Here is a 57671-nt window from a genome sequence, read left to right as displayed (position 1 = left end):
AAATTATTTGTATTATGAGTTAAATGCGAGTGTGTTCGAAGAGATGTTGACGTGGCTGTATCGGTTCAGTGGCAAGCAGGGGGATGACAATAATGATGAAGCGTAGTGTGCAATTATGGTTGAGTTATATTGTGATTTTATTACCGATTTTGTATGGCGTGGCCAACTATCAAGCGTTACCAGTCCGAATGGCAATTCATTTCAACTTGGATAATCAGCCGAATGGCATGGCAAGTAAAGCGGTGGTCGTTTTTGGTTTGCCATTGTTAATGGTGGTTTTTCAACTGATCTGTGTGGGCGCCACACGATTGAATGCGACCCACAAAGGACCAGCGCCACGATTTGAGCGGATGATGATTTGGATCGTGCCCGTACTGTCTGGCGTGATTTATGCCACCACGATCAGCTACAATTTGGGTCATCGGATGGATATTTGGCGGATTGCCATCAGCCTGGTGGCGTTCATCTTCATGGCAATTGGCAACTATTTGCCGACGATTAGCGCTAATCAGTACGCACAGGTGCGGCGTGGCACCCGGCCGATTCATCCGATGGTTTGGCGGCGCGTGCGGTATTGGTTAGGTTACACCTTAGTTGGTGGCGGGATATTGTTATTATTAAGCGTCATGACCACGCAGGTGATTGCGATCATCGTCATGGTCGTCGTTATCTTGGCGTTATTTGCAATGAGTTTGTATAGTGCGTTAGCGCATAGTTAGCGCATGAAAAAAGCCCGGACGACTTCAAGTTTAAAGTCGTCCGGGCTTTTGTTATCTGAATGCTTATAATAATTTTTTGAATTTATCTAACAACCCAGCTGGCTTGTTATCATCTTCGTCAGTCGACATGCCTTGTGCTGGATAGCGATGGGCAATATCAATATCGTCTTGGTTGATAGCCGTTGCCGCGGTGAACACCAGGGCGTAATTGTCATCAGCGGTGCGATAAATATCATCTGTTTTGATGGTGAATTTGATATTGGCGTGACTCGCAGCCTTGATGTAGGGCCCAATCAAGTCCTGTTCCAGATTGCCATTGATGAATAGTTGGTTATCGGGATGGGCCGCAAAAGCCTGGGTCAGTGCATCGACGTAGTCTGCCTGCTTAATTTGCGCCACGGTCACTGCGACTTCGACGCGTTCACGAAATGTCCCAAGGTACTTTCGTTGTTCGTCGGGATGCAGCTTTGGCGTCCCGTGGATGGCAGTTTCGATTCGATCGACCGGTTGTTTGTCTGTTTCAGCCATTGTCTAACATCCTTTCCTAGATAGTAATTATCATTGTAGCATGTTCCCGTCAGAATAGCGAAGAGAAGGGGGTGGCGTTCGGATTGGTGGTGCGGTATGGTTAGTGTAAACGACTGATGGAGATGAGTCTCGTGTTTACGAATCAAGATTTTGAAATCTTTAATGACCCAACACTGGCTGGACGGATGCAGCTGATCAAAACGGTGATCGACCCGAAGTTTGAGCAACTGGCACCGCTGATTATTGACCACTTACAACAGCCAAACGGTGCGCTATTTTATGCCCATGTTGCCAAACATCTGCGGCGCCACAAGAATCCGCCGGTAGATACGTGGGTGGCTTTTAGTCAAAATAAGCGGAGTTATAAGGCCTGGCCGCATTTTGAACTCGGTTTGTGGCCCGACCGGCTCTTTATCTATTTTGATATTTTGGACGAATGTAAGCCTAGTGTTCAGGCTAAAATGGCGATTAAAGATTTAACGCCCAAGCTCATGGCGTTGCCCGCTGGTTATGTCATCAGTAATAATCACGGTGAAGCCAAGACAATGCCCGCCACTCCGGCCAATATTACGGCAGCAATTCAGAAATTTGATCAGTATAAACATAGTGAACTGGTCGTGGGGCGGTCGGTCCAAGTGGGAGACCCGTTGTTTGATAATCCGACTGAACTAACGGCGACGATTTTGACAACGTTTGAGCAGTTACTCCCAATTTATGAGCAAGTGATGACTGCCATCAATTCCAAGAAACAGTAAATTGAGTACAAAAAAACCGCCGCAACCGCGACGGTTTTTAATAACCGGAAATTAAAGCTTGTTGTAGTATTCAACGATTAATGATTCGTCGATATCTGCTTCAAGTTCTTCACGTTCTGGTAAACGAGTTAATGAGCCTTCAAGCTTATCAGCATCGAATTGAACGAAGTTAGGACGTGCAACCACGGCTTCAACGGCGCCAGTGATAACAGCCAACTTCTTGGACTTTTCACGAACTGAGACAACTTGGCCAACACTAACTTCGTATGAAGGGATGTCAACGCGCTTGCCATCAACAGTGATGTGACCATGGTTTACTAATTGACGTGCTTGACGACGAGTCGTTGCCAAACCTAAACGGTAAACCATGTTATCCAAACGACGTTCGAGTAAGATCATGAAGTTAACACCATGCTTACCTTCGTGAATCTTACCAGCTTTGATGAATAAGTTAGCGAATTGACGTTCAGTTAAACCGTACATCATCCGTAACTTTTGCTTTTCACGTAATTGAGTACCGTATTCTGAAAGCTTACCACGACGACCTTGGCCATGATCACCAGGTGCGTAAGGGCGGCGAGCTAATTCTTTACCAGTACCTGAAAGGGACATTCCCAAACGACGGGAAATCTTCCAACTTGGACCTGTATAACGAGACATAAAATGTTTCCTCCAATAATTTTAGTTGGAGTAAAATAATCCGATGTAAGTTCGATATTCGTTCAGATTGGACTGCAGGGTTCACCATTGCAGCCGCAGGTTACTAACTGACCAAAATATTGGCACCAATCTGTTGACGAGCTTACCCACTTACTGCTGCATTATTTTACACAAAGAGTAGCATAACACGTTTAGTAATGGTTAGTCAATGTGCGTCGTTAAAATTGCAACGAATTCAGTCAATTCAGCCTCATCTTCGGCACTAAAACGGTCTAAGGATGGGGAATCAACGTCGAGGACGCCAATTTGGTGACCGTCTTTGGTGATTGGAACGACGATTTCAGAATTGCTGGCACTATCGCAGGCAATGTGGCCTGGAAATTGATGAACGTCCGCGATCCGTTGGTTAGTTTGCGTTTCAAAGGCCGTACCAACGACCCCTGCACCGACTTTGATGTGCATGCAGGCAACTTTGCCTTGAAAGGGACCGAGGTCGAGCTCGCCAGTCTCATCATTAAATAAGTAGAAGCCGGCCCAGTTCAAGTCGTCATACGTACTGTTGAGGAGGGCGCTAGCGTTGGCTAGGTTCGCGACCAAGTTCGTTTCTTGAAAAAGTAACGCGTCGAGCTGTTGGTTCATAAGTGATGTTTCGGTGGTAGCCATGTGAAAATCCTCCTTGAATGTTAACAAATTGTTACTGTCCGTTAGTTACGTCTATGTTATAATTTAAGATAGATTTTAATTGGATTTTCAGAAAAAAGCAAGGCTGCGGTTCTCAGCAGGGTGAGGCGCAACGCAATTAAAACGGAATAATTAATGTAAGGGGTATTCGTATGCAAGTAGCAATCGGCATTGTGGTGGTTGCGATTGTCATCTACGCGGCGGTCAAGGGCTTTCAATATTATATTGACAAGCAAGTCCGCCAACTGACGGAGCGCCAACAAGCGTTAGTGAAACAATCACAGACCACGGATTTCGAAAAAATTGAACAACTCGGACTAACGGGCGGCTCGTTAGAAAAGTTGGAAGCGTTGCAGAGTGCTGATCAAGAAGTGGAAAACGACCAGTTGCCCGCAGTAAGCGATAAATTGGCGACAATTACCACCGAGGCGCGCGGCATCAAGTTCTTAGACGCCCAACAAAATTTAAAAAAAGTCGCGGCACTGTTGGATCAAATCGAACAGCGGCAGGCCGAAATTCGTGACGGGCTACAAGCCTTAGATGACGCCGATGCGGCCCACCGTCAAGCGGTTGCGAGTTTAGAGAAAAAATATCAAAACTTGCGGAAGACGTTGTTGTCGCAAAACTTCTCGTTTGGCCCGAGTATCGACAAACTTGAAGATCAGCTCGCCAACTTGGAAAGTGACTTCGATCATTTTTCTGAATTGGCGAAGGCTGGCGATCACGATGCGGCTGAAAAGGTCCTAGACCAGTTACATCATGATACCGGTGCCCTTGAAATGGATATTGACCGGATTCCACCGATTTATAAAGACTTAGTGAGTGGCTTTCCTGATCAATTAGCTGAACTAGCGAGTGGTTATCAACAATTGACCGCCCAACATTTTCACTTTGAAGTGGATTCAATCGAACCTGAGATTCAGGGACTCAAACAAGCCATCGATGATAACACCGCGTTACTGGGCGACTTGAAAGTCACCGATGCGGAAAATGGCAATCATGCCATTGAGAAGCGTATCGACCATTTGTACGATGTGATGCAGGCAGAAATCGACGCTAAAGCCATCGTTGACCAACGCCAAGAAGAGATCAGCAAGTTCTTGACGCACGCGATGAATCAAAATCACCGCTTACAAGTCGAATTGGACCGGTTGGCACAAAGTTATACACTCAATAACAATGAAGTTGAACGGACGCGTGAATTAAACGAGCAATTGAAGAATATTCAGGCGGTTTATCAAGCCGATACGACTGCGATTACGAGTAAGCAAGCGGTCTTCAGTGAGATTGCAGCTCACTTTGAGGAGCAGGACAAACAACTCACCGGCATTGAAGAGGAACAAGTGGCAATTAACCAAGGTGTTGCCAACTTGACTGCGGAGGAATCTAAGGCCCATGAGACCTTGCAACGGTTTGATTTTGAAATCCATGCGGTCAAACGCCAAGTGGAAAATCTGAATCTGCCAGGTTTACCTAAGGATTATCTGGATTACTTCAAGGTCGTTTCTAAGGAAATCGAGCGCTTAGACCATGATATCAATAAACTTGTGATTAACATGGATGATATTACGAAGCAACTCATCGTGATTCAGGCCGATATGGCCACTTTAAAAGAGAAGACTGATGATTTGACGGATGCCGCGGTGATTGCCGAACAACTCTTGCAATATGCTAATCGTTATAAAAACAGTCATGAAGATGTTCAAGAAGCGAGTGTTGAAGCACAACGGTTGTTCAACGAAGCCCATGACTACGCACGGAGCTTGGAAGTTATTGCGACGGCGGTCGATAAGGTCGATCCTGGCTCTTACAAACGGATTGAGGACAGCTACTATGCTAATAAGCAGGCGGCTAGTTCAGATGCTGATGCTTAGTTAGCGCCAATCAAGAAGATAAATGCCAACCAGTTGGTGGTGATTGTGATGAACGCAACCACGGCCAGCTGGTTTTTGATTGGCGTCAAAAAATGCCCGACAATTGCAGGATGATTGCTTGTGAGCTTCAGCGATACTGCTGCTAGCGTCGATTAATCGCGTTTTTGAAACAAAAAATCTTGTTTCAGTCCTAATTTTTGGTATAATTGCAAAGAATTCTTATCGAAAGTAAGTGCAAGGCACACTTTCTTGGAAAGAGAAGGCGTAGTAATGATTTATTTTGACAATAGTGCGACGACGCAAGCTGCTCCCGCCGTACTAGATACTTATACGAAGGTCTCTCAGAAAATCTGGGGGAATCCTTCTAGTTTGCATAACTTTGGTGAAACAGCCTTTCATTTATTGGAACAATCGCGCCAACAGATTGCCGATTTACTCGGCGTTCAGGCGCACGAAATCTTCTTCACGTCAGGTGGGACGGAAGGTGATAATTGGGTGCTCAAGGGGACGGCGATTGAGAAACGTGCCTTTGGGAAACACCTGATTACCACGGCGGTCGAACATCCGGCTATCCACAATTCGATGGAACAGTTGAAAGAACTGGGGTATGAAGTGACGTACTTACCCGTGGACCAAGAAGGCCGTATTAACGTGGCTGATTTGAAAGCGGCGATTCGTCCGGACACCATTCTGGTTTCCACGATGGCCGTCAACAATGAGATTGGTACGATTCAACCACTACTTGAAGTGGCTAATTTGTTAAAACAATATCCAAAGATTCACTTCCACATTGATGCGGTTCAAGGCATCGGCAAGGGCATTCAGAACATGATCATGAATGACCGGGTCGATTTTGTGACGTTCTCAGGCCATAAGTTTCATGCGACCCGGGGCGTGGGCTTTATTTATGCGCGGAATGGGCGCAAATTAGCACCGCTCATGAATGGTGGCGGTCAAGAAAGTAACTGGCGTTCGGGGACTGAAAACTTGCCCGCAATCGCTGGAATGGCGAAGGCCCTACGTCTATTATTGACGGGTGAGGACGAAAAGGTCACTCGCGAACGTGCCATCAAACAGCGAATCTACGACCACATCAAGACGTTCCCGAAAGTCACGATTTTTAGCCAACCGACTGATGGATTTGCACCACATATCCTGTGCTTCACGATCAATGGGGTGCGGGGCGAAACCATCGTCCACGCGTTTGAAGATCAGGGCATCTATATTTCGACGACTAGTGCTTGTTCGTCTAAGAAACACATGGCGTCAAGTACGTTGATGGCGATGCACGTGCAAGAAAATATTGCCACGAGTGCCGTCCGGGTCAGTCTTGATGAAAATAATACGTTGGCAGAAGCCGACCAGTTTATCAAAGTTTTTGATCAGCTTTATCAAAAATTCTCTAAAATCAATGCAGATGCATAACGGAAAGGAACTTGTTCATGCAGTACACTGAAATTATGGTACGTTACGGCGAGTTATCGACCAAGGGTAAGAACCGGCGGAACTTTATCGATAGCTTGGGCCGCAACGTCCGCAACGCGTTGCACGATTTCCCAACGCTCAAAGTTCATGCGAACCGTGACCGGATGCACATCATGTTAAATGATGAAGATGCTGCACCTGTCATGGATCGTTTGAAGTTAGTGTTCGGGATTCAAAACTTTTCACCAAGTATTCGAGTGGATACGGATATGGATGCGGTCTACGCGACGGCGATCGAAATGATCAAAGCCCAGTATCAACCGGGAATGACGTTTAAAATCAACACCCGTCGTTCTGACCACCACTTCGAATACGACACGAACCAGATCAACGACATGTTGGGTGGTCAAATTCTTGACCACGTCGACGGGATTCAAGTTAAGATGAAGAATCCAGATATCGTCCTGCGTGTCGAAGTCCGGTTGAATGGGATTTTCTTGTCATCCGAAACGATTCAAGGCGCCGGTGGTTTACCAGTAGGAACTGCTGGTAAGGGGATGCTGATGTTATCTGGTGGTATCGACTCACCAGTTGCCGGTTATCTCGGGATGAAACGCGGCGTTGACATGGAGATGGTGCACTTCTTTAGTCCGCCATACACGAGTGAACAAGCGCTCGCCAAGGCCAAACAATTAGCCTCGACGCTTGCCAGTTACTCTGGTCGCGTCAAGTTTATCCAGATTCCATTCACTGAGATTCAAGAGGAAATCAAGGAAAAGGTTCCAGAAGGCTACTTGATGACCGTGCAACGGCGCTTGATGATGCGGTTGATGGACGCAGTGACGCGTCAACGGCATGGCAAGGCGATTTTCAATGGTGAATCACTTGGGCAAGTCGCCTCACAAACCATGGATAGCATGATTGCTATCAATGATGTGACGACTTTACCCGTTTTACGGCCAGTGATTTCGATGGATAAGACGGAAATTATCAAGATTGCTGAAGACATTGACACCTATGATTTATCAATCATGCCATTTGAAGATTGCTGTACGATCTTTGCGCCACCAGCACCGAAGACCCATCCGAAGTTAGATCGTTCACGTGCTTACGAAGAACGCATCGACGTTGATGGTTTAATGGAACGTGCTTTGGCGGGAATTAAGATGACCGAGGTCAAACCCGGTGAAAACTACCTTAATGCTCAAGAAGACGTTTTTGCGGAACTACTTTAATTTTTATTTAAAAACGAGTGCCTAGCTAAATTGGGTGCTCGTTTTTTTGTTGCTTAGATAAAATAAGTCATCCGCATTGTGCTAGTTAATTCGTCATGAAGCATGATTAAATCATGCCGGTTGGGATTGCTGTTCGTCAGCCGATGCGCATCCGATTCCGACTGTAGGGGCTGGCTGACAAGAAGAACTTCGCCCTTGAGCATTGTCAGCCAGCCCCTACAGTCGGTAACCCGCTCGAATGGCGGATGAACGACCACCTAACTTGGTGCAATTGACCACTGAATACTAGGAGACTGGTCCTTCAGGCAAAGCTTAATCGGTGTCGATGATGACTGATGGCATTTAATTACTAAGAAGATTGCCTGAATATGATTCACTCATTTTAATACTATTAATTTTGATGATGACTAATCTTAAATTTAACCGATAAATTACCTTTGTTATTGAAGATTTTGCAATCTCAAACGACTTGAGAAAATCCTGACAAGTTCAGTGAGGATGTTTGTCAGATACCTTATCGCATGGGCAAAAGAGTTTATCTATTGTTAGAACCGGTCTGACAGTTGAATATCAAATTGGCCCTATAGCGTAGAAGCAAAGACTAATCTAACCAAAAGTTGGGTCCGCACATGTCTGCCTTTCGAATGCCTGAAAGCCGGTGTAGGAAGCATCCGCTACAGCAAGTTTACGGTAACTCGCACTGTTTCCAGCGGGTCTCAGCTGGCGGCTCTTGAGCTTAAAAAATGGCATGATTTAATCATCTATAATGCTAGAGAATAACAAGCACAAAATGTCAGTAATATATCAATATTGTTGAATTAATGTGTTAGCTGACCTAAAATAATGGTCATCATTTATGAACCGATGGCCTAGGTATGCTAGGATAGCGTTAGAAATGGGGCGGTGGGCATGGATTAGCAACAGTTATTGAAATTAAATTCAGTAGCAATTAATTCGAATATGCTCCAAGTCGGCCTCGAGCGTGAAGGCCAGCGGATCGTTGAAACTGGTCAATTGGCGCAAACGGATTTAGCGCCCGCTTTGATTGGAAAATTATCTGGGCTGCAGCGGGACTTCGCTGAAACTCAGGTCGAATTAGTAACCCCAGTTTGTCCCAATGCTGAAGCTGCTGGTAGGGCGTTGACTGGATTAACGCGCCAGGTTCGCCAGGGAATCGCGCCTGAACTGATCTGGCCCTTGAGTGTCCCACCAACCTTGCCTGAGGACGAAGCGCTGATTCCAATTGCGAAGTTGGACAGCGCGGCGGTTGCGTATCGTGAGGGTCTGGCGCAACGATACGGCCGGCGCCGGCAAATGCTGTCTGGTCTGCATTGCAATATCAGCTTAAATCCGGACCTGCTGACCGCATTATTTCAGACGCAGACAGAAATAACCGACCAGGTCAGTTTTCGGAATCAATGTTACTTGCATATCGCGCAAAATTATTTGCATTATCGGTGGATATTAACTTATTTATATGGCTGTACGCCACACGTTTGGCCAAATTCGGGGTTTCATGAGAGCCACCGGTTAGTATGCAGTCTGCGCAATGGTCCTGAAGGCTACGTGAATCGGCCTGGCCTGCATGTTTCCTATGCGTCACTGACACAGTATTGTGATAGTTTGCAGACGGCAGTCGCGCGGGAGCAGTTAAGTGCGGTCAAAGAGTATTATGGACAAGTGCGGTTGCGTGGTGGTCGTGACTTATCGACCTTGCGCCAAACGGGCATTCAGTATTTAGAGTTACGCCAGTTGGATTTGAATCCGTGGTCGATCATCGGTGTGACCAATGAACAACTTCAAGTGGTGACGTGGTTTACCGCATTGATGTTGTGGTTGCCAAATCCCACTGACCCGGACGCGTGGATTGACGCGGGTCAGCACGCTAACCAGCACGTGGCGTTAGAAGTGCCGGCTGCGAGGACCCAATATTTTGAAACGGGGATGCGGTTGGCTGCGACGTTACGTGAGCTTGGGCAAAGCTTACATCAGTCGGCAGCAGAAGACGTGGCAACGTTGATTGCAGCCAGACTGTGTGCGCCAGAATCGACTTTGGCTGCGCGTTGGTGTCACGAAACGCAGGGGTCAGTCACGCAAGCCACCCAATTGGCACTGCACCTTGCCGCACGTCGGATTTAACGCACTATCTTGTTGCAAATAATCCCGACCAGGAGGCTAAAAATAAATTAACGATTGATGAGGCTAAAGTTTGCGAAGCACCTGAAATTGCGGTAAATTTAAGCTATACTAGTTTCAAGGCATACATTGTCAATCATTAGTTATCGAAGGGGTGTTTTTCGTGCAAGTATTATTTCATGATCAAGCATTAGACCTAGTCGGTGAGCCACTAGAAGATGGCGATCAATTACCAAAGTTCAAAGTATTTACGACGCATGATAAGAAGATCAAGACCAAAGACTTACTTGGTAAGCCAGTCCTATTGAGTGTCATGCCCGATATTGATACGCGCGTTTGTTCGATTCAAACTAAGAAGTTCAATCAACAAGCCGATAAGTACCCCCACGTTCAGTTCGTCGCGATTTCCAACAACTCAGTAGCGGATCAAGCTGGCTGGTGTGCTAAGGAAGGCGTGAAAAATCTGACGGTGGCTTCTGATGAGGAGCTTTCCTTTGGGTATGCAACGAATCTTTATCTGCCCAATAATGGGACGTTGACACGCGCCATTTATGTAGCGGATGCGGACGGCAAGATCGTTTATCACGAAATCGTGCCCAATGTCAGTCATGAACCAAACTATGTGGCTGCACTGGAAGCTTTAAAACAATTCGAATAAAGATTGACGATAACCAGGAAATTCATTACAATAGTGACAACTAGCAATGAGCAAGAGAGTAGTGCTGAATGACGTCTTTAGAGAGAACGTGAGTAGTGGAACACGTTTGGCGTTTCAGCACGAAGGTAGCTTGCGAGCTGTTATTCTGAACGTTTAAGTAGGAATAGCCGGACGGGATACACCGTTCGTTAACAACGATGTTTAAGCTGTAAAGCAGTTACTTGTGATTGCTTTAAAATTAGGTGGTACCGCGAATCCATTCGTCCTAACTCAATTGGGATGAGTGGATTTTTTTGTACCCAAATGGAAAGGATGTGCCCCAATGTCAGAAGAACCAACTACTGATATGCCAACTAAGTATGATCCGACCGCCGTTGAAGCGGGCCGTTATCAGACTTGGCTAGACCAAGATTTATTCAAGCCATCGGGCGATAAGAAAGCTAAACCGTATTCAATCGTGATTCCGCCGCCAAATGTTACTGGTAAGTTGCATTTAGGCCATGCTTGGGATACGACCTTACAAGATATTATTATTCGTCAGAAACGGATGCAGGGCTTCGATACGCTGTGGTTACCAGGAATGGACCATGCCGGGATTGCCACCCAGGCAAAGGTTGAAGCCAAACTTCGTGAACAAGGCGTTAGTCGTTATGACCTCGGACGGGAGAAGTTTATTCAACAAGTCTGGGATTGGAAAGACGAATATGCGTCAATCATCAAGCAACAATGGGCCAAGATGGGGCTGTCATTAGATTATTCACGTGAACGGTTCACGATGGATGATGGCTTGTCAGACGCAGTTAAGAAAGTCTTCGTTGACTTATACAACAAGGGCTTGATTTACCGTGGCGAATACATCATCAACTGGGATCCGCAAGCACGGACCGCGTTATCTGACATTGAAGTGATTCATAAAGATGACCAGGGTGCCTTCTACCACGTCAAGTACCCATTTGCGGACAAGGATTACACGTTCAATGGTAAGCATTACATTGAAATTGCAACGACTCGTCCTGAAACCATGATGGGTGATACGGCCGTAGCGGTCAATCCAAGTGATGAACGTTATAAGGAATTAGTTGGCAAAAAGGTCATCTTGCCATTAGCCGACCGTGAAATTCCGATTATTGCGGATGCTTACGTTGACCCTGAATTTGGGACTGGGATGGTTAAAATCACGCCAGCCCACGACCCAAATGACTTCAAAGTCGGAAACCGGCATGACTTGAAGCGCATCAACACGATGAACGAAGATGCTACGATGAACGCCAACGCTGGTAAGTACGAAGGTATGGACCGCTTTGAAGCTCGTAAAGCGATGGTCAAAGATTTGGAAGACCAAGATTTGATGCTTAAGATCGATCCAATCGTGCATAGTGTTGGGCATTCTGAACGGACTGATGTTCAAGTTGAAGCCCGTTTATCAACGCAGTGGTTTGTTAAGATGAAGCCACTTGCCGAACAAGCTCTGAAGAATCAGACTGGCGACGATGCTGTCAACTTTATTCCTAAGCGCTTTGAAGATGCCTTTAAGCAGTGGATGGAAAATATTCACGACTGGGTTATCTCGCGGCAACTCTGGTGGGGCCACCGGATTCCAGCTTGGTATAACAAGACGACTGATGAAACTTATGTCGGGGTTGATGCACCCAAGGATCCCGAAAATTGGGAACAAGACCCTGATGTTTTGGACACCTGGTTCTCCAGTGCCCTCTGGCCATTTTCAACGATGGGTTGGCCAGATACGGATGCGGAAGATTTCAAGCGTTATTTCCCGACTAACACTTTGGTTACCGGTTATGATATTTTGCCATTCTGGGTATCACGAATGATTTTCCAAAGCCTTGAATTTACGGGGCGTCGACCATTCAAGAATGTGTTATTGCATGGCTTAATTCGTGATGAGCACGGTGTTAAGATGAGTAAATCACTTGGCAATGGGATCGACCCAATGGATGTCATTCAAAAGTATGGCGCCGATGCCTTACGGTGGTTCCTATCAAACGGTTCAACGGCTGGACAAGATGTCCGGTTCAGTTACACCAAGATGGACGCTGCTTGGAACTTCATCAATAAGATCTGGAACGCCAGCCGCTACGTTATCATGAACTTGGGCGCGATGGACAAACCGGTCTTACCAGCTGCCAGTGAATGGACGTTGGCTGACAAGTGGATTTTGAGCCGTTTGAATGCCACGGTTAAACAAGTGACGACGACCTTTGACAAGTTTGACTTCGGTGAAGCCGGTCGCGCGCTCTATAACTTTATCTGGAACGACTTCTGTGACTGGTATATCGAAATGAGTAAGGAAGTGCTGACCGGGGATGACGAACAAGCTAAAGCCAACACGCAAAATGTGTTAGCCTACGTGCTCGACCAAATCTTACGGTTACTCCACCCAATCATGCCATTCGTTACAGAGAAAATCTGGTTGTCGATGCCACATGAAGGCCAATCATTAGTCGTTGCGCAATATCCGGTGGACCATCCAGAATTTGACGATGCGGACGCTGAAAGTGATATGGCTTCATTGATCGAATTGATTACGGCTGTTCGGAGTATCCGGGCTGAAGCAAATGCAAAGATGTCGTCAGCGGTCGACTTGTTGATCAAGACGGATAACGCCCGGCTACAGTCAGTCTTCAAGACTAATGAAGATTACATTCAACGGTTTGCACATCCAAAGACCTTGTCAATTGGCGCTGATGTGGTTGCACCGAAGTTAGCCATGACTCAAGTGATCAGTGATGCGGAAGTCTATATCCCACTTGCTGAATTGGTTGATCTGAATGAAGAAATCAAGAAGCTAGAAAAAGAACAGGCGAAGTTTGAGAGCGAAGTCGCACGTGCCACTAAGAAACTCGGTAACGAACGCTTTGTGGCCAACGCGCCTGAAGACGTGGTTAATAGTGAAAAAGAAAAATTAGCTGATAACCAAACTAAATTGGCTGCTTTGAAGCAACGGTTAGTCGACATTAAAGCGCAAGCTTAGTTAGTCGTATGACTCAGTTTATCGCTGAGTTAATTGGTAAAATGGTAATCGTCCCAGTTGTTCGGGAGGGTTACCATTTTATTTTAAATGAACGGGTAGAAACGATGTCAGTAGGTGGCATCTTAGGGAGGAAAGGCAAAAATGATTGAGACTTATTCGGATGCGTTAGCCTTTATTCACGGCCGAACGAAATTTAAAAAGGCGCCGACATTGCAACGGATGCGTCAATTTTTACATGAACTTGGAGACCCACAATTACAAGTCCATGGGATTCACGTTGCGGGGACCAATGGCAAAGGCTCAACGGTTGCCAATTTACGGGAACTGTTTATGGCTGATGGACTGACAGTCGGGACGTTTACGTCACCGTTCATCACGCGTTTCAATGAGCGCATCAGTGTCGATGGCACGCCAATCAACGATACTGACTTGGTGGAACTGGTTCAACAGGTGCAACCGGTAGTCGCCAAGCTGGATGCAACCCTGGATAGCGGTGGACCGACGGAGTTTGAAATCATAACGGCCATGATGTTCTTATACTTCGCCGCCCAACCAATTGACATTGCCATCATCGAGGTGGGCCTGGGTGGTTTATATGACTCAACCAATGTCTGGACACCTGCTGTCAGTGTGATTACGACGATTGGCTACGACCATATGCAGATCCTAGGTGATACGCTGACGGCGATTGCGACCCAAAAAGCGGGAATTATCAAACCACAAATCCCTGTCGTTGTGGGCAAACTACCAGCTGAAGCGCAGGATGTCATGGTTCAAACGGCGGCAGACCAGCAAGCACCGCTACGGACGCTGGATGTTGATTTCACGACTAAGTTATTAGCGCCTCAGGGTTGGCAGGAGCGGTTCAACTTTGATGGTTTAGATGAACATTTTAAAGATTTGACGACCCCGTTGCTCGGCGATTATCAAGTCGATAACGCAGCGGTCGCGCTGGCGGCTTACCTCACTTATCACCAACAGACGCAAGTCCCTGTTAGTGCGAGTGATGTTAAAAAGGCGCTGGCTGGAACTCAGTGGCCGGGTCGCTTTGAACGGTTAAATGCGGACCCACTGATCATGATTGACGGTGCACACAACGAGCCCGCAATCACCGAACTGGCGGCGACTTTACGTGAACGTTTTGGACAGCAAACGGTGTATGTGATTTTTGCCGTTTTAGCAGATAAACAGCATCAACAGATGATTCAAACGTTGGGCGCTTTACCCAACGTCCACTTGTTGTTAACGCAATTTGCAGGTCCCAACGCCAAGCGGCAAGCGACTGATCCCAGCACATTAGCCGCTGAGATGCCTAGCGGTCATTCAGCAGCCGTCTTTGACAACTGGCAAGCCGCACTAATGCAGGCGTTGCAAGAAATGTCGAGTGACGACGTGTTATTGCTGACTGGCTCGCTCTACTTCATCAGCGACGTCCGCGCTTATTTCAAACAGGCGGATGCAGATTAACCACACAACTAATCAGCGCACCAAGCTTAAATTTTTAGCTTGGTGCGCTGATTTTTTTAAGCTGTTAACGGCATGAAAAATCATTGAAACGTGCTGAAGTTCAAGGGCAGCCAGCTGAGACCCGCTGGAAAAAGTGCGACTCAGCGTAAACTTGCTGTTGTGGCGACGTCCTAGGCCGGCTTCCAGGCATTCTGGTCAATGGCCGGAACGTGGTGGACACAGATTTAAGCCGACAAACCACGTCTTAAATACTGGTCTTTCACTAACCAAGCCAAAAACGCTTGCTAAGTGAAATTTCACCACTGGGCCTTGCCCAGAATGCCTTCCAGCCTGGGATGGTACTCGAAAGGCAGACATTTGTGGACCCAACTTTTTGTTGGATTAGTCGTTGATTCTTAGCCCACAGATATTTTGATATTCCACTGTCAGACTAGTTTCGAATGATAGCTAAGCTTCCTAACCCATGTTTTAACTTTTCAAATCAGCAGTTTCACTGAATTTGTCAGAACTTTCCTTAGTCGTTTGAGATAGTAAAGTCTCAAATTATAAACGAAGGTAATTTATCGACCAAATTCAAGATTAATGTCCGTTGAATTTAGTCGATAAAATTCAACTGATTTTTCAGTGATTAAGCGTGATAAAACATTATTGAGGCCAATTAAAAGTTTGCTTGAAGGACCAGTCACTTAATATTCAGAGGTCAATTGTACCCAGATTGGTGGCCGTTCATCTGCCATTCGAGTGGCTTCCCGACTGGCGGGGCCGGCTGACAATGCTCAATAGCCAAATTATTCTTAGTCGGAAGTGGGTTGCTTCCGGCTTAGAATAAGACTCGTATTTGAAATTGCACAGTGGTTTTCTGTGTGAGTTCAAATCGACGTCGGCTATGTTCCAGCAATTGTCAGCCGGCCCCAGAAGTCGACGTAGGATGAGCATGTGCAGACGGACAGACATCCGACAATGTGGCACGTTTCAATGATAAATAATGTTACTCAAAAAAACTTTTTCAAAAAAACTTCAATAAAAATAATGGAGACTCGTCGTGCTTGCGTATCTACTAATTAGAAAGGGTGTTTTTGATGACGATATTAGAAGAGGCATACGTACCAGTGACCCAAGCGCATGAGTTAGTTCAGCAGTATTTTGCGACGTATTTACCAGCGGAGGAGGTCGATCACGCTGTCTGGATGTTTGAACGGTCGTATCCATTAGAGGAAGCGACGGATTGGTTACACGAATCGTCTAAGGATCCAGTGTGGAACCGCCTGATAATCGGATTACGATGTGGGCAGTTATTGCCACGTCCGGCGCGTCGATTGTTAGACCAGGTGTATGGCAGTGAACAGTTAGCGCGGACGTTGTTGGAAGATTATGCGCATCTTGAGCAGGAACAGCTGCAACTCTTGTGCCTGGATACCAAAAACAGCGTATTGCGGCGTGAAGTTGTTTTTCAGGGGACGATCAATAGTTGTCCCGCACAGCCACGTGAAATCATTAAGCTGGCGTTGATGACGGTGACGGCGAGAATTGTCATTGTTCACAATCATCCCAGTGGTGACGTCACACCATCCACTAAGGATATTGAATTTACCAAGCGGCCCAATTGGCTTGTGAATTGATGGGAATGCCGTTGTTGGATAGTTTTATTGTCGGTGTAAACGATTACTATAGTTTTGCGGAACAGGGCTTAATAAATTGTAATACGGATTCGCAATAGAATGTGGTAAAATAACGGGGTTAGGACCGATTGTTCATCGGCCTGATCGCGTTTTTTGTTAAATTTTATCTAAGTTAAATAGTGAAGCTGTATTTTTTATTGATTTACGGTATGCTAGGTTTCAGGCAGTGCTTTTTCAATGCAGTGCGACTATGCTATAATACTTACTATTATGACTAAAATAAAAAATTAAATTTGTTAATGATGAAGGGATGAATATAGTGTTCGGATTTGGGACAAAAAATATCGGGATCGATCTCGGTACTGCCAACACAATTGTGTACGTTGACGGCAAGGGCATCGTATTACGGGAACCATCCGTAGTTGCGAAGAACACGAAGACTGGTGAAATTGTATCAGTTGGTTCAGAAGCACGGGATATGATTGGGAGAACGCCAGCAAGTATTGTGGCGATTCGACCAATGAAGGACGGGGTCATCGCAGACTACGATACGACGGTTGCGATGATGAAGTACTTTATTCAAAAGACGTTAGGCCGCTCAAATGGGAAGCCTTACGTGATGGTTTGTGTACCTAGTGGTGTCACAGAAGTTGAAAAGCGGGCCGTTATCGACGCAACTCGAGTAGCCGGTGCGCGTGACGCGTACGTTATCGAAGAACCATTTGCCGCTGCGATTGGTGCCGGTTTGCCAGTAATGGACCCAACTGGTAGCATGGTCGTTGATATTGGTGGTGGGACGACCGACGTGGCTACGATTTCGTTAGGTGGGATCGTGTCAAGCCGTTCAATTCGAATGGCCGGTGATAAGATTGATGATTCAATCATTTATCATGTTCGTCAGAAGTTTAACTTGCTAATCGGTGAACGGACTGCAGAACAACTCAAAATTGATTGTGGTTCAGCTTCCTTAGAAGCAGCTGAAGAAATCGAAGGCTCAACCATTCGGGGTCGGGATCTGTTATCTGGATTACCAAAGACGGTTGAAATTTCGTCAGTAGACGTTTCCGAAGCGATTCAAGAAGTCGTTTCTGAAATTATTTCTGCTATCAAAGAAACACTTGAAGAAACTTCCCCAGAAATTGCCTCAGACGTAATTGACCACGGGATTGTTTTGACCGGTGGTGGTGCTTTATTGAAGAATCTTTCTGAAGTGATTGCAGATGAAACCAAAGTTCCAGTATTCATCGCAAACGAACCGCTCGACTGCGTTGCCGTTGGGACGGGTGAATCACTCAAGAGCATCGACGTTATGAAAAAGCGATAACAGGTGAGCGGGAAGACGTCTTCCCGCTTATTTATTGTTAACTCATTGAATTTTCGACCGGGGGTTCATTATGCAAAAGTTTTTTTCTAACCGTAAACTGGTAATTGCAATTGTTATCTTCATTATTAGTTTCGGCTTGATGAGTGTCTCAGTGGCCATTCGTGATAAAAAATCAACACCACCATTGATTCAACAATTTGGAAATGACGTGGCGGGTGCGGTTGACCGGGTGATTGCCTGGCCGGTTAATGGTTTACAAAGCGCGACCAACTCAGTTTCTGACTTGTTGAACACCTATCAAGAAAATCAAAAATTAAAGAAACAAGTTGACCAATTGGCCCAAGCCAAGGTCAGTGCGCAAACGACGCGTGCCGAAAACAAACAGTTACGCAAGGAGCTCAAACTGAACGACTCGCTATCTGATTACACAACGGTGACGGCTAACGTTTTGACCCGGACACCTTCTTCATGGATGAACCAATTGGTAATTTCCAAAGGTGCGACGGCCGGCCTTAAGAAGAACATGCCCGTCATGTCACAATCTGGCTTGATTGGCCGGGTGGTTGAAGTCAATCAGACCAATTCGAAGGTTGAGTTGATTTCTAATACGAGTTCTTCCGCCAATAAATTTGCCATTCAAATTACCAATAGTGCTGGTAAGACCGTCAATGGGATTATTTCAGGCTATGATAAGAGTAGCAACTTGCTAGAGATGGGCTCCGTGACCTCAAACGTTAAGATCAAGAAGGGCGATAAGGTCGTCACGAGTGGTCTGGGTGGTAATACGCCAAAAGGCCTGTACGTTGGTAAGGTTTCCAAGGTCAAGCAGGATGATTATGGGCTGGCTTCCGAAGTTGAAATTACGCCCGCAGCTGACTTGAGTGACTTAACGGTCGTGACGGTCGCTGAACAATAGGGAGGTGCAACGGTGAGTTTCTCAAGATTAAGAGTCATTTTTCCAATCGGGTTATTTGTTGCACTCTTTTTAGACGGCTCGCTCTCGAATGTCTTTGCTGGGCATTTGTTCAGCTATCCCTATGCCAGTGTGCTACATCTGACCTTACTGTGGTTGGTCTTCGCCGTCTTCTTGGATGATCACGACGCGTTACCAGTCGGCATCTGGGCAACCTTTGTCGGGTTGGTCTTTGACTGGTATTATACCGGGGTCTTCGGCGTCTACATGGTGGGCTTACCGTTGATCGTGTATTTATGCCGACAGATCAAACCTTGGTTGGATTTGAATTTTTTGACATTACTGATGATTTATATTATCAATTTAACGATTTTAGAAGCATTTACGTACATTTGGTACACGATGGGGCACGTCATCTCAAGTAGTTTGGCGGACTTTGCCGTGTACACGCTAGGACCAACGATTGCGGTCAACCTAGCAATCTTTGTGATTTTATATTATCCAATGCGTCGGTTATATCTGAGTGTTATTTAGTCGGCAGAAAGGAATTCTAACATGCAGCAGAGTGTGGTTTTAAAGGCCAGCAATGATGGCTATGAATTAATTTTGCGTCAAGCAGCCAGTTTTGACGATATTATGGTTGACTTGAAAGTCTTACTCGACCGCTTGCAGGCTGATAACACCAGTGATGAGCAGATCTCGTTTGATTTAGATACAGCAAGTCGGCTGTTAACGGCTGACCAGAGTCAAAAAGTCACGCAGTTGATTCAGCAGTATCCGTTGTTCAGTATTCATAAGCTCACGGCGGACGTGATTTTGACCGCTGATGCGCTCGCGATGATTGAACGCGATACGGTTCACTTAGTTAATCAGATTATTCGTAACGGTCAAGTCGTTGAAATTACGGGGGACGTGCTGTTCTTCGGTAAGATTCATGAGGGCGGGGTGCTCCGAGCCACTGGGAGTATCTTTGTGATGGGTGAGATTCACGGTGCTCTAGAAGCCGGCTATCCCGACCACAACGACGCGGTCATCGTGAGTCCATTGGCGACGGTACCGCGGGTGCGAGTGGGCGAATTGTTAGAATTAGTTGACCTCGAAAAAGTCGTTGAGGGGACCAATGTGGTTTATATCAACGACATTCAAGCGTTAGACTATCAGCCACTTAATCAATTAAAACGGGTACGACCGAAGCTATTTACACGAAATGGAGGACGGATTTGATGGGAAAAGCAATTGTCATCACCTCTGGTAAGGGTGGCGTTGGTAAGACGACCACGACGGCCAATTTAGGGACGGCCCTTGCATTAATGGGCAAGAAAGTTTGCTTAGTTGATTTAGATATTGGGTTGCGTAACTTGGACGTGATTCTTGGTCTCGACAACCGAATCCTCTATGACATTGTGGATGTGGTCGCGGGCCGGGCACAATTACGGCAAGCGCTAGTTAAGGACAAGCGGTTTGATGACCTCTTATTCCTGTTACCCGCAGCGCAAAATGCGGATAAGGATTCCTTGAATCCAGACCAGGTACGGGCCATCGTGGATGAGTTGAAACCTGATTTTGACTACGTTCTGTTAGATTGTCCAGCCGGAATTGAACAAGGCTTCATGAATGCGATTGCGGGTGCTGATGCGGCAATTATTGTCTCAACGCCAGAAATCTCAGCCATTCGCGATGCCGACCGGGTCGTTGGTTTACTAGAACAATATCCGTTAGCTGAAGCGCCCAAGCTAGTCATTAACCGGATTCGGACGCGCATGATGCAAGATGGCGAGACGATGGATATTGATGAAATTACCCATCACTTGTCGATTGATCTATTAGGAATCGTGTTTGATGATGATGCCGTCATTCGAACTTCTAACAATGGGGAACCCATCGTCTTGGATCCTAAGAATCCAGCGTCGCAGGGTTACCGGAACATTGCGCGTCGAATCGAAGGCGAGACGGTGCCATTGATGAATTTGGAGACCCCTAAAGCGGGTGTTTGGTCACGAATTGCCGGAATTTTTCATCGCAACAAGTAAAAAAGGCTTGACGGTTGATTAATTTTCAATTAGTATGGATTCAACATTAAAAAACAGGGAACAGAAGAGTAGTTGTGAGCATCTTGTTCAGCGAGTTATCGATGATGGGAAGATAACCAAGACTTATGACGAACCACATCTGTGAGTTGGACGACTGAAGTAAGTAGGTCGTTCCGGTTGGCCTCGTTAGCGGCGGAGTTTAGTGATAAACTCGTTGAGGTTAGTTGTGTGAGCAATTAACGAATATGAGGTGGAACCGCGATTAAATCGTCCTCTTAGGTATGTTGACCTAAGGACGATTTTTTTATTATCACGAAACTCCCTGAGGTAATAACTGTGAGGTTATTACGAACTGAGGTGGAACCACGGATGACCGTCCTCTTGAGCATTAGGCTTGAGTGGACGGTTTTTTTAGTCCCTCAAATCATGACGATCAATAGACAAAATGACTTGTGACCTGTAAATTTGGGAGGGAAAGCACATGCACTATATTTTAGAAATATTGCCATCATTATTATCTGGTGCCGTTATGACACTCAAAATCTTTATTTGGACCTTGATTGGGTCGTTACCATTAGGGTTAGTCGTCGGGCTCGGCATGATGACCAACTTCAAGCCACTGCAATGGTTATTACACTTGTACGTTTGGCTGATGCGGGGCACGCCATTATTGCTTCAATTAATCTTCGTCTTCTACGGACTGCCACTGATTGGAATCGTCTTTCCACGGTACTACGCGGCGCTCTTTGCCTTCATCTTGAACTACGGCGCCTACTTTGCGGAAATCTTCCGTGGTGGCTTACAATCGATCGATAACGGTCAATATGAGAGTGCACGAGTGCTACGGTTGAGCTACTGGCAAACGATTCGGAAGATCGTAGTGCCACAAGTGATCAAAATCGTCTTACCATCAGTCGGAAATGAAGTCATTAACTTGATCAAGGATTCATCCTTAGTTTACGTCATCGGATTGGGCGACTTATTGCGTGCCGGCAACGTTGCCACTTCACGCGATGTGACGTTGATTCCATTGGTACTTGTGGGGGTCATCTACTTAGCCCTAACGGCGGTCACGACCTTTATCCTCGGACGCGTCGAAAAACACTACAGTTACTGGAAATAGGGAGGTCATCATATGTTAGAACTCAAAAATATTACCAAAAGTTTTGGCAGCCGTACCATCATCAAGGATTTGAACTTAACCGTTAAGGACGGCGAGATTCTGAGTATCGTTGGCCCATCTGGCGCTGGGAAGACCACGTTGCTACGCTGCATTACCGGACTTGAAAAAGTCAACGCTGGCGAGTTTCTGGTTGACGGACAACCGTTTGACCCATACACAAATCGCAGTAATGACAGTGTGATTGGGGTCGTGTTCCAAAACTTTGAACTGTTCCCCAATTTGACCGTGATGCAAAATATCACGTTAGCGCCAACGATGGTCTTGAAACAATCTACCGATGAAGCCACGAAACAAGCCCAGACGCTATTAGACCGCTTGAACTTAGGTGACCACGCCGACCAGTATCCGTTCCAATTATCTGGTGGTCAAAAGCAACGGGTCGCAATCGCACGGGCACTGGCAATGCGGCCTAATGTGCTCTGCTACGATGAACCGACCTCAGCGCTAGATCCGAATTTGCGTCAAGAAGTTGAAAAGTTGATTTTGGGATTAAAGGCGGATGGCATGACCCAAATCGTCGTGACCCATGATTTGACCTTCGCTGAAAATATTGCGGATGAAATGTTCCACGTTGAACCGAATAAACAACAGTAGGAGGCGGCATAATAGATGAAGAAAAGATTATTTTCGCTAGGCCTGCTGCTGGTGATGTTGATGGGTGTCGCGACGACATTGAGTGGCTGTGGTCAGAATGTGACGCAGCGTGCGGATACGCAGGACACCTGGTCGACGATCAAAAAGCGGGGCTACGTGGTCGTCGGTTTGGATGATAGCTTTGTGCCGATGGGCTTTCGTGAAAAGTCGGGGAAGTTAGTCGGCTACGATATTGACTTGGCACGCGCCGTCTTCAAGCTGTACGGTATCAAAATTAGTTTTCAAACGATTGACTGGTCCATGAACGCGACTGAATTGCGTAACGGCACGATTGATTTGATCTGGAATGGGTATACGAAGAATCCACAACGGGAAAAAGTCGTGGCGTTTAGCGATACTTATTTGAAGAACAAGCAAGTCTTAGTTTCGTTGAAAAAGAATCATATCAACTCATTTGACGATATGACGGGTAAGACGCTGGGTGTGCAGTCCGGTTCCTCGGGTTATGAATCACTTGAAAATAATCCCAAGCTCCTGAAAGATAAGATTGCTAAGAAGACGCCTGTTCAATACGATACCTTTACGAATGCCTTCTTGGATCTGAATGCCGGCCGTATTAAGGGATTATTGATTGATAGCGTCTATGCGAACTATTATATCAAGCACGAAGCCAATTCAGCGGATTACAACGAAACACAGGGCACTTTCAAGTCCGAAGACTTCGCCGTTGGGATGCGGAAGGGCGATAAGACGATGCGCAAGAAGATCAATGCTGGACTGAAGACCTTGAAAGCTAACGGCACGTTAGACAAGATCAATAAGAAATGGTTTGGTAATCAGAAGGTTGAGAACTAAGTTAGCGTGATTTAAATCAATCGTTATTACTGGACGAAAAAATCTGTTGATAGCCATCAATTTGATGATGGCTATCAACAGATTTTTTAATAGTTTACAATAATATGCCTGTCAGATAGTGGACTCAAACTGGATTCGAGACAACATCTGTTTGGGCTGAATCTAGTTTGAGGTAGCGTGTATGACCAGCAGCTTGACGAACTAGCCCGGTCAGATGAACTTGTCAACTTGTCATGTACGCTAAGCCGACGTCGCTAGTGCCTATGCTTTGAAGAATTCGTGGTACAACGCAACCACTGCTTGATCCGCATCGTTATCGTGCACACCGAACATGATGGAGATTTCGGACGCACCCTGGTTGACCATAATTAGCTTGATGTTGTTTTCGGCTAAGGCAGTTGCTGCCCGGGACATGATGCCGACCCGGTTGCGCATGTTTTCACCGACCAGCATCAGAATCGAGTAGTCATGGGTGAAATAGATTTCATCCGGGTTAATTGCCGCTGAAATTTCGGCAACCAACGTTTTCTCGAGTTCCGGTGTTAATTGGTGTTCATCGAAAATGATGGTCAAATCGTCGATCCCGGATGGCATGTGCTCATAACTAATGTGGTGATTTTCTAAAATCGTTAGAATCTTGCGACCGAGCCCAACTTCCTTATTCAACAGATATTTACGTAAGTATAGTGAACAAAAACTGGAAGAGCTTGCAATACCAGTCACTGGGAAGTCTGGGTTCGGTTCACGCGTTGATTGAATCAGCGTACCTGGTGCTTCCGGATGATTGGTATTTTTGACGTTGACAGTGATGTTGCCTTCAATTGCAGGAATCAAGGCTTCGTCGTGGAACACTGAGAAGCCGGCGTAAGAAAGTTCACGCATTTCGGTAAACGTCATTTCACTGATGGCTGCTGGCTTTTCTACTAGGCTGGGATTGACCGCGTAGATGGCATCGACATCCGTAAAGTTTTCGTAGCGGTCAGCGTTGACGCCACGGGCGATGATGGCACCGGTAATATCGGAGCCGCCGCGTGAAAAGGTACAAATCTGACCATTTCGATTATAGGCAAAAAAGCCGGGAATCACTAAGATTTGTTCGCTATTGGCCCACTTGGCGAGCTGATCGTAGCTACTCTTGATGATTTGCGCATCATCTGGCACGTCCGTGACGACCATACCAGCGTCTTTAGGATCCAAATAGCGAGCGTTGAGGCCACTTTTTTGGAAGACTGCCGCGACAAGTTGCGCGTTCAGCCGTTCGCCATGGGCTTTAAAAGCAGCCATTAAATACGTGTTGTCAGCGTAAGCTTGTTTTGGTAAGTTGCGAATCGTCTCGAAGATCGGTGTCAATTGGGCTTCAGGAACATCGAACCCGTGACCGATCTCTGCATAGCGGTCAATGATCGTATTCATGACGGCTTGCGTATCTTGATGATGAATCGTTTGACGTGCATATTGAATAAGTAAATCGGTGACCTTGGTGTCGCCGTCAAACCGTTTACCTGGTGCTGATACGATCACATATTTACGTTGTTGATCAGCTTCGACGATTGAGAGGACTTTTTGCAGTTGACGACTACTAGCTAGTGAACTGCCACCAAATTTAATTACTTTCACATTAACCGCTCCTTAATTTTATCAATAATGAAAAGAATAGCAGACAAAACGCGACTTGGCAATGTTATTTGTTACTCACGATAATTTAATTTAATGGGTATAATCGCCATTTTGAAACTGATAATGAAAAAATTGGCGTGCATTCAAGACGGAAAGTTGCGTGAACTCGGCCTTTCGCTTATTATTTATTACATATGCAAGGAGGAAAAATGTTGCAAACTCAGTTAGCAAAAGGGGTTCAATTGACGACCGTTGTTAGTCATCAATTTAAAACCAATCAAATTATGATTAATTTTCGTGCACCACTGGATCGGTCGACGATCACTCAGCGGGCACTACTCTCAAACTTATTAGAAACGAGTTCCGCAGACTATCCTGACCAGCGGACGTTAGCCAATGCACTCGCAGCCATGTATGGCGCAGCGTTTGGTGCCGGTGTCAGTCGTAAGGGGCCGACACATAATTTACAATTAGCGATTACGGTGGCCAATGAACGCTATTTAGCCACGGATCAGCCATTGACTAATCAGGCTATTCAATTCTTACAACGGGTCATTTGGCAGCCGCTCGCCAGTGATCACCAGTTTGACCAAGCGACATTTGACCGGCAAAAAACCAATTTAGAGGCGGCAATCAAATCGGTTGCTGACGATAAGCAATACTATGCGGCCCAACAACTAAATGCGGCATTGTTCGCCAATGAACCGGCCCAACAAGTTCCGAGCTTTGGGGTGATTGACGATTTAGCAGCCATCGATGCACGATCACTTTATCGTTACTATCAGCAACTGTTACAAGATGACCAAATCGACATCATTGTGACTGGTGATATCGATGAAGCGGCTGTGCTGGAACAATGGCAGCAAGTCGGGTTTGAAGACCGGTCAACGGGTCGGCCACGGCCATTTTATCAACATCATAATCTAAAAGACTACGTTGAAGTTCATGAAGAACAAGCGCTCAGTCAAGCTAAGCTGAACCTCGGGTACGATTTCCCTGTGTTCTATCGTGGCGATCACTACTACGCGGCACTCGTTTTCAATGAATTGTTTGGGGGTTCACCGTTATCCAAACTTTTCACTAATGTGCGCGAGAAAGCGAGTCTGGCCTACTATGCCAGCAGTTCACTCGATACCTTCCGTGGTGTGCTGAAAGTGCAAGCCGGAATCGATGGTAAGAATCATGACCAAGTGTTGGCGATTATTGCGGATCAGTTAACTGCGATTCAAAACGGCGACTTCACGGATAACCTCGTTGACCAACTCAAATTGGGGCTGATCAACGACTTTGAATCCAGTCTGGATAGTCAACGAACCGTTGCCGTTCAAACGTTGATTGACGATTTGACGCAACAGCACGTGTCAGACGCGGACTGGTTACGTCAGATTCAAAGCGCCACACGCGAACAGATTATTGCGGTTGCAAAAATGGCGACCCTGAATAACGGCTTTTTCTTAAGTGGGGAGTCCAAATGAAAGTAAAAAAATATGATCAATTTAATGAAAGTGTTTATCAAGCCAAGCTAGCTAACGGGTTGACCGTGACCATGCTACCGAAGACCGGTTATCACAAAACATATGCCACGTTGACCACCAACTATGGTTCCATTGATAACACCTTTGTGCCTGCGGGCAGTACTGAATTGCAACGTTTTCCAGATGGAATCGCGCATTTTCTAGAACACAAAATGTTTGAGAAGGCTGACCACGACGCCTTTCAAATCTTTGGTCAGTATGGGGCCAGTGCCAACGCCTTTACCAGTTTCACTAAAACCAGCTATTTGTTTTCGGCGACGCGTCATCTCAAGGAAAATTTGACGACCTTACTGGACTTTGTTCAGGACCCATACTTTTCAACGGCAACCGTCGAAAAGGAGAAGGGCATCATCGGTCAAGAAATCGAAATGTACGATGATGATCCAAGCTGGCGCTTGTACTTTGGTATGATTGGTAATTTATATCCTAATCACCCATTACAGTATGATATCGCGGGCACAACTGATTCGATTGCTAAGATTACCGCGGATGATCTATACGCAGCATATCGCACGTTCTATCACCCAGAAAATATGACGTTATTTGTGGTTGGTAATTTTGATCCAGATGAAGTGCTGGCACTCGTCAAAGCCAATCAAGACGCCAAAGACTTCACTGCTTTTCAGCCAATTGAACGTAAGATTCCTGAAACGGCTGCTGACGGTCATGACATTATTCCTTATCGGACGATTGACATGCCAGTCAACCGTGCCAAGTCAATCGTGGGGGTCAAAGGCCTCGTGCCGATTGAAAGTGGTGCGGCAGCGCTCAAGTATCGTGCTGCAGTCAATGTTTTATTAGAATTATTATTCGGTGATACTTCAGCCGATTATTTACGGTTATATGATCAAGGCATCATCGACGATACGTTTGGTTATGATTTTGAATTGCAAAATGGGTTCAACTTCGTCACGTTTAGTGGTGAGACCGACGACCCTGCGCAATTTGATACGGCCATTATTGACGTCTTGGAAAATTGGCGTCGGTCGGTGATTGACCAGGACGATGCGTTGGCCTTAGTTAAAAAGGAAATGATTGGCCGGGTCGTCTTTATGGCTAACTCCCTGGAGGCCGTTGCTAATCGTTATGATCAGCGCTTATTTGGAACGGCGACGATCTTTGATGAGCCAGCGGTTATTGATAGCTTGACCTTGGATGATTTAACCGCTGTTGCTGAGCAGTTATTGCAATCACAGGCGATTAGTGAATATCAAATTCGGCCACAAGCAAAGAATTAAAGAAATCTGAAATTTAGTTGTCATGGGGCTGCTAAATTTAGTTGCTGTGATATACTATTAACCGTAAGATTTTGAAAATAGACTTAGGGTGGAGAAAAAGTCAATGAGTGAAAATAACGAAGAAAAAACAACGATTGGGGCGCGTCTAAAAGCCGCCCGGACAGCGAAAGGGCTTACGATTGATGATTTGCAGCAAATCACCAAAATTCAAAAGCGCTATTTGATTGCTATTGAAGACGAACAGTTTGACAAGTTACCGGGTGATTTTTATGTCCGGGCGTTTGTTAAGCAGTATGCGGATACGGTCGATCTCGATGGCAACGCGCTGTTAGAAGAATATCGTGACGAGTTGCCAAGTGTGCACACTGAAAAAATCGTTGATAACGTTGATGAAGTTCAACCGACCCGGGTGGCCAGTCGTGAGCAACCCGCTTCACCAGCCAACCGTGTTCGAAATTATCTACCGACGATCATTATTACGGCCATTGTCGTTTTGATTCTTTTGTTTATTTGGTTTATGGCAGTTCGGACGCATGCTGGCTCGAGCTCTAGTACGAGTGCGGACAGTTCGTCGGTCCAAGTTTCAAGCTCGAAGAAGAAAGTCAGTTCATCGAAGGCTAGTTCTTCGGCCAAATCTAGTTCTAAGGCTTCTTCGACCAAGGAACAGACGATTAAAGCCAACGGTAGCAGTGATACGGCCTTTACGTTAACGAATGGTGCCGACAAGAACAAAGTCGTTATCAAGTCAAGCAAGGCTGCTTGGACGTCAGTCACGACTAATGGTAGTCAGACTTGGCAAGGCACGTTGTCAGCGAACGGCTCACATACGTTAACGCTGCCAAGCAATGCGAAGACGGTCAAGTTCCAATTTGGTAACGCTACTGAAACCACCGTCACCATTAATGGGAAGGCGTTCAACTTTAATCCGAACAACAGCAGTTCTAAAGTTCGGACAATCACGTTAACCATCAAATAGTGTTGCGGAGGAGGCGGGTACTTTGAATTTACCTAATAAATTGACCGTGTTTCGCATTATCTTGATTCCGGTGTTTATTTTGATTATGGTCTTACCCCTGAATTGGGGGCAAGTGGTGTGGGCTGGTACAATGATTCCAGTCACCCAGGTTGTGGCAACGGTGATTTTTGCGGTCGCTTCGTTAACCGACTTAGCGGATGGGAAAATCGCCCGGGGACAACATTTAGTCACTAACTTTGGAAAGTTCGCGGATCCACTTGCGGACAAGATGTTAGTGATGACGGCTTTCATTATTTTGGTGCGGATGAATGCCGCTCCTGATTGGGTCGTTGCAATTATCATGTGCCGGGAATTAGCAGTGACGGGCTTACGCTTGTTGATCGTTGAAAACAACGGTAAGGTCATGGCAGCTGCCATGCCTGGTAAAATTAAAACGACGACACAGATGATTGCCATTATTTTCTTGTTGTTGAATAATGTGTTGTTTGCAGCGATCAACGTGCCATTTGCACTGATTATGCTGTACATCTGCCTATTCTTCGTCATCTATTCTGGCGTGGACTACTTCGTCCAAAACCGGGATGTTTTCGCAGATGGGTTTAAATAAGCTTGATTGAAACGTCTCACCGAGCGGGTTGCTTGGTGGGCGTTTTTTATTTGGAATGGTCTGTTTAAACGGTAAGTTCAATGTCAAAGTCTGTAGCATCGGATTCCTGTTCGTCAGCCGATGCGCGTCTGATTCCGACTTCCGGGGCCGGCTGACAATTGCTGGAACGTAAGCCGGTGTAGGAGGTTACCACCACTGCAAATTTGCGCCAACTCGCCCTATTTTCCAGCGTTTCTAAGCTGGCTGCTTTTGAACTTAAGGAATAGCATGATTGAATCATCCTTAACGCTAAAGAATAATCAGCACAACGCGTAGCCAGTTTTATCAAGTTAGCCGAATTGCGAGAAAAAAAGGTAATCTTTTTAATGGGGTCGGACTTAATTTTCGTATATACTAAATGTAGGACGCGCTGAACGGCGCCCACATTGGATGTAATCGTTGTGATTACGAGGAGGTTCTTTGGCATGCAGGCAGAGATAATCGCGGTCGGCACCGAGATTTTATTAGGACAAATCACGAATACGAACAGTACGCACATTGCACGTGGACTGGCTGAGTTAGGCATTGACAGTTACTATCAGACGGTGGTGGGTGATAATCCGCAACGGCTGTCAGCGGTAATTGAAATTGCGGCGCAACGTAATGATTTAGTGATTTTAACGGGTGGTCTCGGACCGACTGCGGATGATTTAACGAAGCAGACATTGGCACATTATTTAAATGTACCGTTAGTCGAAGATACGGCAGCAATGCAAAAAATCACCGACTGGTTTGCAAAAAATGAACAGGTCATGACCGCTAACAACCGGCAACAAGCACTGTATCCGCAAGGCGCTCAGCCGTTAGTCAATCATAACGGCATGGCGGTCGGTGCGTTTTATCAATCGCCTGACAGTGCGGATTTCTTATTGTTGCCAGGACCACCACGTGAGTTAGCGGTGATGTTTGACCGGGAAGCTAAGCCGAAGCTGGCAGCAGCTTATGGCGATCAGGCTCAGATTTATTCGCGGGTGATGCGGTTTTACGGGATAACCGAATCGGCACTTGCGACCAAGTTACAACCGCTAATTGACAATCAGACGGCGGTGACGATTGCACCGTATGCCAAGACGAATGAAGTGACCTTACGTTTGAGTGCCCAGGCTAAGACTGAGTCGGCTGCCAAAGCGGCGATCGACCAAGTTGACCAACAGATCAAAGCGTTGATTGGACGCTATTTCTATGGCTACGGTGATGATAATTCATTGGTCAACGTGGTGGTAAAACAGTTGATTGATGCTAACTTGAGCATTACGGCCGCTGAAAGCTTAACCGCAGGCTTGTTTCAGAGTACCCTTGGGAGCGTGTCAGGTGTTTCGGCAGTTTTTCCAGGTGGCTTTGTGACGTATGCAAATGAAGTTAAGCATCAGCTGGTCAATGTGCCTCAAGACATCATTGATACCGATGGGGTGGTGTCCGAGGCAACTGCTAAAGCAATGGCTTTAGGCGCACAACAGCAGCTACAGACGGACGTTGCCGTCAGTTTCACCGGTGTTGCAGGTCCCGATAAGCTAGAAGGGCAACCGGCTGGCACGGTTTGGATTGGCTTAGCTTATCGGCAGCAAGCGCCAATTGCCCAGCAATTCCACTTTGCTGGGGGACGACAACGTATTCGTCAGCGCAGCGTGATGGCCGGATTAGACCTATTACGGCATGCATTGTCGTCGGATTCGACACTGAAAAAATAATACGAACTTTTGTTCGCTTTTTGCTTGCAATTCTAGCTGTGAACAGCTATGATATTAAGAGTCAGAAACGAGCACCAAAGGAGGAAATAATTTGGCTGATGCACGGAAAGCAGCACTAGATACTGCCCTAAAAAAGATCGAAAAGAACTTTGGTAAAGGGGCGATTATGCGGATGGGTGACGCTGCCCAGACGACCATTTCAACAATTTCCAGCGGGTCACTAGCCTTAGATGACGCATTAGGCGTTGGTGGTTACCCACGTGGCCGAATCGTTGAAATTTATGGCCCTGAAAGTTCCGGTAAAACGACCGTTGCACTACACGCGGTCGCTGAAGTTCAAAAGCAAGGCGGGACGGCCGCCTATATCGATGCTGAAAACGCCTTGGATCCGGTTTACGCGGAACATTTAGGTGTCAACATTGATGATTTGTTACTTTCACAACCAGATACTGGTGAACAAGGTCTTGAAATCGCGGATGCTTTAGTTTCCAGTGGCGCGGTTGATATCTTAGTTGTCGATTCAGTTGCGGCGTTAGTACCACGGGCCGAAATTGAAGGTGAAATGGGTGACGCCCACGTTGGGTTACAAGCCCGGTTAATGTCACAAGCGTTGCGGAAGTTATCCGGGACTTTGAACAAGACAAAGACCATCGCACTATTTATTAACCAAATTCGTGAAAAAGTTGGCGTGATGTTTGGAAACCCTGAAACGACCCCTGGTGGTCGGGCTCTGAAGTTCTATGCGACGATTCGACTTGAAGTTCGTCGTGCTGAACAAATCAAGGAAGGAACCAACATCATTGGGAACCGTGTTCGGATCAAAGTTGTGAAGAACAAGGTTGCGCCGCCATTTAAGCGGGCCGAAGTTGATATCATGTACGGTCAAGGAATCTCACAAACCGGTGAAATTGTTGATATGGCCGCTGAAAAGGATATTGTTAAGAAGAGTGGTTCATGGTATTCATACGGTGATGACCGGATTGGTCAAGGTCGTGAGAATGCGAAGAAGTACTTGGATGAACATCCAGATGTCATGGCTGAGATTCGTCAAAAAGTCCGGGATGCATACGGCATGGACCAGACGGGTGAAGAAGACGACCAAGCTGATGACAAGTCCAAGGATAAGGCAACTAAACCTAGTGACAAGTCACAGGCACAAGCCAAGCCTAAAAAGCCAGTTGCAACTGAAACATCTTTAGATCTTGATGATTCAAAAACCGATAAATAATCGTTCTTTAGTCAAACGTCCAAAATACTTATTTTGGACGTTTTGTGTACATAATCCGCTGGTTTTCTACTCAGTTAGGGGCGCCGATTGTCCGTTGCCATAAGACTTTAAGTTGACACTGTTCGTTTCTAACATTAGAATAACAAGTGTGTAAATAATCAAAATATAACATCTGAAAATTTGTAGTTGATTTTATGTTAACTGGATTTTGGTGATGCGGAGGTGGAAACATGAATGTTTTCGGTATAATCCTCGCAGTCATCGCAATTGTTGTCGGTTATGGGATTGGTTACTATGTACGCAAGAACGTCCATGAAAAAGAATTGGATGTTGCCAAGAACACAGCCGAAGGTATTATTTCTGAGGCCAAACGGGCAGCGGAGACTCATAAGAAAGAAAAAGTCCTTGAAGCTAAGGAAGAGAGTCATCGTTACCGGGCTGAAGTTGAAACAGAGTTAAAGCAACGACGGAATGAAGTGCAAAAGCAAGAAGACCGGTTGCTTCAACGTGAAGAAACTTTAGATCACAAAGAGAATACTTTTGAAAAGCGCGAGGATGCTTTAGGCAAAAAAGAAGAAAAAGTTGCCAATGAGCAAAAACGTGTCGAACAACAGCAACAAAGTGCAGCTTCACTAATCACGCAACGTCAAGCTGAGTTAGAACGGGTCGCCGCCTTATCACAAGAACAGGCACGTGACCAAATCTTGACCCAGACTCGTGAGCAATTAACGCATGAACGCGCCGTGTTGATTAAGGAAAATACGGATGAAGTGAAAGCGCAGTCTGAAAAAGAGGCTAAGAACTTAATTGTCCAAGCGATTCAACAGAGTGCTGCCGATATGGTCTCTGAGACCACGGTATCGGTTGTCTCGCTACCAAATGATGACATGAAAGGCCGAATTATTGGCCGGGAAGGTCGTAACATTCGAACGCTAGAAACGCTGACGGGGATTGATTTAATTATCGATGATACGCCTGAAGCGGTCGTTCTCAGTGGTTACGATCCGATTCGTCGTGAAATCGCGAAGATCGCGCTTGAAAAACTGATTCAAGATGGGCGGATTCATCCTGCTCGGATTGAAGAAATGGTTGAAAAAGCACGTAAAGAAATGGACGAAAAAATCCGTGAGACTGGTGAACAAGCTGTCTTTGACTTGGGATTGCACGGGATGCATCCTGACTTAATCAAGCTTGTTGGTCGGTTGAATTATCGGACCAGTTATGGTCAAAATGTTTTGAATCACTCAATTGAAGTTGCGAAGTTGGCGGGCGTTTTGGCCGCTGAACTTGGTGAAGATGTTACACTCGCGAAACGCGCAGGATTATTACACGATATTGGTAAGGCCGTCGATCATGAGGTCGAAGGTTCCCACGTTGAAATTGGCGTGGAATTAACAACGAAGTACAAAGAGAGCCCGGTAGTCATCAATACGATTGCTTCTCATCATGGTGATGTGGAAGCGAAGTCGATTATTGCCGTATTGGTTGCAACGTCTGATTCGATTTCAGCCGCGCGGCCAGGTGCTCGGAGCGAGTCATTGGAGAATTACATCCATCGGCTCGAAAAGCTAGAAGCGATTGCTAATGAACAAGCGGGCGTCAAGAAGAGTTACGCTATTCAGGCCGGTCGTGAAATTCGGGTCATCGTTAAGCCAAATGAAATCTCTGATTTACAGGCGACAGTTTTGGCACACGATGTTAAAAAGCAGATTGAAAATGAACTTGAATATCCCGGTCATATCAAAGTTACGGTTATTCGGGAAGTTCGAGCAGTTGATTACGCTAAATAACCGGGAAGTGAGCTTAGGTCTTAACCTGAGCTCATTTTTTTATTTTCCGTCACATTCAAGCGCGTTTTCAAGGCAAAATAATGCTAAAATGATTGGTATAACGTTAAAACAAGGGAGCAATCTATGCGAATTCTATTTGTTGGGGATGTCATGGGCAATGTCGGTCAAACGGCAATTACAACGTACTTACCCAAATTAAAACGGCGCTACAAGCCACAAGTCACGATCGTCAATGGTGAAAATGCCACTCGTGGACGGGGAATCAATGAAGCAGTGTATAAAGATATCCTGACGGCTGGGGCTGACGTGATCACGATGGGCAATCATACTTGGGATAACAATGAAATCTTTGATTTTATCAATGGTGCCAAGAAGTTAGTCCGACCACTGAACTTTCCACCGGCAACGACGCCGGGCGTGGGATATACCATCGTCAAGGTCAATGCGGTCAAGTTAGCGGTCATCAATTTACAAGGCAACGTCTTTATGGGCCAAAACTTAGCGGATCCCTTCACGACCGTGCAACCATTAGTCGCCAAGTTACGTGAGGAGACGCCCAATATTTTTGTTGATTTTCACGCCGAAACGACGAGTGAAAAGGAAGCGATGGCTTGGTACCTAGATGGCCAAGTGAGTGCAGTCGTGGGCACCCATACCCATGTGCAAACGAGTGATGAGCGGGTGCTGCCTAATGGAACGGCCTTTTTAAGTGACGTCGGTTTTACGGGCCCGTATAATGGAATCTTGGGAATGACGCGTGAAAATGTGATTCAGCGCTTCCTTGAACAGATGCCGACCCGTTTCAATGTCCAAGAAGATAGTCCAGCAGTGTTATCAGGGTGTGTCATTGACCTTGATGGCCAGAGCGGGCGAGCAAAAAAGATTGCCCGGATTTTAATCAATCCGGACCACCCATATTTTGATGATTAAGCCTTAAAGATAGAAAGTAGGATTAAGCGTGCCACAAAAAACGAAAGATACGCCGATGATGCGTCAGTACTTAGCAGTTAAAAATCAATATCCCGATGCGTTCTTATTTTATCGACTCGGTGATTTTTATGAAATGTTTTTTGATGACGCCATTAAAGGTGCCCAGTTATTAGAATTGACGCTGACGACGCGGAACCACTCAGCGGAAAATCCGATTCCAATGTGTGGGGTCCCGCATCGTGCAGTGCAAAATTATATTGATATTTTAGTCGATAAGGGCTATAAAGTGGCCATTTGTGAGCAGATGGAAGACCCAAAGCTGGCAAAAGGAATGGTCAAACGAGAAGTGATTCAGCTGGTCACACCGGGGACCACGTTAGAACGTGGGGCGGAACAGGCGAAGTCGAATAATTACCTGACCGCTTTGATTCAAGTCGACAAGCAATATGGTTTCGCGTATGCAGATTTATCGACTGGTGAATTGAAGACTAGTGTCCTGACGACCAACGAAGCACTCGTCAATGAATTAACGAGTTTGCAGACCAAAGAAATCGTGGTCGATGAGTCGGTGCCAGCCGAATTACGCGACCAGATTCAGAAACTCGGTATTCTAATCTCAGAACAAAATCAAGTGACCCCGCAAGCGACACTCAGTTATTTGACGCAAGATTTGACGGTTGATTTAGAAAAGCAGGTTGTAGAACGGTTGTTGATGTATATTACCGTGACGCAAAAGCGGAGTCTGGCGCATTTGCAAAAAGCAGTTGCGTACGAACCGTCGTACTTCTTGAAGTTAGATCATAATTCTAAATATAATTTGGAACTAATGAAGTCGATTCGGACTGGTAAGAAGCAGGGGACCCTGCTGTGGTTGCTTGATGAGACTAAGACGGCGATGGGTGGTCGGTTACTCAAACAGTGGATCGATCGACCATTGATTGTGCAGGACGATATTAAAACGCGTCAAAATAAAGTTGCGGCACTTTTAGACCATTATTTTGAACGCAGTAATTTACAAGAAGAACTGGTCAAAGTCTATGACTTAGAACGTCTGGCCGGACGAGTCGCATTCGGTAGTGTCAACGGCCGGGATTTGATTCAGTTAAAAACGTCGTTACGTCAGATTCCAAAGATTCGCTATATCTTATCTGAATTAGACACGCAAGTTTTCAATGATGAAGTCAATCAGCTGGACCCCGTCGAAGATGTCGCTGACTTGATTGAAGAAGCCATTGTCGAGGATGCACCGTTGTCCGTTACGGATGGTGGCGTTATTAAGGACGGTTACAATCAACAGTTGGATCAGTATCGCGATGCGATGAACAATGGGAAGAAGTGGATCGCGGCACTCGAAGCTCAGGAGCGCGAGGCGACCGGTATCAAGAACCTCAAAATCGGCTTTAACCGCGTTTTCGGTTATTATATTGAAGTGACAAAGGCCAATCTGGCGCAGTTACCGGCTGATCGGTACGAACGTAAGCAAACCTTAACCAATGCAGAACGGTTTAGCACTCCAGAGCTCAAAGAACATGAGAGCCTGATTTTAGAGGCTGAGAGCCATTCTACCGATTTGGAGTACCAATTATTCACGACGGTACGAGAAACGGTTAAAAAGGCAATTCAGCGGCTTCAAACGTTAGCTAAAGCGGTGGCTGCGATTGATGTCTTGCAAAGCTTTGCGGTGGTCAGTGAAGATTACCACTTCGTCCGGCCAACTTTGACTAAAGACCATGATTTAAAAATCGTCGATGGCCGCCATCCGGTCGTTGAAAAGGTCATGGGCAATCAAAGCTATGTGCCAAACGACGTTACCATGGCGCCCGATGAGACGGTTTTATTGATTACCGGGCCGAACATGTCCGGGAAGAGTACTTACATGCGTCAGTTAGCGTTGACGGTCATCATGGCCCAAATCGGTTGCTTTGTCCCCGCAAAATCGGCGCAGCTCCCGATTTTTGATCAGATTTTTACGCGGATTGGCGCAACTGATGATTTGATTTCAGGTCAGAGTACCTTTATGGTCGAAATGCAGGAAGCTAACAACGCGTTACAACACGCAACGGCCAATAGTCTGGTCTTGTTTGACGAAATTGGTCGTGGAACCGCGACATACGATGGGATGGCATTGGCCCAGGCAATCATCGAATTCGTGCATAACCATATTCATGCCAAAACGCTCTTTTCCACGCATTATCATGAGCTGACAGCGCTGGACCAAGAGTTAAGTGGCCTGCGTAACGTTCACGTTGGCGCGACCGAACAGAACGGCGAATTAGTCTTCCTGCATAAAGTCGAACCCGGCGCGGCTGACAAGTCATATGGGGTCCACGTGGCCAAGCTGGCCGGAATGCCAGATAGTTTGTTGAAGCGTGCAAATAAAATCTTAACGAGTTTGGAAAATCAAACCAGCACGGTCTCAACCACGGCTGCATCACTCGCGGCTAGTGATGGGGATCATTCGGCGGCAACAGTGCAATCAGCTAGTGCCCCTGCAACGACCGACAGAGAGCCTGAGAAACAAGCGGCAGCCCCCGCGGATGATGTGGTCGTAGCAGACAGTCGGGGTGATGATGTTACTGCCAAGGCGGTAGTAACTGGCGAACCTACTGATGAACAGCTGTCACTATTTGCTGAACCAACGGTCACTGATCCGAAGAGTGAGAAAGTCTTACAACAATTGAAGAATCTGAACTTAATGGCGATGACGCCAATGGATGTCATGAACCAATTGTACAAGTGGCAACAAAAATTAGGGAAGTAAACGTGCAACACGTTTGCGGCTGAGCTCGTCGGCAGGTTAAAGCTACTGGCTAATCGGCGGCGAACGCTTTTGTCGTGAACAGCACCAGTATTAAATCAAGCAGAAAGGACCGATGGTAATGGGAAAAATTCATGAATTATCTTCCGTGTTAGCGGATCAAATCGCTGCGGGTGAAGTTGTGGAGCGGCCTGCCTCGGTCGTAAAGGAATTAGTTGAAAATGCCGTCGATGCCCACGCCACCCAAGTGGATATTTTAGTCCAAGAGTCGGGGGTCCAGTCGATTCGGGTGATTGATGATGGTGATGGCATTGATGATTCAGAAGTGTTGACGGCCTTTAAACGGCACGCCACCAGCAAAATCACGTCGCGTGAAGATTTGTTTCGCGTGCATTCGCTAGGATTTCGAGGTGAAGCCTTGCCAAGTATCGCGTCAGTCGCGGATGTGGTGATGAATACCAGTACCGGCACGACTGGGACAAGTATTCACTACCGCGGTGGCAAATTGTTGCAACAGGCCCCAGCACCGCTGCGACAGGGGACGGATATTACCGTGACCGATTTGTTTTTCAACACACCGGCCCGCCTGAAATATTTAAAGTCGCCCCAGACGGAACTGGCCAATATTTTAGACGTGGTCAACCGGATTGCACTGAGTTATCCGAGCGTTGCGTTTCGACTCGTGCACAATGCCAAGGAGCTCCTAAAAACGGCGGGGCGCGGTGACCTACAACAAGTGATTGCCGGCATCTATGGTGTACAGAATGCCCGTAAGATGGTGGCAATTGCTGGTGAAACGCCAGATTTCAAGCTAGCTGGTTTTGTCGCGTTACCGGAATTGACGCGTGCCAATCGCCAATATATCACGGTGCTCATTAATGGGCGGGCTATCAAAAATCAACAGTTGACCAAAGCAGTTATCAAGGGTTACGGCTCAAAGTTGATGGTAGGTCGCTATCCGATCGCAGTGATCGCATTAACGATGGATCCGCTACTAGTCGATGTCAACGTTCATCCGACAAAGCAGGAAGTGCGGTTAAGCAAGGAACCAGAGTTGTCGAAGTTGATCAGTGAAACGATTACGGCGCGACTGGTGGATGTCAATTTGATTCCTTCCGCCTTGACCAACCTGGGTAGCCACCGCCGTGAGCATCTCAAAACAGATCAATTGGCGATGGACTTAAACGCTGCGTCTTCACAATATCACGTTGCGACACCTAAAACGAAAGCTAATGCGGCCACTTCGGCTTCAGCTGAACAATTTGCGGCTTCAATTGCGGCCGCAACGACGGCTACCTCGACTTCAGCAGCAACGATTAGTGTGCCAGTCGCATCGGATGTTCCGGCTGAAGCCGCGCCTTCAGCGGTCGAGACTCAATCAGCTTCCACCTCCGCTGAACCAATCATGATTAGTCGGGCTGATGAGCTCGCAACACCGTCTGTCCAAGCCTTTGACCAGCGGTACCAATCTGAAACGGCTGCACAGCCCTTTGGTAAGACCGCTGAGCCTGAAGTGGCCGATTCGACCGCACCCGCACCAACGAGTGAGGCCCCCGGAACGGAACGCTTTCCGCAATTACGCTACTTGGGGCAAATGCATGGGACCTATTTGCTGGCTGAAGCGGACGATGGCATGTATATCTTGGACCAACATGCGGCCCAAGAACGTATCAATTATGAATATTATCGTCAAGCCATTGGTGAGGTGAGTGCTGACCAGCAAAATCTGTTGGTGCCAATTATTCTCGATTATCCCACCAGTGATGTCCTGAAAATCAAGGAAAAGTTGCCGTTGTTGGCAGAATTAGGGCTGCATTTGGAATCGTTTGGCGGTAACAGCTTTATCGTCCATGCCCATCCGACCTGGTTTAAAGCCGGTCAAGAAGAGGATACGATTCGAGAAATGATTGATTGGATCCTACAAGATGATAAGTTGACGGTGGCCCAATTCCGAGAAAAAACGGCCATTATGATGTCGTGTAAACGCGCGATCAAAGCCAATCATCATCTGGATGACCAACAGGCACGGGCCTTGCTTGAAAAGTTGCCGACCTGTGAGAATCCATTTAATTGCCCCCATGGTCGTCCGGTCACCGTTCACTTCACGAATTCTGACATGGAGCGGATGTTCAAACGGATTCAAGATAGCCATGAAGCGCGCGACTAATCGCGTCCTGACTTGAGCGGATTTCAAGATAACAACGTCAAGTATTTGATCAACTAAACTGGACTTGCCAGAACTCTGAGACTAGAGCTTTCTTGGCAAGTCCAGTTTGGTCTAGTGAGCACGATTAAATGGTCCACCGCGGTGCTTAACGCGTGATAACGATTAGGTATGGGGTATGAAGTGACCCGCACGCAATTGGTCTGATTGGCATGGATGAATCTAAGCCGATTTTGACGTATAGGCAGTGAAGATAGCCACAATTGAGAGATGGGTTGTCACGCGTCGTTGAAAGGGCCTGAATGATTCGCTATGATGGTAAAAAAGTCGTTGGCTCAGCCACCCGTCAGTGAGCAACGATGATGAAATGGGAGTTGATATGATGGATATGACGAAATTATATTATCGGCAGACCTATTCTGCCTATTGTTTTTTAGCGGATTTGCCAGAAGCATCGGCGCCTTTTATCGCGGCGCGGCCGACACTTTGGCAATTAAACGCGCATCCAAGTGCCGCAAAAGCCAAAGGCATCGTTTTAGATTTATATGAACAAGTCGCTGCCTTTGAAATGGCGACGGAACAGCATGATGCGACCGAAATCGCCGTTATCAGTCACCAGATTGATAATGCAACTGAAGCGCTACAGCTGTTGGTTCGCCTATTTGAAAGCTATCCACCGACCACCACGATTGAAACGCTGGACAACTGGGACTGGCGGTAAAACGGATGCCCGGGCGTGATTGTGAGTGGGCGCTTCGCTTGAAACCTTCACTTGAAACCTTTAATTGAGCGATTCAATGATTGCGTGTCGCAGGCGTCAACTAGCCATGAATTTTATTAAGATTTTAAGGCATCGCCACAGTCAAGATGGGTTCATGGTAAAATAAGAGCATTGTTCTTAACGGCAAAATATGGGGATTACGACTACAACGTAATGACAAGATAGGGGAACCTGATTTGAAGATAGCACGAAAAATACCACTAGCCGTCTGGTATACTGCGATGTTTGTGGTGATTGCCACGATAACCTACAGCGGGCTTTTTTTAGCAGGCCGAACGCTGATTTGGGAAGTAGATGGGATTGCCCAACACTTCCCAATTTTGTTGGAATTTCAACGGATCTTACAACACCACCCCCAGCAATTATTTAGCTGGTCGTGGAATCTCGGCTTGGGGGCCGACCAATTAACGACATTTGCTTACTATGTCGTCGGTGATCCGTTCAATTATTTAGTGGCGTTGGTATCGCCGTCCCACCTAGAATGGGCGTACCAAGCCTTGATTTTGTTGCGACTGTATTTTGTTGGCCTGGCGTTTCTAGGTTTTAGTCGCCAGTTTAATTTCAAAAAAGTCAGCCAACTTGTCGGCGCACTGACGTATACGTTTACGGCGTATACGTTCTACGTGGGCATGCACCATCCGTTCTTTTTATTACCAATGATTTGGTTTCCGTTGCTCTGCTGGGCCATTGAACGCGTCCTGCGGGGACGACACTGGTTGCCACTCAGTTTGATTACCGCCGTGGTCATTTTGAGCAATTTTTATTTTGCATACTTACTAGCACTCGGCGGTATGATTTACGCGTTAGTTCGTTTTTGGTCACGGCGACGGGCTAAATTAGTGATGCGCTCGTTTTGGCAATTATTTTGGCGATTGCTGGTCGCAGTGACGCTCGGCGTTGCGATGGCCGGGGTGCTACTGGTGCCGACCTTATTAGCGATGCTGAATGCGACTCGCGCCAGTTTTAACTTTGCCAACGGCCTCACGAGTTATCCGATTAATTATTATGTTAATTTGCCTAATCGGCTCCTGACCAACGGTGGTAGCGTGCAGTACTGGGTCACATTAGGGCTGAGCAGCATCAGCTTTATTGCGGTCATTTATACATTGCGGCATTTCAAACGTTATTGGGTACTGAACTGGGTTATTTTGGCAATGATGGTCGGCATTCTGTTGCCACAGTTTGCCGCGGTCTTCAACGTCTTTTCCACGCCATCGAATCGCTGGTTGTTAATGGCGACGCTGGTGTTTGCATACGCGACGATGGCCTTTATGGATCAGGTGACTGACCTAACTGCGACGGATTTAAAATGGTTGGCGGGTGTCAGTGGTGGTTTACTGATTCTGATCTGGCTGATCAATGGCTTTTATCTCAATATTCGTAAACATGACATTGCGACCTACTTGATTCTACTGGCGCTAATCGGGGTGCTGCTGGCGTATCGCGCGTTGAATTTGTCCAAACGGCAATTTTACGTGCTCTTGCTCGGCGTCGTGACGTTAAACCTCGCGAACAATGGGCTCGGATGGTTGAGTATCAACACGAATTCTAACAGTACCGAGCAATTGCGGCAGGGAGCCGCGATGAAGTGGGTCAAAAATTACTTCGATGGTGCACAAAAGGGACTGTCAACGAGTGGTCAGTTTTATCGCACGGCACTTGCGCCTAATTATTACACGATGCGTTCGGCTGAAAGTGACGTGCCGATGGTCTTGGACACGCACACGGTTGGCTCCTATTTTTCAGTACAAAATGGCTACGTTGGTGCCTTCAGCCAAGCGCTAGGCAATTCGGAATATGCCATGAATTCACCATTAGGGTCACTGGATGGCCGCACGACGATGTACAATTTGTTGGGCGTCAAATATCTGTTTGCCCGTGAAGATCAGCTGAAGAAGCAGGCGCTACCAGCTGGTTACGAAGTCGTTAAAATGAAGACTGGCGAGCCGAAAATTTTTGCAGATAAATTTATTTATGGCATGAGTAATCATACGGGGACGATTTTATTGAAGTCCAAGAATGCCTTACCATTAGTTTATACGCAACGGCGTCAAATCAGCCAGCACGCCTTTGACCAGCTCAGTGCCGTTGACCGTGAACAGGCGATGCTTCAGGGTGCCGTTACGACGACCCATGCAACCGGCGTGAAATCGGTCAAGCCAACTGTGAGCGGCAAAACAGTCGATTACACCGTTCAAGCGGATACGACCAATGTCTTGGATACGTTGGATAAAGTCGTCATTTATCGGAATCAGCATGCAACGGGGTCTTCCAATAACGCGTTGACCAAGTTGCCAGCTGATACGATTACGCTGACACCGGAACAGCGGGAAAGTTTGACACCTGCGACCGGGTTAACGAAGCCATCTAATCGGTTACTGAATCTGATTGCGGCCAATCAAAAGCTGGTTCAGAAAAATCAAGAAGATAACGCCAAGGGTCTGACGCACATGGTTAGTGATGTTCAGGGCCATCAGCTCCCATACCAATTAACCATCAAACATCCTAAGCGGTATCGCAACATGGAATTGTACTTGGTCCTTGATGGGATTAGCTACCGGCGTTCATCAATCAAACACGCGTTGAAGACGAGTCAAAACACGACCGTCTTTACGTCGCGGCCCTATACCAAGGTGGATCGACTCAACGATTTGCGTGATGGCCTCAAGGGGAATTTGAGTGCCAGTGGCTATTCACTGACCGCCCAAACGACCGACAACCAAACGACTTTTAGTCAGCTGGGAACGACCAATATGTCTGATTATGAACCACGGACTTCGGCAGTCATCAACCTGGGCTACAGCAAGCATGCCCGTCAACTAATCACGTTGAACTTCACGAGCATTCGGAGTTTGCGTTTTAAATCTGCCAAATTAGTGGCGGTACCACTTGGTAAGACGACGCATCGAGAGACGCGCCGCTTACAGAAAAGTGGGTTGAAGCATCAGCATGTGACGAACAATCGCATCACGGGGACGAGAACGACTAAGCACGCGACCGTACTAACCACGTCGATTCCATATTCGACTGGTTGGCAGTTACGTATTGACGGTCGCTTAGCGCAGACCCAAGTTGTCAATGAAGGGTTTGTCGGCGCGCGGTTGTCAGCTGGCAGTCATCGCATCGAACTGACTTATCGCACACCCGGGCTGAAGCTAGGAGCCTGGTTGAGTCTAGTTGCAGGCCTGTTGTGGCTGATTGGCAGCGTCTGGCTGTGGGTACGGCGACGACCACGAATGCGTGAATAATTAATTTTGTAATCTAAGCAAGTGGGTGGCATGACTGACACATGTTTTGAACAGTGTGTTGGGTGACCACCCATTTTATATTTTTTTGGTGTTTATTGGTTGGATGATGGATTGCGACAAGAATTCATAAAAACAGCCTGCGCTGGAATCCAGCAAGATTCCAGCGTAGACCGTTCAGGTGGCCCAGTCAAAGATACTTAGGCCAGTTGTATTTGAATAAATGAAGCTCATCGAAGCTAAGATAACTTATACGGTTGCCATCGCAATTAGCTGCTCAGGGATTGTGGGTGCTTCTGGGAATTTCTGCCATTCCGTGGTCGCTACCAACATGACGAGCGGCGTGCTCACTGTGGTCAACCAGGTCTTTTGTGGTGTGACCGGGGCTATTGTAGCGGTAATGTCAGCGTTCACTTCGGACTCGGTAATCTGCCACAACCGGTGGGTCACGTTTTTGGGGTCGGTGACTTCAACAACTGGTGCGAAATGACCGACCCAGTCATCAATGAGCATCTCGATAACTGGTTGTTGCTGGTACAGCACGGTATTGATGGTACCGGGCACCATTGTTGTCACCGTTTGGTCAACTGGCCAGCTTGCGATTAACCGCCACTGGTGAATACCATTGTGCGTCAATTCATACCAGTAATAGCTTTCACCAGGTTGAACGTGCTGATCATCAGCGTTCCAGTCAGTGGCAGCGGTTTGAATTTTAGTTAGACCGGATGCGGTCGGCAATAGCGCCGTAAATGGCTTGATTTGCATATCGATAATTCCTCCTAAGGTTCTGAGCATAGCACGATGACCGAATGCCGGCAAGCATTTATGCATGGTGTAAGGGTGCGAAAATAGATTGTGTGAGTTGAGCTGTCGTGAATTATGATTAAAACATGCCAGTTGGTTGGCCTACTGTTCGTCAGCCGATGCGCGCCTTATTCCGACTTCCGGGGCCGGCTGACAATTGCTGGAACGTAAGCCGACGTCGATTTGAACTCACGCAGAAAACCACTGCGCAATTTCAAATACGAGTCTTATTCTAAGCCGGAAGAAGCCCACTTCCGACTAAGAATAATTTGGCTACTGAGCATTGTCAGCCGGCCCCTCCAGTCGGGAACCCGCTCGAATGGCGGATGAACGGCCACCTATCTGGGTACAATTGATTACAGCATATTAGGAGACAGGTCCTTCGAGCAAGCTTTTAGTCGATATTGATGATGCTTTACGTCGTCAGAGTAATGAAAAGATTGTCTGAAAACCATTGCTTTCGTTTATAATTCGAGACTTTGCTATCTAAAACGACTAGAGAAGATTCTTACAAGTTCAATCAAGCTACTGGTCAGATGACTTAAAGTATGGGTAAAAAGTATAGCAATTATTAGAACCAGTCTGACAGTTGAATATCAAAATGAACGTGTACTAAGGAACCAACAACTAATCCAACAAAAAGTTGAGTCCGCACATGTCTGCCTTTCGAATACCATCCCCGGCTGGAAGGCGTTTCTGACAATGCTCAGCGATGAAATTCCACTTAGCAAGCGTTTTTTGCTTGGTTAGTGGAAGACCAGCATTTAAGACGTGGGTTGTCGGCTTAAATCTGTGTCCATCGCGTTCCAGCGTTGTCAGAAATGTCTGGAAGCCGGAATAGGACGCAGCTACAACTGAAAGTTTACGCTAATTCGCACTGTTTCCAGCGGGCCTCTGCTGGTAGCCCCTGAACTTAAAAACTGGCATGCTTTAATCATAATTCATGACAAATAATTATTAGCACAAAGCGTCAGGACACTAACGATTAGATTGCTAGTAAAATACAGAAATGAGGAACTGCCAGTGGGTTGAGCCACATCAACCCAACTAATACTACACGTTAGAACGTGTAATGTGGTACAATTTAGCAAGCAAACATACGTTTTATTTAAAGGAGTTTTCCCTGTGTATGAATATTTTCTCGGTCAAGTGACCGATGTGACCCCCGGGTATGTGGTAATTGAAGTTAGCGGCATCGGTTACAAGGTGTTGACGGCTAATCCTTACCGTTACCAAGTGGGGCGAACTGACGTTAAAATGTATATCCATCAAGCCGTGAGTGATAATGGCATGAGCCTGTTTGGCTTCTTCGACGCGGATGAAAAAGCCTTATTCGAGAAGCTGCTCGGTGTTTCCGGAATTGGCCCAAAGTCGGCCTTGGCGATTTTAGCCAATAATGACCATGCTGGCCTGATTCAAGCCATCAACCAAGAGAACGCGACTTATTTAACGAGTTTCCCTGGGGTCGGCAAGAAGACCGCCCAACAAATTGTTTTAGATTTAAAAGGTAAATTAAATGACTTGAACGTTGATGTGACTGGTCAAACTGCGTTAGATGTTGAAGCGCCGGCAGTTGACGGCGCGCTGGCGGATGCCTTGGCTGCACTGGAAGCACTCGGCTACTCCAAAGCGGACGTCAAAAAAGTGACGAAGAAGTTAGAAACCTTCAGCCAAACTCACGCATCCGATACGAATGCCTTGTTGAGTGAAGGGTTACGATTGTTGATGAAGAAGTAGATAGGAGGGGTAACGAATGGACGATGACAAGTTATTATCTGGTGATAAGGCCAATGACGAAGAAGCGTCGTTAGAAAAATCGCTACGTCCGCAAACGTTAGCCCAGTATATTGGTCAGGACCGCGTCAAACATGAGTTGAGCGTATATATTGAGGCTGCTCGTAAGCGTGAAGAATCATTAGACCACGTCCTACTATATGGCCCGCCCGGTCTTGGAAAGACGACGTTAGCGATGGTGATTGCTAATGAAATGCAGGTCAATATTCGGACGACCAGTGGCCCAGCTATTGAAAAACCAGGTGATTTAGTCGCACTCTTGAACGAATTACAACCTGGTGATATCTTATTTATTGATGAGATTCATCGATTGCCTAAAATCGTGGAAGAAATGCTGTACTCTGCGATGGAAGACTTTTTTGTCGACATCGTTGTCGGTCAAGGGCCCACCGCACATCCGGTCCACTTTCCGTTACCGCCATTCACGTTGATTGGTGCAACGACTCGTGCTGGAATGTTGTCCGCGCCGTTACGGGATCGGTTTGGAATCGTTGAACATATGGCTTACTACGAAGTTGCTGATCTGACGGACATTGTGAAGCGAACAGCTGACATTTTTCAAACGAGTATCAAGCCTTCTGGTGCGCACGAAATTGCGCGGCGCTCACGTGGAACGCCACGAATCGCCAACCGGTTGTTCAAACGGATTCGAGACTTTGCGGAGGTTGCCGATCAGGACGCTATTGATGAAGCCATCGTGGATCGCTCGTTGACTTATTTACGTGTCGATGATGCTGGTTTAGATGAGACGGATAACAAACTGTTACGGACGATGCTAGAGTATTACGATGGCGGCCCAGTTGGACTGGCGACGATTGCGGCCAATATTGGTGAAGAAACGGATACCATTGCTGAAGTTGTCGAACCCTATTTATTACAGATTGGGTTTTTAAAACGCACGCAACGCGGTCGGGTCGTCACGATCAAGGGTTATCAACACTTAGGGTTCCCATATCCGCAAAATAAATTAGGATAAGAGGTCACAACATGAGTTTAACACTTGAAGATTTTGATTATGATTTACCACACGAACTAATCGCTCAGACACCGATCAAAAAACGAGACAGTTCACGGTTATTAGAGTTGGATCGGAAAACGGGTGAAATGCAAGATAAGCATTTCTACGATATTATCGACCAACTTAATCCTGGCGACGCGGTTGTTATGAACAATTCGCGGGTCATGCCAGCTCGTTTGTACGGCGTTAAGCCTGAAACCGGTGGTCATGCTGAAGTACTCTTACTTCACAACACTGAGGGTGATGAATGGGAAACCCTAATGAAGCCTGCCAAACGGGCCAAAGTCGGTACCGTGATTTCATTTGGCGATGGTAAGTTAACGGCGACCGTCACGGCTGAAAAAGAAGACGGCATTCGGATGATTGAATTCCACTATGATGGGATCTTCATGGAAATCCTCGAAAGCTTGGGCGAGACGCCTTTACCACCATATATCAAGGAAAAACTCGATGACCCTGACCGTTACCAAACGGTTTATGCCAAGGAAAACGGTTCTGCCGCAGCGCCAACCGCTGGGCTTCATTGGACAAAAGAATTGTTACAAAAAGTCCAAGATAAGGGTGTCAAGCTCGTTTATTTGACGCTACACGTTGGGCTGGGCACATTCCGACCAGTTGAAGAGGATAATATCGATGATCACAAAATGCACAGCGAATTCTACCGATTGGACGAAGACGCTGCGAAGACGTTGAATGAAGTTCGCCAAAATGGTGGTCGGATCATCGCCACTGGGACGACGTCGATTCGGACTTTGGAGACGATCGGGAGCAAGTTTGATGGTGAAATTAAGCCAGATTCTGGTTGGACGGATATTTTCATCAAACCCGGCTATCAATGGAAAGTCGTGGATGCCTTCATCACCAACTTCCACTTACCAAAGTCAACCTTAGTGATGCTGGTGGCGGCGTTCACAGGTCGCGATATGATTTTGAAAGCCTACCAACATGCCATTGACGAGAAGTACCGGTTCTTTAGCTTCGGCGATGCGATGTTCATTCACTAGTGAGTGAGTGTAACTTGCTAAGATAGCGGTTGTGTCTGTGAGCGATACCGCAAAATGGTGCACCACGCGGCACGTTCCAGCTGATTAAATGATAGTGACAGCACTGTGACGGCTGTTTCGAAGTTGAGTTGTGAATTTTCGAAACGGCCAGTATAGTGCTGTTATTTTATCTCTGCATGGGGCGCTCATCATGAGATGGTTGGCTGCTGTTGATCGTTGTGACTGGTTCACGGCTGGATTTCGTGCTATCATTATTTGAGTTTAGCAACATTTTGATACGGAGGAACAACTATGGAACCGGCAATTAAATACCGATTGATTAAGAAAGAAAAACACACTGGGGCCCGTTTAGGTGAATTGATTACACCCCATGGGACTTTCCCAACCCCAATGTTCATGCCAGTCGGGACTCAGGCAAGTGTCAAGTCCCTCGCACCCGAAGAACTGGATGCAATGGGGGCGGGCGTGATCCTATCCAACACGTACCATCTCTGGCTACGTCCTGGCGAACAAATCGTCAAGGAAGCGGGCGGATTACACCAGTTTATGAACTGGAAGAAGGGGATTTTGACCGATTCAGGGGGCTTCCAAGTCTTCTCACTGGCCAAGAACCGTGATATTACAGAAGAAGGGGTGCATTTCAAGAATCATTTGAATGGCTCCAAGATGTTCTTGTCACCTGAAAAAGCGATTCAAATCGAAAACGATCTTGGCCCCGACATTATGATGAGCTTGGACGAGTGTCCGCCATTTTTCGAAAGTTATGACTATGTCAGCAAATCCGTCGCCCGGACGAGTCGTTGGGCTGAACGAGGCTTGAAGGTTCATCAACATCCGGACTACCAAGGCTTATTCGGTATCGTTCAAGGTGCTGGGTTCAAGGATCTACGGGAACAAAGTGCTAAGGACTTAGTCAGCCTGGATTTCCCAGGTTATTCTATCGGTGGTCTATCCGTTGGGGAATCCAAAGCCGAAATGAACCACGTGCTTGACTTTACGACGCCACTGCTACCTGAAAACAAGCCACGCTACTTGATGGGCGTTGGTTCAGCGGATGCCTTGATTGACGGGGCCATTCGTGGGGTTGACATGTTCGACTGTGTCTTGCCAACGCGGATTGCGCGTAATGGGACCTGCATGACGTCACATGGCCGCTTAGTTGTCAAAAATGCGGCGTACGCTCACGACTTTACGCCACTGGATGATAACTGCGATTGCTATACTTGTCGTAACTTCACCCGAGCATATATCCGACACTTGATTAAAGCTGACGAGACCTTTGGACTTCGGTTGACGAGTTATCACAACCTGTATTTCTTATTGCATCTGATGCAACAGGTTCGCCAAGCCATCATGGACGATAATTTACTAGAATTCCGGCAGAACTTCTTTGAAATGTACGGATTTAACGAGAAAAATCCGAAAAACTTCTAGCGATACTGGTATTTCAACCTGTAATTTGTTAAAGTTAAAGATAGTCAAACTTTTACTAAGATTAGGAGCGATATTAAATGGGATCAATGGCATCAATTTTGTTCATCGTGGTCATGTTTGCATTTCTGTACTTCTTCATGATCCGTCCACAAAAGAAACAGCAACAACAACATCAACAGATGCTCAACAAAATCAAACGTGGTGACAAGGTCACAACGATTGGTCGTTTACACGGGGTCGTTGATGAAGTTAACGAAACTGAAAAGACGGTTACGTTAGACTGTGACGGGATTTACTTGGTATTCGATTTGAATGCAATTGCTAAAATTTCACCAGCTGAAGATGCACAAGCTAAGACGGTTGCACCCGCATCCGGCGCTGCTGCGGAATCTGAAGCAACTTCTGAAGCTGAATCTGCTGCCAGTGCAACGGACGAAGCAAGCGATTCTGAAGCTAAATAAGTATGATGAGGTAAGGGTGGTCAGTAATGGCTGCCCTTATTTTTTTGCTTTTCTGAGACTTTTAGCACCCGCTTGAACGTACGTTCGTGTATAATAAAGGGACTAGCTTAGGTGAAAGTTTGTCAGGTTTCAAAGGTGAGTACTAGTTTTGTTGGTCAGCGATGGTGGTTAAGGCCAAAGAGGTGTACCCACTGTGAACACTTAAGCAAGCTCACATAAAAATGCGGTGCTGCCAAGTGAGCTTAAGCTGGCTGCAGTTAACTTTGAATTTTAGCACATACATAACCAAATAAACGATAAAGGATGGAGGGCGATACCAGTGGCACAGTCGATAATTGAAGCACCGATTCGGGTTGATACGAGTCGGAAAATTATTCACGTGGATATGGATGCGTTTTACGCGTCAATTGAAGAACGGGAAAATCCGGCGTATAAGACACAACCACTGGTGATTGCACATGATCCGCGTCAGACTGGTGGTCGTGGGGTGGTCACAACGGCAAATTACGTTGCCCGTCAATTTGGCGTCCACTCGGCGATGCCAGCAGCTAAGGCGTTGGAATTGTGCCCCAAAGCCGTTTTTAAGACGCCTAATTTTCCGTTATATCAAGAGGTTTCTGCTCAGATTCATCGAATCTTCCATGAGTATACCGATATGATCGAGCCAATCGCTTTTGATGAGGCTTATTTAGATGTGACGGTCAATAAAAAACAGATGCATAGTGCGGTGGCGCTCGCCCATCAATTACAACAAGAAATTTGGCATCAGACTCATTTGACTTGTTCGACGGGAATTTCATATAACAAGTTCATCGCAAAATTAGCGTCAGATTACCGGAAACCAGCTGGTGTTACCATCGTGTTGCCTCAGGACGCGGAATCATTTTTATTACGGGAACCGATCGAAAAATTTCGCGGGGTCGGTAAAAAGACGGTGCCCAAGATGCATGATCTAGGAATCATGACTGGTCAAGACTTGTATGAACGCTCGGAGCTAGATTTGATACAGCAGTTTGGTAAGTTGGGGTACATCTTGTATCGGCGCGTTCGGGGGAGCGATGACCGGCCAGTGGAATATTTGCGGGAACGAAAGTCGATTGGCAAGGAGCGCACGTTTGGCCCATTCCTACAGTCCACGGCGGAGGTCACGACACATCTTAAGGCAATTGCCAAATTAGTTGCGGCTAGCATGCAGTCTCATCAACGGCATGGAAAGACACTGGTTTTAAAGCTACGGTATGGTGATTTTGTCACGATTACCAAGCGGCGGACATTTTCTGAATTTATTCCGAACGACCCGGTACTGTTCGACCAGTACGCCGAAGAAATTTTTGAGGACGTTGTTGATGAGCATTTTTCCTCTGGCATCCGGCTATTAGGCATCACGTTGACCGGATTAGCCCCACTGGCATTTGAGAACCTGACTTTACCGTTATATCCAAATGATAATTAATTTATTTGGCGCGCCGCCCATTCTTCGGTATACTGGAGTACTGTGACAGTTTGATTCGCCACCAGTAAATTATGAGAGTAAGAAGGTTCATATATGACCGTCCAAACAGCAATTTTAGACTTAATTAAACAAGCAAAAACAATTATTATCCATCGGCATCAACGCCCAGATCCCGATGCCATTGGGAGCCAGCTTGGATTAGCTGACATTATTACCACTAGTTTCCCTGACAAACGGGTCTTGACGCCCGGCAAGCAATACCATGGCTTTGACTGGCTAGGTCAGATGGACGAAGTGACTGAGGCTGACTATCAGGATGCCTTGGTTTTAGTTCTAGATACGGCTAATCAGCCCCGGGTTGATGGTGAATTCTGGAATCACGGGGCAACCTGTGTCAAAATTGACCATCATCCCAACGATGACGCTTTTGGCGATCCCCAGTGGGTCGACGTGGACGCCTCGAGTACCAGCGAGATGATTTACAACTGGTACGCTGAATTTACGACGGAATTAACACTGTCAGCCAACGCTGCCCGGCTACTCTATGCGGGCATCGTTGGTGATACCGGCCGGTTCTTATATTCAGCCACGAAGCCTAGCACCATGCGGGCGGCTGCTGCATTGATGGAGGCTGGCGCTGATGCCGAAGCGGTTAACCGCATTGAAGATACGATTACCTTACCCGTTGCTCGGCTCTCTGCCTATGTCTACGAGCATCTGACTCAGCTCGATTCCGGTGCCGCTTACGTGATTTTAACCAATGATATTCTAAATTCATTCGAAATCGGCGATGCTAGTACGGCTGGGGTCGTTCCGCTGCCAGGCCGAATCGATACTGTTAAATGCTGGGCTATTTTCGTCCAACAAAAAGAAGGCAACTTCCGTATTCGCCTTCGTTCAAAGGGGCCGTCGATCAATGGCGTTGCCAAACTGCATGACGGTGGGGGTCACGCGCTCGCCAGTGGCGCCAAGGCGGCGGACCAACAAGAGATTGAGACAGTGGTTCGGGAACTTGACCAAGTCGCAACTGATTATGAGAAAGAGGTTTAACTATGACCGCAAGTTTTGAAGATTTTAAATTGCAGCCGTTCTTGATGCAGGCGTTGACTGAAATCAACTTCCGCAAACCAACTGCGGTGCAAGAAAAGCTGATTCCAGTGATTGCCGCTGGACGCAGTGTGATTGGGCAATCAGCAACCGGGAGTGGGAAAACCCATACCTTCCTGTTGCCGATGATCAATCAGTTAAATGCGGATGAGCGCTACGTTCAAGCCGTTATTACGACACCTAGTCGGGAATTAGCTTACCAGATTCAGGCTGCAGCCAAGCAGTTGATTCAGCACAGTCCTAAAGCCATTCACATCGGACTGTACGTCGGTGGGACAGATAAGCAAGACCAAATCGAAAAGTTACACCGGCACCAACCCCAACTGATTATTGGGACACCGGGTCGGATTTTGGATTTGATGCGTTCCCAATCGCTGGACGTGCACCGGGCCACCCAGTTAGTTGTCGATGAAGCTGATATGACTCTCGATTTAGGATTCTTAAACGTGGTTGATCAAATTGCTGGACGGATGCCTGCCGATTTACAAATGTTAGTCTTTTCAGCCACGATGCCGCAAAAGCTAACGCCGTTCTTGAAAAAGTACATGAACAACCCTGTTATGGAAGAAATTCCGGTTGAATCCGTGATTAGTCCAACGATTGACAATTGGCTGATTTCAACGAAGAGTCATGACAAGAATAGTATCATTTACCGCTTACTGACGATTGGTGAACCGTACTTGGTCCTCATTTTTGCGAATACCAAGGAACGGGTTCAAGAGTTGACGCATTATCTGCGGCAACAGGGACTGACCGTTGCCATGATTCATGGTGATATTCAACCCCGGGAACGTAAGCGCGTGATGCGCGACGTCCAACAATTGAAGTATCAGTTCGTTGTGGCGACCGATTTGGCAGCTCGTGGGATCGATATTGAAGGCGTTTCGCACGTCATCAATGATGATATTCCGAATGACTTGGAATTCTTCATTCACCGGGTCGGCCGGACCGGTCGCAATGGCATGGCCGGGACGGCGATTACGCTCTATAGCCCTGGTGAAGAAGACAAAGTCAGTGCGGTTGAAGCGATGGGCATTAAGTTTAAGCCAAAAGCAATCCGCGATGGTGAAATCGTTGATTCGTATGACCGTAATCGGCGGGCCAAACGGGGGCCGAAGCAGGAAAAGCTCGATCCAACGTTGATTGGTTACGTCAAAAAGTCGAAGAAAAAGGTCAAACCAGGCTATAAGCGCCGTATTCGCAAGAAGATCAGTGATAAAGCACGGATGGATCGGCGAATCGAACAACGCGCCGCTGCTCGAAAGGCCCGTAAAGATCGTAAATCTTAAGCTGATTTTTCAGCGATGTCGAGAGAAATTGGTGGGCGTGTATTGACAACGTCGGCTAAGTTTTCTATACTTTGCAAAGTAAGGACATATTTAACGCCCATGTCGGTCTAGAGACACTTTGGCTGCTGGAAAAAGTGCGGTGGACGTTAGATGCTACCTAAGAATGAATGACTAGCAAACTAGTCCGCGTCTCAGCGTTAATGAGCTTAAGAGGTAAACGAACACATCGTTGCAAGCAAAGTGGTACCGCGTTAACAGCGTCTTTGCTAGCAACGGTGTTTTTTTGCCTTAATTTGGAGCGTAAGAAAGGGTGCCAGAATTAGATGAAAAAATTAAGTAGTAGTGAGATTCGGCAAATGTATCTCGACTTTTTCCATGAAAAAGGCCATACCATCGTGCCGAGTGCTTCACTGGTTCCAGTCGATGACCCAACATTATTGTGGATCAACTCTGGGGTCGCAACGATGAAGAAATATTTCGATGGTTCAGTTGTTCCTGATAATCCGCGGATGACGAGTTCGCAAAAGAGTATTCGGACCAACGATATCGAAAATGTTGGGCGGACCGCACGGCATCACACTTTATTTGAAATGCTCGGTAATTTCTCGGTTGGTGATTACTTCAAAAAGGAAGCCATCAGCTGGGCTTGGGAACTTTTGACCTCACCAAAATGGTTTGGCTGGGATCCTGAGAAGCTTTACATGACGGTTTACCCAAAGGATACCGATGCGGCTAAGTTCTGGGAAGAGACTGGCGTTAAACCTGACCATATCATTAAGGTTGAAGATAACTTCTGGGATATTGGTCAAGGCCCATCCGGCCCCGATTCAGAAATCTTCTACGACCGTGGTGAAAGTTTCAATAATCTAGCTGATGATGATCCTGAAAACTATCCGGGTGGCGAAAACGAACGCTACTTGGAAGTTTGGAACATCGTTTTCTCACAATTTAACCACACGCCAGAAGATACCTATGAACCATTACCACGTAAAAACATTGATACGGGGATGGGCCTCGAACGGGTCGTTTCGGTCTTCCAAAATGCCAAAACGAACTTTGAAACGGACTTATTCCTGCCAATCATTCACAAGACGGAAGAATTAAGTGATGGCAAGCATTATGGTGACAATGCCCAGGACGACGTATCGTTCAAGGTGATTGCTGACCATGCGCGTGCAATTACGTTCGCCATCAGTGATGGCGCCTTACCTTCTAATGAAGGCCGGGGCTATGTCATTCGACGGTTGATTCGGCGGGCCATTTTACACGGCCAAAAGCTGGGCTTAAAAGAAGCCTTCCTGGATCAATTAGTGCCAATTGTCGGTAAAATCATGGTTTCACACTATCCCGACGTGTTGAAAAACAGCGACTATATCGAAAAAGTTGTGGCCGGTGAAGAAAAGCGGTTTAACGAAACTTTGAATGATGGGTTGAACCTTCTGAATAATTTGATTGCCGAAACCAAGCAGGCTGGTCAAACGACCTTAGCAGGTAAGGATGCCTTCAAACTGTATGATACGTACGGTTTCCCATTTGAATTGACGAAGGAATACGCTGGCGATGAAGACTTAGCCGTTGATGAAGCCGACTTCGAAGTCGAAATGAAGGCCCAACGTGATCGTGCCCGTAATGCGCGGAGTGGGGCCAAATCAATGGGCGTGCAACGCAGTTTGTTGATTGACATCAAGACGCCGAGTGAATATGTTGGTTACGATGAATTGACGGATGTGCAGGGGACGTTGAACGATATTATCGTGGACGAGACCTTAGTCGATCATGTTGACGGTGGTAAAGCTGAAATGATTTTCAGTAAAACGCCATTTTACGCCGAAATGGGTGGCCAAGTTGCTGACCGCGGGGTTATTTTAGATGCTGACGGTACAACCGTGGCCAAAGTGACGGATGTTCAAAATGCGCCTAACAAGCAACATTTGCACACGGTGGAAGTCCTGAAGCCAATGCACAAGGATACCACCTACACCTTGAACGTTGATCTTGCCTTCCATAACAAGGTCGAGAAAAATCATACGGCGACCCACTTACTGGATCAAGCGCTGCGCGATGTCTTAGGTGAACATACGAAGCAAGCGGGTTCACTGGTTGAACCTGATTACCTGCGTTTCGACTTTACCCATTTTGGCCAAGTTACGGATGAAGAACTCGCCAAGGTTGAACAAATCGTTAACGATAAAATCTGGGCGGCCTTGCCGGTAACTGCCATCCAAACCGACCAAGAAACGGGTCATAAGATGGGCGCTATCGCGGTCTTTACTGAAAAATACGGTAAAATTGTCCGTGTCGTTTCAATCGGGGATTACTCAATTGAATTCGATGGTGGGACCCACGTTAAGAACAGTAGCGAACTTGGCTTGTTCAAGATCGTTTCCGAAACCGGGATTGGTGCTGGGACTCGTCGGATTGAAGCCGTTACGTCGAAGGAAGCCTTTGAACTGTTGGCTGGTGAAGAACAGACCTTGAAGCAAGTGGCTGCACAAGTCAAGGCGCCTAAGTTAGCTGATACGCCAACTAAGATCAGCCAGTTGCAAGCCGACTTGAAGGCCGAACAACAAAAACGTGCCAGTCTCGAAAGTCGTTTAGCTAAGCAACAAGCTGGCGCTGTCTTTGACCAGGTCGATACGGTCAATGGCACCACCTTGATTGCACAACAAGTTGAAGTTTCTGGCATGGATCAACTACGGCAGTTAGCTGATACTTGGAAGACGAAGCAATATTCAGACGTGTTGGTTTTGGGTACTGTAATCGGTGAAAAGGTCAACTTGTTAGTTGCTGTGAGTGATGACAAGGTCAAAGCAGGCATCAAAGCCGGTGATTTGATCAAAGCCATTGCACCACAAGTTGGTGGTGGCGGTGGTGGTCGGCCAACATTGGCCCAAGCTGGTGGTAAGAAGCCCGCTGGATTACCTGCTGCACTGAAAGCTGCTCATGATTGGTTAGCTGAACAGTAATCAGTAAGCCTGGAAGTTTGCTAACAAAATATGTGTGTGCTGGCGGTAATTAAGCTGAGCAGACACAACGATAAATTTATTAGAGAAACGGTTTTTC

The 57671-nt window shown here is 46.7% G+C and carries 44 protein-coding genes, 1 pseudogene and 2 other annotated features (1 of these 47 running past the window's edge); of the genes and pseudogenes, 40 read left to right on the top strand and 5 right to left on the bottom strand.

All coding sequences use genetic code 11. The annotated features are described in order from the left end of the window. Together KGF70_RS06520 and KGF70_RS06515 are read left to right on the top strand one after the other, a co-directional pair. On the top strand, nt 1-106 hold the end of the coding sequence (locus KGF70_RS06520; protein ID WP_216767872.1) for an autorepressor SdpR family transcription factor. It extends 185 nt beyond the left edge of the window; only the last 106 of its 291 coding nucleotides appear in the window; its start codon lies beyond the left edge, outside the window; its stop codon occupies nt 104-106. Further along, a complete protein-coding gene (locus tag KGF70_RS06515) occupies nt 93-719 on the top strand; it encodes a DUF1648 domain-containing protein (protein ID WP_050339375.1) in 627 nt (208 codons plus the stop codon). Before KGF70_RS06520 ends, KGF70_RS06515 begins: the two co-directional genes overlap by 14 nt. 63 nt (nt 720-782) lie before the next feature. Here the strand turns inward: KGF70_RS06515 and KGF70_RS06510 are convergent, their stop codons facing one another. Then, nucleotides 783-1247: a YueI family protein gene (locus KGF70_RS06510; protein WP_216767873.1), complete on the bottom strand. Its 465-nt coding sequence runs from the start codon at nt 1245-1247 to the stop codon at nt 783-785. A gap of 122 nt (nt 1248-1369) precedes the next feature. Here KGF70_RS06510 and KGF70_RS06505 point away from each other — a divergent pair, with 122 nt between their 5' ends. Then, entirely contained in the window at nt 1370-2002 is a 633-nt protein-coding gene (locus tag KGF70_RS06505) for a DUF1054 domain-containing protein (RefSeq protein ID WP_253955608.1), read from the top strand. Nucleotides 2003-2053: 51 nt separating this feature from the next. Here the strand turns inward: KGF70_RS06505 and rpsD are convergent, their stop codons facing one another. Together rpsD and KGF70_RS06495 are read right to left on the bottom strand one after the other, a co-directional pair. Further along, nucleotides 2054-2662, bottom strand: a complete 609-nt coding sequence (gene rpsD, locus KGF70_RS06500; RefSeq protein WP_216767875.1) for a 30S ribosomal protein S4 — start codon at nt 2660-2662, stop codon at nt 2054-2056. A 201-nt stretch (nt 2663-2863) separates the two neighbouring features. Then, nucleotides 2864-3325, bottom strand: coding sequence for a GAF domain-containing protein (locus KGF70_RS06495; protein ID WP_021338328.1), 462 nt, complete (start codon nt 3323-3325; stop codon nt 2864-2866). Between the two features lie 170 nt (nt 3326-3495). Between KGF70_RS06495 and ezrA the strand changes: the two genes are divergently transcribed. From ezrA to KGF70_RS06415, 16 genes and pseudogenes are all read left to right on the top strand, one after another. Then, entirely contained in the window at nt 3496-5217 is a 1722-nt protein-coding gene (gene ezrA / locus KGF70_RS06490; protein ID WP_216767876.1) for a septation ring formation regulator EzrA, read from the top strand. Between the two features lie 270 nt (nt 5218-5487). Next, complete coding sequence (locus KGF70_RS06485; RefSeq protein WP_216767877.1) at nt 5488-6642, top strand: cysteine desulfurase family protein; 1155 nt, start codon at nt 5488-5490, stop codon at nt 6640-6642. Nucleotides 6643-6659: 17 nt separating this feature from the next. Next, nucleotides 6660-7877, top strand: coding sequence for a tRNA uracil 4-sulfurtransferase ThiI (thiI, locus tag KGF70_RS06480; protein WP_216767878.1), 1218 nt, complete (start codon nt 6660-6662; stop codon nt 7875-7877). A 927-nt stretch (nt 7878-8804) separates the two neighbouring features. Beyond that, nucleotides 8805-10016 (top strand): glutamate--cysteine ligase, encoded by a 1212-nt coding sequence (locus KGF70_RS06475; RefSeq protein WP_253954716.1) that lies wholly within the window; start codon nt 8805-8807, stop codon nt 10014-10016. A gap of 160 nt (nt 10017-10176) precedes the next feature. Further along, on the top strand, nt 10177-10671 hold the full coding sequence (gene tpx / locus KGF70_RS06470; protein ID WP_050339365.1) for a thiol peroxidase: 495 nt from the start codon (nt 10177-10179) through the stop codon (nt 10669-10671). 37 nt (nt 10672-10708) lie between these two features. Next, nucleotides 10709-10942: a binding site (T-box leader), on the top strand. 51 nt (nt 10943-10993) lie between these two features. After that, nucleotides 10994-13663 (top strand): valine--tRNA ligase, encoded by a 2670-nt coding sequence (locus KGF70_RS06465; protein ID WP_216767879.1) that lies wholly within the window; start codon nt 10994-10996, stop codon nt 13661-13663. Between the two features lie 141 nt (nt 13664-13804). Continuing rightward, complete coding sequence (locus KGF70_RS06460) at nt 13805-15130, top strand: folylpolyglutamate synthase/dihydrofolate synthase family protein (protein ID WP_216767880.1); 1326 nt, start codon at nt 13805-13807, stop codon at nt 15128-15130. Nucleotides 15131-16209: 1079 nt separating this feature from the next. Next, nucleotides 16210-16847, top strand: a pseudogene (locus tag KGF70_RS06455) (JAB domain-containing protein). A gap of 221 nt (nt 16848-17068) precedes the next feature. Continuing rightward, complete coding sequence (locus KGF70_RS06450; RefSeq protein WP_003639183.1) at nt 17069-18073, top strand: rod shape-determining protein; 1005 nt, start codon at nt 17069-17071, stop codon at nt 18071-18073. Between the two features lie 70 nt (nt 18074-18143). Then, a complete protein-coding gene (gene mreC / locus KGF70_RS06445) occupies nt 18144-18989 on the top strand; it encodes a rod shape-determining protein MreC (protein ID WP_216767881.1) in 846 nt (281 codons plus the stop codon). Nucleotides 18990-19001: 12 nt separating this feature from the next. Next, entirely contained in the window at nt 19002-19520 is a 519-nt protein-coding gene (mreD, locus tag KGF70_RS06440; RefSeq protein WP_003639181.1) for a rod shape-determining protein MreD, read from the top strand. Nucleotides 19521-19541: 21 nt separating this feature from the next. After that, nucleotides 19542-20210 carry a septum site-determining protein MinC gene (locus KGF70_RS06435; RefSeq protein WP_101873232.1) on the top strand — a complete coding sequence of 223 codons (669 nt, stop codon included), beginning with the start codon at nt 19542-19544 and terminating at the stop codon, nt 20208-20210. Next, nucleotides 20210-21016 carry a septum site-determining protein MinD gene (minD, locus tag KGF70_RS06430; protein ID WP_003639179.1) on the top strand — a complete coding sequence of 269 codons (807 nt, stop codon included), beginning with the start codon at nt 20210-20212 and terminating at the stop codon, nt 21014-21016. Before KGF70_RS06435 ends, minD begins: the two co-directional genes overlap by 1 nt. Before the next feature lie 47 nt (nt 21017-21063). Then, nucleotides 21064-21294 (top strand) — a binding site (T-box leader). A gap of 203 nt (nt 21295-21497) precedes the next feature. Beyond that, nucleotides 21498-22139 carry an amino acid ABC transporter permease gene (locus KGF70_RS06425; protein WP_056952760.1) on the top strand — a complete coding sequence of 214 codons (642 nt, stop codon included), beginning with the start codon at nt 21498-21500 and terminating at the stop codon, nt 22137-22139. Between the two features lie 12 nt (nt 22140-22151). Next, the gene (locus KGF70_RS06420) at nt 22152-22793 is read left to right on the top strand and encodes an amino acid ABC transporter ATP-binding protein (RefSeq protein ID WP_050339358.1); all 642 of its coding nucleotides are present in this window, start codon (nt 22152-22154) and stop codon (nt 22791-22793) included. Between the two features lie 15 nt (nt 22794-22808). After that, nucleotides 22809-23648: an amino acid ABC transporter substrate-binding protein gene (locus tag KGF70_RS06415; protein ID WP_050339357.1), complete on the top strand. Its 840-nt coding sequence runs from the start codon at nt 22809-22811 to the stop codon at nt 23646-23648. Between the two features lie 261 nt (nt 23649-23909). On the opposite strand, the gene KGF70_RS06410 is transcribed toward KGF70_RS06415, so the two are convergent. Further along, nucleotides 23910-25265 (bottom strand): aspartate kinase, encoded by a 1356-nt coding sequence (locus KGF70_RS06410; protein ID WP_050339356.1) that lies wholly within the window; start codon nt 25263-25265, stop codon nt 23910-23912. Between the two features lie 209 nt (nt 25266-25474). Here KGF70_RS06410 and KGF70_RS06405 point away from each other — a divergent pair, with 209 nt between their 5' ends. From KGF70_RS06405 to KGF70_RS06350, 12 genes are all read left to right on the top strand, one after another. Then, a complete protein-coding gene (locus KGF70_RS06405; protein WP_216767882.1) occupies nt 25475-26740 on the top strand; it encodes a pitrilysin family protein in 1266 nt (421 codons plus the stop codon). Further along, the gene (locus tag KGF70_RS06400) at nt 26737-28038 is read left to right on the top strand and encodes a pitrilysin family protein (RefSeq protein WP_105962043.1); all 1302 of its coding nucleotides are present in this window, start codon (nt 26737-26739) and stop codon (nt 28036-28038) included. Before KGF70_RS06405 ends, KGF70_RS06400 begins: the two co-directional genes overlap by 4 nt. A gap of 103 nt (nt 28039-28141) precedes the next feature. Continuing rightward, nucleotides 28142-29014 carry a RodZ domain-containing protein gene (locus KGF70_RS06395; RefSeq protein WP_050339353.1) on the top strand — a complete coding sequence of 291 codons (873 nt, stop codon included), beginning with the start codon at nt 28142-28144 and terminating at the stop codon, nt 29012-29014. A gap of 22 nt (nt 29015-29036) precedes the next feature. Next, a complete protein-coding gene (gene pgsA / locus KGF70_RS06390) occupies nt 29037-29621 on the top strand; it encodes a CDP-diacylglycerol--glycerol-3-phosphate 3-phosphatidyltransferase (protein WP_003639171.1) in 585 nt (194 codons plus the stop codon). 464 nt (nt 29622-30085) lie between these two features. Then, nucleotides 30086-31348, top strand: a complete 1263-nt coding sequence (locus KGF70_RS06385) for a competence/damage-inducible protein A (RefSeq protein ID WP_216767883.1) — start codon at nt 30086-30088, stop codon at nt 31346-31348. A 91-nt stretch (nt 31349-31439) separates the two neighbouring features. After that, nucleotides 31440-32576, top strand: a complete 1137-nt coding sequence (gene recA, locus KGF70_RS06380) for a recombinase RecA (protein ID WP_050339350.1) — start codon at nt 31440-31442, stop codon at nt 32574-32576. Between the two features lie 230 nt (nt 32577-32806). After that, nucleotides 32807-34366 (top strand): ribonuclease Y, encoded by a 1560-nt coding sequence (rny, locus tag KGF70_RS06375; RefSeq protein WP_050339349.1) that lies wholly within the window; start codon nt 32807-32809, stop codon nt 34364-34366. 123 nt (nt 34367-34489) lie between these two features. Then, the gene (locus KGF70_RS06370; protein WP_050339348.1) at nt 34490-35296 is read left to right on the top strand and encodes a TIGR00282 family metallophosphoesterase; all 807 of its coding nucleotides are present in this window, start codon (nt 34490-34492) and stop codon (nt 35294-35296) included. Nucleotides 35297-35324: 28 nt separating this feature from the next. Beyond that, nucleotides 35325-38057 carry a DNA mismatch repair protein MutS gene (gene mutS / locus KGF70_RS06365; RefSeq protein WP_216778567.1) on the top strand — a complete coding sequence of 911 codons (2733 nt, stop codon included), beginning with the start codon at nt 35325-35327 and terminating at the stop codon, nt 38055-38057. A 118-nt stretch (nt 38058-38175) separates the two neighbouring features. Further along, entirely contained in the window at nt 38176-40221 is a 2046-nt protein-coding gene (gene mutL, locus KGF70_RS06360; protein ID WP_216767885.1) for a DNA mismatch repair endonuclease MutL, read from the top strand. A gap of 379 nt (nt 40222-40600) precedes the next feature. Next, a complete protein-coding gene (locus KGF70_RS06355) occupies nt 40601-40939 on the top strand; it encodes a hypothetical protein (RefSeq protein ID WP_050339345.1) in 339 nt (112 codons plus the stop codon). Nucleotides 40940-41175: 236 nt separating this feature from the next. Further along, nucleotides 41176-44247 (top strand): YfhO family protein, encoded by a 3072-nt coding sequence (locus KGF70_RS06350; RefSeq protein WP_216767886.1) that lies wholly within the window; start codon nt 41176-41178, stop codon nt 44245-44247. Between the two features lie 246 nt (nt 44248-44493). Here KGF70_RS06350 and KGF70_RS06345 read toward each other — a convergent pair whose 3' ends face one another. Further along, nucleotides 44494-45009 (bottom strand): DUF1015 domain-containing protein, encoded by a 516-nt coding sequence (locus tag KGF70_RS06345; RefSeq protein WP_216767887.1) that lies wholly within the window; start codon nt 45007-45009, stop codon nt 44494-44496. Nucleotides 45010-46173: 1164 nt separating this feature from the next. Here KGF70_RS06345 and ruvA point away from each other — a divergent pair. The 9 genes from ruvA to alaS all read left to right on the top strand — a co-directional run bounded on the left by ruvA (nt 46174) and on the right by alaS (nt 57574). Next, on the top strand, nt 46174-46785 hold the full coding sequence (gene ruvA, locus KGF70_RS06340) for a Holliday junction branch migration protein RuvA (protein ID WP_216767888.1): 612 nt from the start codon (nt 46174-46176) through the stop codon (nt 46783-46785). A 16-nt stretch (nt 46786-46801) separates the two neighbouring features. Beyond that, nucleotides 46802-47818, top strand: coding sequence for a Holliday junction branch migration DNA helicase RuvB (gene ruvB, locus KGF70_RS06335; RefSeq protein WP_088771060.1), 1017 nt, complete (start codon nt 46802-46804; stop codon nt 47816-47818). A gap of 11 nt (nt 47819-47829) precedes the next feature. Then, nucleotides 47830-48864, top strand: a complete 1035-nt coding sequence (gene queA / locus KGF70_RS06330) for a tRNA preQ1(34) S-adenosylmethionine ribosyltransferase-isomerase QueA (RefSeq protein ID WP_003639159.1) — start codon at nt 47830-47832, stop codon at nt 48862-48864. Nucleotides 48865-49155: 291 nt separating this feature from the next. Continuing rightward, entirely contained in the window at nt 49156-50298 is a 1143-nt protein-coding gene (gene tgt / locus KGF70_RS06325) for a tRNA guanosine(34) transglycosylase Tgt (RefSeq protein ID WP_003639158.1), read from the top strand. A gap of 77 nt (nt 50299-50375) precedes the next feature. Further along, nucleotides 50376-50759, top strand: a complete 384-nt coding sequence (yajC, locus tag KGF70_RS06320) for a preprotein translocase subunit YajC (RefSeq protein ID WP_050339340.1) — start codon at nt 50376-50378, stop codon at nt 50757-50759. 319 nt (nt 50760-51078) lie between these two features. Next, nucleotides 51079-52212, top strand: a complete 1134-nt coding sequence (gene dinB, locus KGF70_RS06315; protein WP_050339339.1) for a DNA polymerase IV — start codon at nt 51079-51081, stop codon at nt 52210-52212. A gap of 93 nt (nt 52213-52305) precedes the next feature. Continuing rightward, nucleotides 52306-53262 (top strand): bifunctional oligoribonuclease/PAP phosphatase NrnA, encoded by a 957-nt coding sequence (locus KGF70_RS06310; protein ID WP_088771062.1) that lies wholly within the window; start codon nt 52306-52308, stop codon nt 53260-53262. A gap of 2 nt (nt 53263-53264) precedes the next feature. Then, entirely contained in the window at nt 53265-54608 is a 1344-nt protein-coding gene (locus tag KGF70_RS06305) for a DEAD/DEAH box helicase (RefSeq protein ID WP_088771063.1), read from the top strand. A gap of 323 nt (nt 54609-54931) precedes the next feature. Continuing rightward, the gene (gene alaS / locus KGF70_RS06300; RefSeq protein ID WP_216767889.1) at nt 54932-57574 is read left to right on the top strand and encodes an alanine--tRNA ligase; all 2643 of its coding nucleotides are present in this window, start codon (nt 54932-54934) and stop codon (nt 57572-57574) included. The last annotated feature ends 97 nt before the right edge of the window (nt 57575-57671 follow it).

Origin of the sequence: Lactiplantibacillus sp. 7.2.4, from assembly GCF_018991185.1 — a bacterium.
Lineage (GTDB): Bacteria > Bacillota > Bacilli > Lactobacillales > Lactobacillaceae > Lactiplantibacillus > Lactiplantibacillus pentosus.
This window is presented reverse-complemented; position numbering and strand designations above follow the sequence as displayed.

What these genes read in the sequence shown, in the direction of transcription:
- rpsD (WP_216767875.1), bottom strand. Translation starts at nt 2,662, where the DNA reads ATGTCTCGTTATACAGGTCCAAGTTGGAAGATTTCCCGTCGTTTGGGA.
- KGF70_RS06370 (WP_050339348.1), top strand. Translation starts at nt 34,490, where the DNA reads ATGCGAATTCTATTTGTTGGGGATGTCATGGGCAATGTCGGTCAAACG.
- KGF70_RS06495 (WP_021338328.1), bottom strand. Translation starts at nt 3,325, where the DNA reads ATGGCTACCACCGAAACATCACTTATGAACCAACAGCTCGACGCGTTA.
- ruvB (WP_088771060.1), top strand. Translation starts at nt 46,802, where the DNA reads ATGGACGATGACAAGTTATTATCTGGTGATAAGGCCAATGACGAAGAA.
- KGF70_RS06485 (WP_216767877.1), top strand. Translation starts at nt 5,488, where the DNA reads ATGATTTATTTTGACAATAGTGCGACGACGCAAGCTGCTCCCGCCGTA.
- tgt (WP_003639158.1), top strand. Translation starts at nt 49,156, where the DNA reads ATGGAACCGGCAATTAAATACCGATTGATTAAGAAAGAAAAACACACT.
- minD (WP_003639179.1), top strand. Translation starts at nt 20,210, where the DNA reads ATGGGAAAAGCAATTGTCATCACCTCTGGTAAGGGTGGCGTTGGTAAG.
- KGF70_RS06435 (WP_101873232.1), top strand. Translation starts at nt 19,542, where the DNA reads ATGCAGCAGAGTGTGGTTTTAAAGGCCAGCAATGATGGCTATGAATTA.
- KGF70_RS06355 (WP_050339345.1), top strand. Translation starts at nt 40,601, where the DNA reads ATGGATATGACGAAATTATATTATCGGCAGACCTATTCTGCCTATTGT.
- KGF70_RS06460 (WP_216767880.1), top strand. Translation starts at nt 13,805, where the DNA reads ATGATTGAGACTTATTCGGATGCGTTAGCCTTTATTCACGGCCGAACG.
- KGF70_RS06310 (WP_088771062.1), top strand. Translation starts at nt 52,306, where the DNA reads ATGACCGTCCAAACAGCAATTTTAGACTTAATTAAACAAGCAAAAACA.
- KGF70_RS06415 (WP_050339357.1), top strand. Translation starts at nt 22,809, where the DNA reads ATGAAGAAAAGATTATTTTCGCTAGGCCTGCTGCTGGTGATGTTGATG.
- KGF70_RS06505 (WP_253955608.1), top strand. Translation starts at nt 1,370, where the DNA reads ATGAGTCTCGTGTTTACGAATCAAGATTTTGAAATCTTTAATGACCCA.
- KGF70_RS06405 (WP_216767882.1), top strand. Translation starts at nt 25,475, where the DNA reads ATGTTGCAAACTCAGTTAGCAAAAGGGGTTCAATTGACGACCGTTGTT.
- KGF70_RS06420 (WP_050339358.1), top strand. Translation starts at nt 22,152, where the DNA reads ATGTTAGAACTCAAAAATATTACCAAAAGTTTTGGCAGCCGTACCATC.
- yajC (WP_050339340.1), top strand. Translation starts at nt 50,376, where the DNA reads ATGGGATCAATGGCATCAATTTTGTTCATCGTGGTCATGTTTGCATTT.
- ezrA (WP_216767876.1), top strand. Translation starts at nt 3,496, where the DNA reads ATGCAAGTAGCAATCGGCATTGTGGTGGTTGCGATTGTCATCTACGCG.
- KGF70_RS06515 (WP_050339375.1), top strand. Translation starts at nt 93, where the DNA reads ATGATGAAGCGTAGTGTGCAATTATGGTTGAGTTATATTGTGATTTTA.
- KGF70_RS06400 (WP_105962043.1), top strand. Translation starts at nt 26,737, where the DNA reads ATGAAAGTAAAAAAATATGATCAATTTAATGAAAGTGTTTATCAAGCC.
- queA (WP_003639159.1), top strand. Translation starts at nt 47,830, where the DNA reads ATGAGTTTAACACTTGAAGATTTTGATTATGATTTACCACACGAACTA.
- thiI (WP_216767878.1), top strand. Translation starts at nt 6,660, where the DNA reads ATGCAGTACACTGAAATTATGGTACGTTACGGCGAGTTATCGACCAAG.
- KGF70_RS06305 (WP_088771063.1), top strand. Translation starts at nt 53,265, where the DNA reads ATGACCGCAAGTTTTGAAGATTTTAAATTGCAGCCGTTCTTGATGCAG.
- mreC (WP_216767881.1), top strand. Translation starts at nt 18,144, where the DNA reads ATGCAAAAGTTTTTTTCTAACCGTAAACTGGTAATTGCAATTGTTATC.
- KGF70_RS06465 (WP_216767879.1), top strand. Translation starts at nt 10,994, where the DNA reads ATGTCAGAAGAACCAACTACTGATATGCCAACTAAGTATGATCCGACC.
- KGF70_RS06425 (WP_056952760.1), top strand. Translation starts at nt 21,498, where the DNA reads ATGCACTATATTTTAGAAATATTGCCATCATTATTATCTGGTGCCGTT.
- KGF70_RS06395 (WP_050339353.1), top strand. Translation starts at nt 28,142, where the DNA reads ATGAGTGAAAATAACGAAGAAAAAACAACGATTGGGGCGCGTCTAAAA.
- alaS (WP_216767889.1), top strand. Translation starts at nt 54,932, where the DNA reads ATGAAAAAATTAAGTAGTAGTGAGATTCGGCAAATGTATCTCGACTTT.
- mutL (WP_216767885.1), top strand. Translation starts at nt 38,176, where the DNA reads ATGGGAAAAATTCATGAATTATCTTCCGTGTTAGCGGATCAAATCGCT.
- KGF70_RS06385 (WP_216767883.1), top strand. Translation starts at nt 30,086, where the DNA reads ATGCAGGCAGAGATAATCGCGGTCGGCACCGAGATTTTATTAGGACAA.
- KGF70_RS06510 (WP_216767873.1), bottom strand. Translation starts at nt 1,247, where the DNA reads ATGGCTGAAACAGACAAACAACCGGTCGATCGAATCGAAACTGCCATC.
- KGF70_RS06345 (WP_216767887.1), bottom strand. Translation starts at nt 45,009, where the DNA reads ATGCAAATCAAGCCATTTACGGCGCTATTGCCGACCGCATCCGGTCTA.
- rny (WP_050339349.1), top strand. Translation starts at nt 32,807, where the DNA reads ATGAATGTTTTCGGTATAATCCTCGCAGTCATCGCAATTGTTGTCGGT.